The sequence below is a fragment of the Devosia sediminis genome (genome assembly GCF_016411825.1).
GTDB classification, from domain to species: domain Bacteria; phylum Pseudomonadota; class Alphaproteobacteria; order Rhizobiales; family Devosiaceae; genus Devosia; species Devosia sediminis.
Genome location: NZ_JAEKMH010000003.1, coordinates 164,313 through 220,785 on the forward strand (window position 1 = coordinate 164,313; position 56,473 = coordinate 220,785).

At 64.3% G+C, this 56,473-nt stretch carries 50 protein-coding genes, 1 tRNA gene and 1 pseudogene (1 of these 52 running past the window's edge); 26 read left to right on the top strand and 26 right to left on the bottom strand.

Annotation, left to right across the window (positions count from 1 at the left end; all coding sequences use genetic code 11):
• Positions 1-157: 157 nt before the first annotated feature.
• The 5 genes from JEQ47_RS13895 to JEQ47_RS20730 all read right to left on the bottom strand — a co-directional run bounded on the left by JEQ47_RS13895 (position 158) and on the right by JEQ47_RS20730 (position 4,707).
• Positions 158-1,186, bottom strand: a complete 1,029-nt coding sequence (locus JEQ47_RS13895; protein ID WP_198877040.1) for a DUF2793 domain-containing protein — start codon at positions 1,184-1,186, stop codon at positions 158-160.
• Between the two features lie 71 nt (positions 1,187-1,257).
• On the bottom strand, positions 1,258-2,100 hold the full coding sequence (locus JEQ47_RS13900) for a metal ABC transporter permease (protein WP_328769068.1): 843 nt from the start codon (positions 2,098-2,100) through the stop codon (positions 1,258-1,260).
• Complete coding sequence (locus tag JEQ47_RS13905; RefSeq protein ID WP_328769070.1) at positions 2,097-2,948, bottom strand: metal ABC transporter permease; 852 nt, start codon at positions 2,946-2,948, stop codon at positions 2,097-2,099. The genes JEQ47_RS13900 and JEQ47_RS13905 overlap by 4 nt, the downstream gene beginning before the upstream one ends.
• Positions 2,945-3,829 (bottom strand): manganese/iron ABC transporter ATP-binding protein, encoded by an 885-nt coding sequence (locus JEQ47_RS13910; protein WP_328769282.1) that lies wholly within the window; start codon positions 3,827-3,829, stop codon positions 2,945-2,947. Before JEQ47_RS13910 ends, JEQ47_RS13905 begins: the two co-directional genes overlap by 4 nt.
• Positions 3,817-4,707 (bottom strand): metal ABC transporter substrate-binding protein, encoded by an 891-nt coding sequence (locus tag JEQ47_RS20730; protein ID WP_198877042.1) that lies wholly within the window; start codon positions 4,705-4,707, stop codon positions 3,817-3,819. Before JEQ47_RS20730 ends, JEQ47_RS13910 begins: the two co-directional genes overlap by 13 nt.
• Before the next feature lie 191 nt (positions 4,708-4,898).
• Between JEQ47_RS20730 and JEQ47_RS13920 the strand changes: the two genes are divergently transcribed.
• On the top strand, positions 4,899-6,422 hold the full coding sequence (locus JEQ47_RS13920) for an alpha/beta hydrolase (protein ID WP_198877043.1): 1,524 nt from the start codon (positions 4,899-4,901) through the stop codon (positions 6,420-6,422).
• An 83-nt stretch (positions 6,423-6,505) separates the two neighbouring features.
• Complete coding sequence (locus tag JEQ47_RS13925; RefSeq protein WP_198877044.1) at positions 6,506-7,378, top strand: glycosyltransferase family 8 protein; 873 nt, start codon at positions 6,506-6,508, stop codon at positions 7,376-7,378.
• Here the strand turns inward: JEQ47_RS13925 and JEQ47_RS13930 are convergent.
• The 6 genes from JEQ47_RS13930 to JEQ47_RS13955 form a co-directional block, all read right to left on the bottom strand.
• Entirely contained in the window at positions 7,375-8,184 is an 810-nt protein-coding gene (locus tag JEQ47_RS13930) for a glycosyltransferase family 32 protein (protein ID WP_198877045.1), read from the bottom strand. The two genes, JEQ47_RS13925 and JEQ47_RS13930, sit on opposite strands and share 4 nt — an antisense overlap.
• 108 nt (positions 8,185-8,292) lie before the next feature.
• Complete coding sequence (locus JEQ47_RS13935) at positions 8,293-9,183, bottom strand: hypothetical protein (protein ID WP_198877046.1); 891 nt, start codon at positions 9,181-9,183, stop codon at positions 8,293-8,295.
• A complete protein-coding gene (locus JEQ47_RS13940; RefSeq protein WP_198877047.1) occupies positions 9,180-10,079 on the bottom strand; it encodes an ABC transporter ATP-binding protein in 900 nt (299 codons plus the stop codon). Before JEQ47_RS13940 ends, JEQ47_RS13935 begins: the two co-directional genes overlap by 4 nt.
• Positions 10,076-10,447, bottom strand: a complete 372-nt coding sequence (locus tag JEQ47_RS13945; protein WP_198877048.1) for a GntR family transcriptional regulator — start codon at positions 10,445-10,447, stop codon at positions 10,076-10,078. Before JEQ47_RS13945 ends, JEQ47_RS13940 begins: the two co-directional genes overlap by 4 nt.
• 279 nt (positions 10,448-10,726) lie before the next feature.
• Positions 10,727-12,028 carry an NAD(P)/FAD-dependent oxidoreductase gene (locus tag JEQ47_RS13950; protein WP_198877049.1) on the bottom strand — a complete coding sequence of 434 codons (1,302 nt, stop codon included), beginning with the start codon at positions 12,026-12,028 and terminating at the stop codon, positions 10,727-10,729.
• Positions 12,028-13,389 (bottom strand): glutamine synthetase family protein, encoded by a 1,362-nt coding sequence (locus tag JEQ47_RS13955; RefSeq protein ID WP_198877050.1) that lies wholly within the window; start codon positions 13,387-13,389, stop codon positions 12,028-12,030. The genes JEQ47_RS13950 and JEQ47_RS13955 overlap by 1 nt, the downstream gene beginning before the upstream one ends.
• Before the next feature lie 79 nt (positions 13,390-13,468).
• On the opposite strand from JEQ47_RS13955, the gene JEQ47_RS13960 reads away from it, so the two are divergent.
• From JEQ47_RS13960 to JEQ47_RS13980, 5 genes are all read left to right on the top strand, one after another.
• Positions 13,469-14,260, top strand: coding sequence for a gamma-glutamyl-gamma-aminobutyrate hydrolase family protein (locus JEQ47_RS13960; protein WP_198877051.1), 792 nt, complete (start codon positions 13,469-13,471; stop codon positions 14,258-14,260).
• Positions 14,257-15,684, top strand: a complete 1,428-nt coding sequence (locus JEQ47_RS13965) for an aminobutyraldehyde dehydrogenase (RefSeq protein ID WP_198877052.1) — start codon at positions 14,257-14,259, stop codon at positions 15,682-15,684. Before JEQ47_RS13960 ends, JEQ47_RS13965 begins: the two co-directional genes overlap by 4 nt.
• Before the next feature lie 197 nt (positions 15,685-15,881).
• Positions 15,882-16,364 carry a winged helix DNA-binding protein gene (locus tag JEQ47_RS13970; RefSeq protein ID WP_198877053.1) on the top strand — a complete coding sequence of 161 codons (483 nt, stop codon included), beginning with the start codon at positions 15,882-15,884 and terminating at the stop codon, positions 16,362-16,364.
• Between the two features lie 311 nt (positions 16,365-16,675).
• Positions 16,676-20,128 carry an autotransporter domain-containing protein gene (locus JEQ47_RS13975; protein ID WP_198877054.1) on the top strand — a complete coding sequence of 1,151 codons (3,453 nt, stop codon included), beginning with the start codon at positions 16,676-16,678 and terminating at the stop codon, positions 20,126-20,128.
• Between the two features lie 53 nt (positions 20,129-20,181).
• A complete protein-coding gene (locus JEQ47_RS13980; protein WP_198877055.1) occupies positions 20,182-20,529 on the top strand; it encodes a DoxX family protein in 348 nt (115 codons plus the stop codon).
• Positions 20,530-20,620: 91 nt separating this feature from the next.
• Here JEQ47_RS13980 and JEQ47_RS13985 read toward each other — a convergent pair whose 3' ends face one another.
• The gene (locus JEQ47_RS13985; protein ID WP_198877056.1) at positions 20,621-21,862 is read right to left on the bottom strand and encodes a Gfo/Idh/MocA family protein; all 1,242 of its coding nucleotides are present in this window, start codon (positions 21,860-21,862) and stop codon (positions 20,621-20,623) included.
• Positions 21,863-22,160: 298 nt separating this feature from the next.
• Between JEQ47_RS13985 and JEQ47_RS13990 the strand changes: the two genes are divergently transcribed.
• From JEQ47_RS13990 to otnC, 10 genes are all read left to right on the top strand, one after another.
• Entirely contained in the window at positions 22,161-22,874 is a 714-nt protein-coding gene (locus JEQ47_RS13990; RefSeq protein WP_198877057.1) for a GntR family transcriptional regulator, read from the top strand.
• Positions 22,875-22,929: 55 nt separating this feature from the next.
• Positions 22,930-24,039: an ABC transporter ATP-binding protein gene (locus tag JEQ47_RS13995; protein WP_198877058.1), complete on the top strand. Its 1,110-nt coding sequence runs from the start codon at positions 22,930-22,932 to the stop codon at positions 24,037-24,039.
• Between the two features lie 132 nt (positions 24,040-24,171).
• Positions 24,172-25,458, top strand: coding sequence for an ABC transporter substrate-binding protein (locus JEQ47_RS14000; RefSeq protein WP_198877059.1), 1,287 nt, complete (start codon positions 24,172-24,174; stop codon positions 25,456-25,458).
• A 59-nt stretch (positions 25,459-25,517) separates the two neighbouring features.
• Complete coding sequence (locus JEQ47_RS14005; RefSeq protein WP_198877060.1) at positions 25,518-26,450, top strand: carbohydrate ABC transporter permease; 933 nt, start codon at positions 25,518-25,520, stop codon at positions 26,448-26,450.
• A 118-nt stretch (positions 26,451-26,568) separates the two neighbouring features.
• Positions 26,569-27,342 (top strand): carbohydrate ABC transporter permease, encoded by a 774-nt coding sequence (locus JEQ47_RS14010; protein WP_236020903.1) that lies wholly within the window; start codon positions 26,569-26,571, stop codon positions 27,340-27,342.
• A 1-nt stretch (position 27,343) separates the two neighbouring features.
• Complete coding sequence (locus JEQ47_RS14015) at positions 27,344-28,390, top strand: Gfo/Idh/MocA family protein (RefSeq protein ID WP_198877062.1); 1,047 nt, start codon at positions 27,344-27,346, stop codon at positions 28,388-28,390.
• 9 nt (positions 28,391-28,399) lie between these two features.
• Positions 28,400-29,863: an NAD(P)H-dependent oxidoreductase gene (locus JEQ47_RS14020; protein WP_198877063.1), complete on the top strand. Its 1,464-nt coding sequence runs from the start codon at positions 28,400-28,402 to the stop codon at positions 29,861-29,863.
• A 47-nt stretch (positions 29,864-29,910) separates the two neighbouring features.
• The gene (locus tag JEQ47_RS14025; RefSeq protein ID WP_198877361.1) at positions 29,911-30,531 is read left to right on the top strand and encodes an aspartate/glutamate racemase family protein; all 621 of its coding nucleotides are present in this window, start codon (positions 29,911-29,913) and stop codon (positions 30,529-30,531) included.
• Positions 30,531-31,799, top strand: a complete 1,269-nt coding sequence (gene otnK, locus JEQ47_RS14030; RefSeq protein ID WP_198877064.1) for a 3-oxo-tetronate kinase — start codon at positions 30,531-30,533, stop codon at positions 31,797-31,799. The genes JEQ47_RS14025 and otnK overlap by 1 nt, the downstream gene beginning before the upstream one ends.
• Entirely contained in the window at positions 31,796-32,434 is a 639-nt protein-coding gene (gene otnC / locus JEQ47_RS14035; RefSeq protein WP_198877065.1) for a 3-oxo-tetronate 4-phosphate decarboxylase, read from the top strand. Before otnK ends, otnC begins: the two co-directional genes overlap by 4 nt.
• A 10-nt stretch (positions 32,435-32,444) precedes the next feature.
• On the opposite strand, the gene JEQ47_RS14040 is transcribed toward otnC, so the two are convergent.
• Entirely contained in the window at positions 32,445-33,158 is a 714-nt protein-coding gene (locus JEQ47_RS14040; protein WP_198877066.1) for a GntR family transcriptional regulator, read from the bottom strand.
• A gap of 299 nt (positions 33,159-33,457) precedes the next feature.
• Here JEQ47_RS14040 and JEQ47_RS14045 point away from each other — a divergent pair, with 299 nt between their 5' ends.
• Positions 33,458-34,447: a helix-turn-helix transcriptional regulator gene (locus JEQ47_RS14045; RefSeq protein WP_198877067.1), complete on the top strand. Its 990-nt coding sequence runs from the start codon at positions 33,458-33,460 to the stop codon at positions 34,445-34,447.
• A gap of 46 nt (positions 34,448-34,493) precedes the next feature.
• Here the strand turns inward: JEQ47_RS14045 and ampC are convergent, their stop codons facing one another.
• Positions 34,494-35,627, bottom strand: coding sequence for a class C beta-lactamase (gene ampC, locus JEQ47_RS14050; protein WP_198877068.1), 1,134 nt, complete (start codon positions 35,625-35,627; stop codon positions 34,494-34,496).
• Positions 35,628-36,002: 375 nt separating this feature from the next.
• Between ampC and JEQ47_RS14055 the strand changes: the two genes are divergently transcribed.
• Positions 36,003-37,796 (top strand): alpha-amylase family glycosyl hydrolase, encoded by a 1,794-nt coding sequence (locus JEQ47_RS14055; RefSeq protein WP_198877069.1) that lies wholly within the window; start codon positions 36,003-36,005, stop codon positions 37,794-37,796.
• A complete protein-coding gene (treY, locus tag JEQ47_RS20735; protein ID WP_236020880.1) occupies positions 37,796-40,222 on the top strand; it encodes a malto-oligosyltrehalose synthase in 2,427 nt (808 codons plus the stop codon). The genes JEQ47_RS14055 and treY overlap by 1 nt, the downstream gene beginning before the upstream one ends.
• A gap of 106 nt (positions 40,223-40,328) precedes the next feature.
• Here the strand turns inward: treY and JEQ47_RS21175 are convergent.
• The 9 genes and pseudogenes from JEQ47_RS21175 to JEQ47_RS14100 form a co-directional block, all read right to left on the bottom strand.
• Positions 40,329-41,225: pseudogene (locus JEQ47_RS21175) on the bottom strand (DUF2218 domain-containing protein); the annotation flags it as partial.
• 95 nt (positions 41,226-41,320) lie between these two features.
• Positions 41,321-42,370, bottom strand: a complete 1,050-nt coding sequence (locus JEQ47_RS14065) for a FecCD family ABC transporter permease (protein WP_328769082.1) — start codon at positions 42,368-42,370, stop codon at positions 41,321-41,323.
• Positions 42,367-43,344 carry a FecCD family ABC transporter permease gene (locus tag JEQ47_RS14070; RefSeq protein ID WP_198877072.1) on the bottom strand — a complete coding sequence of 326 codons (978 nt, stop codon included), beginning with the start codon at positions 43,342-43,344 and terminating at the stop codon, positions 42,367-42,369. Before JEQ47_RS14070 ends, JEQ47_RS14065 begins: the two co-directional genes overlap by 4 nt.
• A gap of 62 nt (positions 43,345-43,406) precedes the next feature.
• Complete coding sequence (locus JEQ47_RS14075) at positions 43,407-44,375, bottom strand: ABC transporter substrate-binding protein (protein WP_198877073.1); 969 nt, start codon at positions 44,373-44,375, stop codon at positions 43,407-43,409.
• A gap of 145 nt (positions 44,376-44,520) precedes the next feature.
• Positions 44,521-46,224: a dihydroxyacetone kinase family protein gene (locus JEQ47_RS14080; RefSeq protein WP_198877074.1), complete on the bottom strand. Its 1,704-nt coding sequence runs from the start codon at positions 46,222-46,224 to the stop codon at positions 44,521-44,523.
• Between the two features lie 16 nt (positions 46,225-46,240).
• A complete protein-coding gene (locus tag JEQ47_RS14085; protein WP_198877075.1) occupies positions 46,241-47,527 on the bottom strand; it encodes a TRAP transporter large permease in 1,287 nt (428 codons plus the stop codon).
• Positions 47,528-47,542: 15 nt separating this feature from the next.
• Positions 47,543-48,070: a TRAP transporter small permease gene (locus JEQ47_RS14090; protein WP_198877076.1), complete on the bottom strand. Its 528-nt coding sequence runs from the start codon at positions 48,068-48,070 to the stop codon at positions 47,543-47,545.
• An 85-nt stretch (positions 48,071-48,155) separates the two neighbouring features.
• Positions 48,156-49,196 (bottom strand): DctP family TRAP transporter solute-binding subunit, encoded by a 1,041-nt coding sequence (locus tag JEQ47_RS14095; RefSeq protein ID WP_198877077.1) that lies wholly within the window; start codon positions 49,194-49,196, stop codon positions 48,156-48,158.
• Positions 49,197-49,308: 112 nt separating this feature from the next.
• Positions 49,309-50,097, bottom strand: coding sequence for an IclR family transcriptional regulator (locus tag JEQ47_RS14100; RefSeq protein WP_198877078.1), 789 nt, complete (start codon positions 50,095-50,097; stop codon positions 49,309-49,311).
• A 180-nt stretch (positions 50,098-50,277) separates the two neighbouring features.
• Here JEQ47_RS14100 and JEQ47_RS14105 point away from each other — a divergent pair, with 180 nt between their 5' ends.
• Positions 50,278-51,180, top strand: a complete 903-nt coding sequence (locus JEQ47_RS14105) for a dihydrodipicolinate synthase family protein (RefSeq protein WP_210338024.1) — start codon at positions 50,278-50,280, stop codon at positions 51,178-51,180.
• 122 nt (positions 51,181-51,302) lie between these two features.
• On the opposite strand, the gene JEQ47_RS14110 is transcribed toward JEQ47_RS14105, so the two are convergent.
• Entirely contained in the window at positions 51,303-51,668 is a 366-nt protein-coding gene (locus JEQ47_RS14110) for a hypothetical protein (RefSeq protein ID WP_198877079.1), read from the bottom strand.
• 273 nt (positions 51,669-51,941) lie between these two features.
• A tRNA-Ser gene (locus tag JEQ47_RS14115) sits at positions 51,942-52,031 on the bottom strand.
• Between the two features lie 268 nt (positions 52,032-52,299).
• Between JEQ47_RS14115 and JEQ47_RS14120 the strand changes: the two genes are divergently transcribed.
• From JEQ47_RS14120 to JEQ47_RS14130, 3 genes are all read left to right on the top strand, one after another.
• Positions 52,300-52,623, top strand: coding sequence for a hypothetical protein (locus tag JEQ47_RS14120; RefSeq protein WP_198877080.1), 324 nt, complete (start codon positions 52,300-52,302; stop codon positions 52,621-52,623).
• Positions 52,624-52,676: 53 nt separating this feature from the next.
• Entirely contained in the window at positions 52,677-53,333 is a 657-nt protein-coding gene (gene msrA / locus JEQ47_RS14125) for a peptide-methionine (S)-S-oxide reductase MsrA (RefSeq protein ID WP_198877081.1), read from the top strand.
• 66 nt (positions 53,334-53,399) lie between these two features.
• On the top strand, positions 53,400-53,759 hold the full coding sequence (locus JEQ47_RS14130; protein WP_198877082.1) for an MmcQ/YjbR family DNA-binding protein: 360 nt from the start codon (positions 53,400-53,402) through the stop codon (positions 53,757-53,759).
• Here JEQ47_RS14130 and JEQ47_RS14135 read toward each other — a convergent pair.
• Positions 53,756-55,546 (bottom strand): hypothetical protein, encoded by a 1,791-nt coding sequence (locus JEQ47_RS14135; RefSeq protein ID WP_198877083.1) that lies wholly within the window; start codon positions 55,544-55,546, stop codon positions 53,756-53,758. The two genes, JEQ47_RS14130 and JEQ47_RS14135, sit on opposite strands and share 4 nt — an antisense overlap.
• Positions 55,547-55,667: 121 nt before the next feature.
• On the opposite strand from JEQ47_RS14135, the gene JEQ47_RS14140 reads away from it, so the two are divergent.
• Together JEQ47_RS14140 and JEQ47_RS14145 are read left to right on the top strand one after the other, a co-directional pair.
• Positions 55,668-56,048 (top strand): VOC family protein, encoded by a 381-nt coding sequence (locus JEQ47_RS14140; RefSeq protein ID WP_198877084.1) that lies wholly within the window; start codon positions 55,668-55,670, stop codon positions 56,046-56,048.
• Between the two features lie 72 nt (positions 56,049-56,120).
• Positions 56,121-56,473, top strand: partial view of a GGDEF domain-containing protein gene (locus JEQ47_RS14145; protein WP_198877085.1) — the 5' portion only. Its footprint extends 712 nt past the window's final position; only the first 353 of its 1,065 coding nucleotides appear in the window; its start codon is at positions 56,121-56,123; its stop codon lies off the right edge, out of view.

The following is a 56,473-nucleotide window of genomic DNA, read 5'->3' on the forward strand; positions in this document are numbered from 1 at the left end:
GCCACGCCTCTCAAAGATCCGCGCCCGATCTAACCCCCATCGTCACCACTCGGGTTGTCCCGGGTGGTCCATTCCCCCGCAAGGTGGATTGCCCGGACAAGCCGGGCAATGACGAAGGATAGGGGAGGGCGGCGCGGTGCAGGACAGGGTCGCCCGTTCACCGCCCCTCCAGCGCCTCCACCCGCGCCGCCAGCTCCTGCACGGCCCGGACCAGCGGGGCGATGAACTGGTCGTAGCGCAGCGCCTGCTGGCTGTCGGGATCATCGGGGTCGGCCAGCACATGCCCGCCGAAATCCACTTCCAGCCGCGCCGCCACCGCGGCCACATCCTGGGCGATGAGCCCGTAATGGATGCGCCCATCGCCACCCTTCCACTGGAAGCGCACTGGCTCGAGAAGGCAAATGAAGTCGAGGCCGAGATCGCTCGGCGCGATCTCCGTCTTGTGCCTCCCATCCGAGGTCTGGATCGTGCCGGTGGCCGACCACACGGCCGACCAGCGGGCGCCGCTGGCCCCCAGCGTCCGCGTATTGTCCGTGGCCGGCCGCACGATGCCCGCCACGGTCATGGTCGCCGTCGCGGCATCGATGGTGACGGCATCGGTCCAGGCCGCACCATCGGCGCTGACCTTGATGCGCCAGTTGGTGTCGCCCATCAGGCCCATTTCGGCCCGGCCCGACCAGTTGGACTGGTAAAGGAGGCTCGCCGTATCCCCGCTCGCCGCTTTGTTGAGCTTGAGCTGGTGCCCGGAGCCGGCGTGGTTGAGGAGCGTCGCCGCCGACGACACGGAAAGCCGGTTGGTACTGTCGGCGCTGGCATTGATGCCGAGCTGCGGCAGGCCCGCGCCCAGCGCCGCGACCACCGTCCAGGCGCTCCCCGAAAAGACACGCAGCGTGTCGCTGGCGCGATCGAAGACCTGCCAGCCCTCGGCCGGATCGAAAAAGCTCCAGGCGCCGTCCTGCCAGGCGGCGATTTCATTGCTGTGCCCTGCCCAGGCGCCGCTGGCGCCCGCGGGCACGATCCAGGCTTCTCCCGGCAGCGGCGTTGTCGGCGGCGTGACCAGTGCCGCCGATTCCACCACCGGCTGCACCAATGCATCGAGCCGGTTGAGGGCATCATTGTGGGTGATGTGCTTGAGGGCCTGTCCGGCCATGATGAAGGGCAGGGAAAGGCGGGCGGTGTCGTTCATGAAAAGGCTCCAACAGTGATGGAGCCAGTGTGCGGCGGGATGTGGCAGCGGGGATAAGGCGAAGAGGGGGGCTAGACCGCCGCCACTGTCCGCCGCTGCGTTAGGATAAACGCGATGATGAAGCAGGCGCTCATCAGCAGCACGATGGTTGGGGCCGGGGCGCTGTCGAGAAAGAAGCTGAGATAAACCCCAAAGAGGCTGCATCCCACCGAAATGCCCGTGGCCACGAACAGCATGACGCCGAAGCGCCTTGTGATCAGAAAGGCAATGGATCCCGGCGCGATAAGGAGGGCAATGACCAGCACGATGCCCACCGCCTGCAGGGCCCCGACAATGGTCAGCGAGATCAGCGCCAGAAGGCCGTAATGCAGGAGGCGGGTGTTGAGCCCGATGGCCCCGGCCTGCTGCGGGTCGAAGATGAAGAGCATGAGATCGCGCCACTTGGCCGCGACAATGCCGGTGACGACGAGGGCAACGGCCAGCGCCAGCATGATGCCGCCCTGGTCGACGCCCAGCATGTTGCCAAAGAGAATGTGGTCGAGATGCACATCGGTGGTGATGGCGGTGTAGAGCACGATGCCGAGGCCGAAGAGCCCGGCAAAGACCACGCCCATGACCGTATCTTCCTTGATGCGGGAATTCTCCTTGAGAAACCCTACCGAGAGGGCGCAGACCATGCCGGCGATAAAGGCGCCCAAGCCCAGGGGCAGGCCGACCATATAGGCAATGACCACGCCCGGCAGCACGGCATGGGAAATGGCGTCGCCCATCAGCGACCAGCCCTTGAGCACGAGGAAGCACGAGAGCAGCGCCGTCGGCACCGCCACCAGTGCCGCGATCACCATGGCCTGGACCATGAAGGGGAACTGGAACGGCCAGACCAGCCAATCGACGAGCGACACGCCTTCCATCATGCGGTCTCCTCGGCGATGCGGCGGCGGGCTGCCAGCCAGCCATGCTTGGGTGCGAAGACAAAGGCGAGAAGGAAGACCAGCGTCTGCAGCACGACGATGATGCCGCCCGTCGCCCCGTCGAGGAAATAGCTCAGATACGCTCCGACCAGCGATGTCAGCACCCCGAGCACGATGGCAAGGACGATGAGGCGCGGAAAGCGGTCGGTGAGAAGGTAGGCCGTGGCACCCGGCGTCACCACCATGGCGATGACGAGAAAGGCGCCCACGGTCTGCATCGCCGCAACGGTCGCGGCGCTGAGCAGGGCGAAGAAGACCACCTTGAGCAAGGTGGTTCGAAGGCCGATGGAGCGGGCATGGCTCGCGTCGAAGAAGGTGACCATCAGGTCCTTCCAGATCACCAGCATGACGGCCAGCGTCACCACCGAGATCAGCACCAGTTGCAGCGTGTCCTCGGGGGTAATCGCAAGGATATTGCCCAAAACGATCGACTGCACGTCGACTGCGGTGGGCGAGACCGAGACCATGAACAGCCCCAGCCCGAAAAAGCCGGTGAAGATGAGGCCGATCACCGCGTCTTCGCGCAGTTTCGTGCGCTGCGACAGGAACAGCATGGCCCCGGCTGCAAGCCCGCCGGAGAGGAAGGCGCCGATGGAAAAGGGCAGGCCCAGCATGTAGGCGCCGGCCACCCCCGGCACGATGGAATGGGAGAGGGCATCGCCGATCAGCGACCAGCCCTTGAGCATCAGATAGGCCGAAAGGAAGGCGCAGACGCCTCCGACAAGGGCCGAAACCCACATGGCATTGACCATGTAATTGTAGCCGAAGGGTTCGAGCAGCAGGTCGATCACGACTGGTCCTCGCGCCTGTTCTGGTGCGCCTCGCGGCCCTTCTCGCCATAGAAGACCAGCGGGCGTTCGTCGTCGGTCAGCACGGAGAGATGCCGCGGATCGTCGTCGGCATGCAGGCCCGCACCCGACAGCACGAAATGCCGGAGCACGCCGCCAAAGGCCTCTTCTAGCTTTTCGCGGGTGAACACCTCCGATGTCGGGCCCGAGGCGATGACCGTACCCTTGACCAGCACGGTGCGGTCGCAGAATTCGGGCACCGAGCCCAGATTGTGGGTGGAGACGAGGATCACCTTGCCCTCGTCGCGTAGCGCCCGCAGCAGGGCAATGATGGCGTCCTCGGTCTTGACGTCGACGCCGGTAAACGGCTCGTCGAGAAGGATGACCTCCCCCTCCTGCGCCAATGCCCGGGCGAGGAAGACGCGCTTTTTCTGCCCACCCGAAAGCTCGCCGATCTGCCTCTTGGCAAAGCTGGTCATGTCGACGCGGGCCAGCGCCGCTGCCACCTTTTCCCGGTCCACGGGGCCGGGGATGCGCAGCATGTTCATGTGGCCGAACCGGCCCATCATCACCACATCCTCGACCAGCACCGGAAAGTTCCAGTCGACGTCCTCGGACTGCGGCACATAGGCGATTTTATTCTGCCGCTGCGCCTGCCTGCCGGTTTGGCCCAGGATGGAAATCTCCCCGCCCGTCAGCGGCACGAACCCCATGATCGCCTTGAAGATCGTCGACTTGCCCGCGCCGTTGACCCCCACAAGCGCGGTGATCGAGCCACGCGGCGCGACAAAGCTCGCGCTTTTCAGCGCCGTCGTACCATTGCGGTAGGCGACGGTAATGTCCTTGATGGCGATGCCTGGGGCCTGGTCCTTCACTGCGCCAATCCTGCTGCAATGGTTTCGGTGGTGACGCGCAGGAGGTCGAGATAGGTCGGAACCGGCCCGTCTGCCTCCGAGAGTGAGTCCACATAGAGCACGCCGCCATAGGGAATGCCGGTTTCCCGCGCCACCTGCTCGGCCGGCTTGGGCGAAATGGTCGATTCCGAAAAGATCGTCGGGATCTGGTATTCGCGCACCGCGTCGATGACGGTGCGCACCTGCTGCGGCGTCCCCTGCTGGTCGGCGTTGATCGGCCAGAGATAGAGTTCCTTGAGCCCGAAATCGCGCGCCAGGTAGGAGAAGGCGCCTTCCGAAGTCACGAGCCAGCGCTTCTCCTCGGGAATGGCGGTGAGCGCCGCGCGGATCGGCTCGACCGTAGCGGTGATCTCTGCCGCATAGGCCGCCGCATTGGCATTGTAGGTGGCCTCATTGGCCGGGTCGGTGGCGACGAAGGCCTTGCGGATATTCTCCACATAGACCAGCGCATCGCTGGGCGACATCCAGGCATGGGGATTGGGCTTGCCCTCATAGGGCCCCTCGCCAATGCCGATGGGCTCGATGCCCTCGGTGAGCACCGCGCTCGGCACGTCGGGCAGGTTGTCGAGGAACTGCGCAAACCACTGCTCGAGATTGAGCCCGTTCCAGAGGATGAGGTCGGCGTCCTGCGCCGCCACCAGATCGCCGGGCGTCGGTTGGTAATTGTGGATCTCGGCGCCGGGCTTGGTGATCGACACCACGTCGGCAGCATCGCCCGCCACATTGGCTGCCATGTCGGCCAGGATGGTAAAGCTGGTCACCGCCTTGATCCGCTCCTGCGCCATGGCGGGCAGGTATAGCGCCAGCGGGGTGGCGAGGATGAGGGCGGCAACAAGACGGCGGCGCATGCGGATCTCCTGATAGCGACGCATCAACACGTAATGCAATTGCAAATCATTCGCAAGTAGGACAATGCGCGGCCCCCTGCTTGGGTTCCGCTCCGGGCCATTTGCTGGACAAGCACATCGGGCGGGGGCACAATTGGCCGAACGTCGTCCTCGATTAGTCTGTTCCTGCTGCGTCCCGAACGGGTGGCATGATGAGTGTAGGACTTCCCGACCCCGCCATGCGCCGCCCTTGGTATCACAGCTTCTTGGCTGGCCTTTTCCTTGCGCTGGTGGCGCTGGCAGTGTCCCCGCTCGCCGGGCTCGACCTGCGCTCGCGCGGCGCGAGCGAAAACGGCGAACTGACGGCCGCGACGCTGTTCGCCGGGGTCTGCGCCACCGGGTGGCTGGTCTGGGCCCTGCTGCCGGCGCGCCCCGGTGGCAATTCGATCCGGCGCGGTGGCATAGCTGGTGTCGTTACAGCCTGCCTCGCCTACCCGGTCGTGCTGCTGCTGCCCGAATTCTTCCAGGCGGATTGGCAGGGCGTCGATGCCACGACATTTGTCGGGCGGGTGCTGCAGGTGCTGCTGCTGTCCCTCCTTGCTCTCGTCACCACCGGTTTTGCCTCGGCCCTGCTCCTGGGCATCGCCGGTATTCTGGCCGGAACGGTCGAGAGCCGCCTGCTGCCGCAGCGGCAGGCCCGCGTGTCACACCGCCCCTCCCTGGCCGGTCGCATCATTCGCGCGCTGGGATGGGTCATCATCGGGCTCGTGGGCGTGCTGATGCTAAGCTTTGCGCTCCTGACCTTCTGGCCGATCCGGCCGCTGGATGGGCCGGCGCCATCAGCCATGGCCCTCACCCATGAGAACGCCCTGGCCGCGTTTGCCGGGATCGAGGCGGCGGAAGCGGCGCTCGATCTCGACCCGCGCTGCACCTCAAAACTTCTCACCCATGGCAGCAAGGTGGAGCGGGTAGTTATTTTCTACCATGGCCTCACCAATTGCCCCGCCCAGGCCAGTGAACTGGCGCCGCTGCTGTTCGAGCAGGGCTATAATGTGCTGGTGCCGCGTCTGCCCGGACATCGCGAAGCCGATACCCTGACCCTGGCGCTGGCCGATGTCACTGCGGAGGATTTCGTCGCCACTGCCGAGGGCGCGGTCGCCATGGCCCATGGCCTCGGCGACGAGGTCGTGGTGCTCGGTCTCTCGGCCGGGGGCACCATCACCGCCTATCACGCCCAGACCGACGCGACGCTGACCAGTGCAGTATCCGCGGCGCCCTTCCTCGCACCGGCCGGCCTGCCTGGCTGGGCGACCCAGGCCGCCACCAATCTCCTGCTGTTTTTGCCCAACCTGATGCTGTGGTGGGATGCGAGCGCGCCCTGGCCGAGCCAGCCGCCCATGGATTACGCCTATCCGCGCTTTGCCACCCATGCCCTGGCCGAGCTCATGCGACTGGGGCTGGTCGTGTCGGACGCCGCCGGCGTCACTCCGGCCCAGGCCGCGCATCTGGGTCTCCTCCTCAATGCGTCCGATACCTCGATCAATAACGGCGCCGCCCAGGCGCTTGCCGCCGCCTGGCAGCGCAAGGGCGCCATGGTGGACAATCGCATGCTGCCGGCCGAGCTCGGCCTGCCGCATGACATCGTCGATCCGCGCCAGGCCGACGCCAATACCGCCGTGGTCTATCCGATCCTTCTCGACATGGTATCCGCCGATCCGAACTCGCCCCCGCGATAGCAGGGTGTTGACGCCCCCCTCCAAGGCATGGAAAAGCCACCTGCACCGGCCCCGCGGGGCATTCTTTCCGGAGCGGGACTGCCATGGCGATGCATATTGCCCTGACCTTCGACGACAATTTCTGGGCACCGGCATTTGCCACCATGCGCTCGGTGTGCCTCTTCACCCACCGCCGCGAAGAGCTCGTTTTCCATCTCTGCCATCGCACCCTTACCGATGAGCACAAGGCCGATCTTGCCGCCATCGCCGACGAGTTTCCGGTCACGCTCCATTGGTACGATCTCGATCAGTCCGACATGTTCCGCGACATCGCCGCGCGCATGCCCGAAAACAAGCGGCTGTCCAACATCGTCTATGCCCGCCTGATGATCGACCGCCTCGTCGGGCCCGAGGTCGAGCGCATCCTCTATCTCGATTGCGACATGCTGGTACGCGACGACGTGGCCTATCTCTTTGACCTCGATCTCGAGGGCAATGCCATTGCCGCGGTGCGCGACACCATTGGCGACATCATCACCGGCGGCAAGGACCTGCGCGGCAATGCCGATCTCTTCGACATGGCCGACTATTACTTCAATGCCGGCATGGTGATGATCGACCTCAGGCAATGGCGCGAGGCCGACATCATCGGCCGCATGGAAAATTACCTCGCCACCGGGGTCATGCAGCGCATCTATTACGACCAGGATCTCCTGAACCTGATCTTCCGCGGCCGCTGGCTCAAGCTGCCCTGGCGCTGGAACACCATCCATGCCCGGGCCTCGCATGAATGCTTCGATCCGGCGATCCTCCACTATACCGGCAAGAGCAAGCCCTGGAGCGTCGTGGTGGGCCTGTTTCAGGCCGTGGCCTTTGCCCGGCTTTACCGCCACGTCATGACCAATGACCTGTTCTACCGCTATGCCCGGCACCGCTGGAAGCGCCGCTGGATGAAACGCCTGCGTCTGGCGCGCTAATCGATCGAGGCCGGATCGAGCCCCTCGGCGGCGCAGAGCGCCGCAAGCGCGCTGCCCGCTTCGGGCAGGGGCAGGCCGGCGCGGCCGCGATCGGTGAGTTGGCTGCGCCAGAGGTGCACGCCCAGCGTTTCCGGCGTGATGGCGGCGTCGAGGTTCGAACCCGCCTTCATCAGCGCCGGAATGCCTTCATACGGCACGGGATAGAAGGTTGCCGACGACCGCACCTGGCCCACCAGGCCATGCGCCGCCACGTAGTGGGTCAGCGCCATGGGTCCGGTGGCGCCATACTGCATGTGCTCGGGCGTCACCCGGTCGCCGAAGAGCCGGCGGATGGCCACTTCCCAGCGGCGCATCGGCGGCAGGTGCGGCTCGAACAGCGGCCGCTCGGTGGTTTCGAAAATGGCGATGAGATCGTCGAGTAGCGGCGCGCCGGCTGGAATATGCAGCACCGCGCCATTGACCGAGCCCGGCCGTTCCCAGGCGAAGAGATAGTCGGGCGGCCCCTCGATCGGCTTTAATAAGTAGATGTCGAGATCGGCATAGACCCCGAGCCCCTGCCGCAGCACCGCGTAGCGGAAGTGGTCCGAGAACACGCCGGGCGTGCCCTTGCCCTTGTAGAAGACCAGGCGTTCGCGCGGCAGCACCGCGGCCGCGTCACGCCACTCCGCGCCCTCGGGAAGGCTTTCGATGGGCTCGTAGGAATAGACGTGCACCGGATGACCGCGGCGGCGAAAGGCGGTGATGCAGAGTACTTCGAGCCAGCTCAGGCGGCCGTGCCAGAAGCTGACGATGGTGGGCAGGGACATCGGGAACTCGCGCCGGGTAAGGACGGCAGGCTCTAGCATGGCGGCGCAAAAGAAAAAACCGCCGCGCCCTGGAGCGCGGCGGCAGGAGGCCCTGCATGGGAAGACTATCTAGTTGGCCGGCGCCCGCCGGCGGTATTCGGCGGCAAGGTAAAGCACGACCAGGGCGAAGACCGCGCCGATGCCCACCTGCAGCCAGTCGAATTTCTGCAGGAAATCGGTGACGAACAGCGCCGAGTTGAACGGCTCCTGTCCCTCGAACACCCGGTCGAGATGGGCCTCCGACACCGGCAGGGTCGAGCGATAGGTCAGGTAGTGCCAGGTATGGGTGTCGAACGGGTGGATGCCCCCCAAGGTCACCCATTCCAGCGCCGAAAGCACGGTTGGCAGCAGCAGCGCCAGTGGAATGGCCCAGCGCCCGACGGCGCTGCCCATCGCCCCGACCAGCGCCATATAGGGCAGGTACCAGAGCAGCCCGCAGACCAGCACCACGAGGAACACCCAGGCCATCTGCCCATAGATGCCGACAATGGTGCCGAGCAGTTCGGGCGTGCCGGGGCCGGCAATCGTCGCCGTCACATAGGTGACGCCGAAAAGGATCAACAGGCTGATCAGCGCCACGCCGAAGACCGAGCCGGGCAGGATGGTCAGCGCCGCCACGATCTTGCTCAGCAGCACCTTGAAGTCGGTGACAGGCATCGACTTCCAGAACAGCATGGCATTGTTGCGCTTGTCGGCGGCAAAGCCGTCGGCGCAGTAGAAGAACAGCACAAAGCCGAGATAGGCGAGCCAGCCGCCGGCCAGCCCGGCAAAGCCGGCCTCGAAGGCCCAGTTGGGCACGACGAAGGACAATTGCCCCGTCATGCGGGTGTCCAGCCTGTCGACGCTGAAAGCCAGCAGGGTCAGGGCGAAAACCACGACCACCAGCACCAGCGGCGCGATGAGAAACGCCCCGCGATGCTCGATGAACTCGCGGTGGACGAGCGCGAAGAATGCCTTCATCGGGCGGTCTCCGGATTGGCGGTGGGTCGCTGCATCAGCGCCACGAAGAGATCGGAAATGGTCGGCGTCGAGAGCCGGCCGAGCGGTTCGAGCTTGTCCCGCTCGACGCCGTCGAAAATGAAGACGGTCTGGCCGAAGCGGGTTTCCTCGTAGACCGGATTGAAGGCGCGCGCCGCGGCCTGGGCCTCGGGCTCGTTGGCAACGAGCTGGGTGAATTTTTCGCTCACCGTCTCCATCTGCATATGGAGGATCAACTCGCCATCGCGGATGAACATGATGTCGGAGAGCATGAACTCGATCTCGTCCACCTGGTGGGTGGTGATGATGAGGGTGCGCTCCTCGGTCATGTAGTCTTCCAGCAGGCGCCGGTAGAAGCGCTTGCGATAGGTGATGTCGAGCCCGAGCGTCGGTTCGTCGAGCACCAGCAGCTTGGCGTCGATGGCCATGACCACAGCCAGGTGCAACTGGGCGATCATGCCCTTGGACAGGGTGCGGATCTTCATCTCTGGCTTGATGTCTGTGCCTTCGAGGAATTGCCGCGCCTTGTCCGGCGAAAAGTTCGGATGGATATTGGTCAGCAGCGCAAAGAGCTCGCGCACCCTCAGGAACCGCGGCAGGCTTGCCACGTCCGAAATGAAGGCGACGTTTTCCATCAGCTTGGCGCGCTTGGCGAACGGGTCTTCGCCGAGGACCCGGATCGTGCCCTCATAGCTGGTGAGGCCCAGCATGGCATTGAGCGTCGTGGTCTTGCCCGCGCCATTGTGGCCGATCAGCCCATAGATGCGGCCCGGCGGAATGTCGAAGTCGAGGCTATGCAAAATCTGCTTGCGGCCGAACGATTTGCTGAGGCCGCGGGCCGAGACGATCGGTTCGCTCGAAACGGAAAGCTCGCTCATTTCATCTGCCCTTCCGGCTTACTGTCGGCACCGACCAGATCCTTGATGTCGAGGTCCAGCGCCTTGATCTGCGCCGCGATACGCGGCCAGTCTTCCCTCAGAAACTTGTCGCGCTCGTGGGCCAACAGCCCCGCCCGCGCTCCCGTTGTCACGAACATTCCCAGTCCCCTGCGTTTTTCTACCACACCGATATCGACCAGGGCTTCGAAGGCCTTGGTGACCGTCAGCGGATTGACTGAAAGATCTGCGGCGATCTGGCGGACCGAGGGCAGTGCATCGCCCTCTTCGACCTGACGCCTGAGGATCATTTCGATCAGCCGCTGCCGGATCTGCACGAAGATCGGCTGGCTGGTGTGAAAGTCATCCATGTGTCTTGCCTGTATAGTGTGTTACTAATCTAACACAGTATGACGAGGTGTCAATGGGGTTGTTTGAACCAGTCGCTAAGGCAAGCACCCGCTTCACGTCCCCCTTGAGGGGAGGGGGTGGCGGAGATTTTCCGAACGAGCTCGATGCGACACCCTCCCCTTGACGGGGAGGGTTGGGGAGGGGTGCTCACGGGCAGGTACCGGTGTGTGTACACCCCCTCCCAACCTCCCCCGTCAAGGGGGAGGTGCCGGGCCGGTGATTGCCGATGTCTGTGAGGCCTAAATCCCCAGCCGGTCTCGCAATTCGTACCACCACGAGCCCAGCGTCGAATATTGCGCGCGGAACATCCGGCCGCCGGGGAAGGGGATCCAGGGGAGTTTGGCGAAGGTATCGAAGCGGGTCATGTCGCCGCGCACCGCCTCCCCGAGGATGCGGCCGAAAAGATGCGTGCCGGTGACGCCATGGCCGCTGTCGCCATGGGCGAAATAGATGTTCTTGCCCAGCCGCCCCAATTGCGGGACGCGCGAGAAGGAGAGGGCGAAATTGCCGCTCCAGGCATAATCGATCTTCACGTCCTTGAGCTGCGGGAAGACCTTGTCGAGGTTCGGCCTGAGCTTGGCGATGACGTCGGCCGGGTCGGTGCCGCCATAAACGACGCCGCCGCCGAAGATCAGCCGGTGGTCGGCCGAAAGGCGGAAATAGTCGAGGATGTAGCGCACGTCCTCGACGCACATGTCCGTGGGCAGCAGCGACCTGGCCCGCCCTTCCCCCAGGGGCTCGGTGGCCATCATCTGGGTCGAAACCGGCATGATGCGGGCGGTGAGCTCGGGCACGACGTTGCCCAGATACGCATTGCCGCAGACGATGGCGGTTTTCGCCCGCACCGAGCCAGAGGCCGTGCGCACCGTGGCGCCGTTTGCATCCTGCTCCACCTTGATGACAGGGGAATGCTCGTAGATCACCCCGCCCAGGCTCTCGAGGGCGGCCGCCTCGCCCAGCGCCAGGTTGAGCGGATGCATGTGCCCGCCCGAATGGTCGATCATCCCGCCTTCATAGACATCCGAGCCGATATGCTGGCGGATCTGCGTCCGGTCGAGCAGTTCGTGGTCGTCCATGCCGTGCCGGCGCCACAGCGCCTGCTTGTCCCTCAACTCCTCCATGTGCTTGGGCGTGTAGGCGGCGTAGATATTGCCGCGCTTGAGGTCGCACTGGATTTTGTAGCGCTCGACCCGGTCATAGATGATGCCGGCGCCTTCCTGCAGCAGCGTCCCGAAAAAGGCTGCGGTTTCGGTGCCGTAGCGCCGCTCGATGGTCCCGAGGCTGGCATTGAGCCCGTTGACCACCTGGCCGCCATTGCGGCCTGAGGCCCCCCAGCCGACTTCGGCGGCCTCGACGACCACGACCTTGAAGCCATGTTCGGCAAGGCTGATCCCCGAGGACAGCCCGGAATAGCCGGCGCCGACGATGACGATGTCGGTCTCGATGTCCCCCGCAAGCGCCTTGGCCTGGCGGATGATGTTGCGCGAGGCCGCGTAATAGCTCGGTGGATAGGGCGAATTGGCATTCGGGGTTTCGGCCATCACACCACCTCGAGATAAGCGGAGAATTCCAGATCGCTGACCTGGGAGGCGAAGCCCGCATTTTCCTGGCGTTTGCAGGCGACGAACAGGGATTGGAGCGCGGGGTCGAAGATGCGCGACACCATGTCACCGTCTTCGAAGGCGTTGATGGCCGAAGCCCAGTCCGCCGGCAGCTTGGGCAGGCGTTCCGAATAGGCCCGCCCCTTGAACGGCTTGGGCGGCTTGACCTGGTCCTCGATGCCCACCAGGGCCGCGCCGAGGATGCCGGCCAGCACCAGGTAGGGGTTGGCGTCGGCCCCGGCGACGCGATGCTCGATGCGCCGCGCCTTGGGATTGCCGCCGGGAATACGCAGGGCCGTGGTGCGGTTTTCATAGCCCCAGGAAACGGCGCTGGGCGCATGCGTGTCGGGCCGGAGGCGCCGGTAGGAATTGAAATGTGGGGCAAACAACAGGGTGGTCTCGGCCATGCCTGCGAGCAGTCCCCCGACCGCGTGATGCATCACGTCGGAGCCGCTCTCGCTGCCGTCATCAAAGACATTGTTGCCGGCCGCGTCATTGAGGCTGAAATGCACATGGAAGCCATTGCCCGATCGGGCGCCATAGGGCTTGGCCATGAAGGTGGCGACCAGGTTGTGCTTGCGCGCCACGCCCTTGACGATGCGCTTGAACAGCACAGCATCGTCCGCCGCCTTGAGGCCGTTGGTGTGGAGGAGGTTGATCTCGAACTGCCCCACGCCGTTCTCGGCCACCGCCGTATCGGCCGGCACGTTCTGTTGCGCGCATTGCAGGTACACGTCGCGGAAGAACTCGCCGAAATCTTCGAGTTCGTCGAGCGACAGGATGGCGTCCGAATCGAGCCTCTTGCCGGTATAGGGCGAGATCGGCGGCTGCGCCGAATCCGCATTGGGATCGACGAGGTAAAATTCCAGCTCGGTCGCCACCACCGGTTCGAGCCCGTGTTCGGCATAGCGGCGCAACACATGGGCCAGGGCCTGGCGCGGGTCGCCGAGGAACGGCGTCTGCGCATCCTCGAACATCCAGAGCGGGATCATGGCGCTGGGGCGCGTGGTCCAGTTGATCGGCAGGGCACCGCGCCCGGTGGGGCTGCAGATGCCGTCGATGTCGCCGCTCTTGTAGACCATGGGATTGCCCACGATGTCCTCGCCCCATACGTCCACGCCGACAATGGACAGCGGCATGCGGATGCCGTTCTCGGCAACGCGCCGCGCCTGGTCGATGGGGATGCGCTTGCCACGCATGATGCCGTTGAGATCGCATACGGCCGTATGCAGCACTTCGATCTGGGGATTGTCCGCAAGCCAGGACACGATGTCTTCGTTTGCGATCGTTTCGGAACTCATGCCTGTCCGTCGCCCTTTTTCTGTGACATGACTTTAGCCTAGCAGGAGCGGGCGTGAAACGGGAAGGGGAGCGGCGCAAATGCCGGGAAAGTCTTCGCAATTGCGCCAGCACCGTCCGGTAATCGGCGTCATCGCCTGCGGCCGCGCGGTGGAAGGCGAGCCGGCCCAGGCGGTCAAGCACCGCTATCTAGAAGCGGTCGAGCGTTTCGCCGATTCCGTGCCGCTGATCGTCCCCACCAACCAGTCACCCGACAACGCAGCCGTCATCGTCGCCCATCTCGATGCCATTCTGCTTACCGGCAGCAATTCCAATATCGCCCCCCACCGCTATGGCTCGGACCTGCCCGGCATCGAGCCGCGCGACGATGGGCGCGACGATTTCGGTCAGGCGCTGATCCGCGCCGCCATCAAATCGGCAAAGCCCGCTTTTGGCATCTGCCGGGGTCTGCAGGAGATCAACGTGGCCATGGGCGGCACCCTCAAGGACCTGCGCGCCAGCATCGGTCCGGACGTTCATCACGCCCCTCCAGGAGCCAGTCTGGGTGAAACCTTCGGCTTCACCCATCCCATCGACGTGGTGCCCAACGGCACCCTTCACCGCTTCACGCTGTCCGATCGGCTGGTTGTGAACAGCGTTCACTATCAGGCGGTCGACCGCCTTGCCGAAAGCCTCGTGGCCAATGCCACCGGCCCTGAAGGGGTGGTCGAGGCCGTGGCCGCAAGCGCCACAGCCGCTCCGGTTTTTGCCGTGCAATGGCACCCCGAATGGCAGCCGCAGGACCGCCCGCACGACTTGGCTTTCTGGCATTATCTGGGAGAAGCGGCGCGCGCCACCTATATGCCGGCGCCGGGCGCGGAGACTGCAGCATGACCCGATTTTCGACCCGTCTCTTCATCAATGGCGACTTTGCCGAGGGCGAGGGAAAGGCGGAAACCGCATACGAACCGGCCCTCGGCAAGCCGCTGGCGGAAGTGCCCTCGGCCAGCCTTGCCCAGGTCGACCAGGCGGTGCAGGCTGCCAATGCCGCCTACAAGGACTGGTCGAAACGCGCCCCGCGCGAGCGCAGCGCCGCCCTTCTCGCCATCGCCAGCGCCATCGAGGCCAGGGCCGAAACCCTGGCCGCCATCGAGTCGAAAAATGCCGGCAAGCCGCTGCGATTCGCCCGCTCCGGCGAACTGGCCAATGTCGCCGACGTCTTCCGCTTCTACGGCACGGCGGTGCGCAACATGCCGGCCCCCGCCGCCGGCAACTATCGTGGCGCCGCCCGCACCAGCCTCGTGCGCCGCGACCCCATCGGCGTCATCGCCCAGATCGCGCCCTGGAACTATCCGCTCTTGATGGCCGCATGGAAGATTGCTCCGGCCATCGCCGCGGGCAATGCCGTGGTCATCAAGCCATCCGAACTGACGCCGCTGAGCCTTCTGGCGCTCAGCGAAATCTTCGCCGAAATCCTCCCCGCCGGCGTCGTCAATGTCGTCACCGGCAATGGTCCCGATATCGGCCATGCGCTGATTTCGCATGATCTCGTGCGCATGATTTCCCTGACCGGTGACGTCCGCACCGGCCGCGCCGTCCTGCAGGCCGCCGCCGGGCCGATGATCAAGCGCACCCATCTCGAACTGGGCGGCAAGGCGCCGGTCGTGGTCTGCGCCGATGCCGATCTGGACAAGCTGGTCGAGACGCTGCGCGAGGCCAGCTTCTACAATGCCGGGCAGGACTGCACCGCCGCCTGCCGTATCCTTGCCCATCGCGATGTGGTGCAGCCCCTGACGGACAAGCTCGAAACCATGATCGGCTCGCTGGCCTATGGCCAGCCCGAGCGCGACGATGTCGAGTTCGGGCCGGTCATCAGCGCTCGCCAGCAGGAGCGTGTCGACGGCTTTGTCAGCCGCGCCCGTTCGGCCGGTTACGAGGTGATGCAAGGCAGGGCGGCCGAACCGGACGGTTTCTTCTTCGCCCCGACACTGGTCTCAGCGCCCATCGAGGCCGAGATCGTGCAGAAGGAAGTGTTCGGACCCGTGCTGTCCATCACCCCCTTCGACGACAATAGCCAAGCCGTCGACTGGGCCAATGCCTCCGAATATGGCCTCGGCTCCTCTGTCTGGTCGCAAAAGACCGAAACGGCGATGGAGCTCGCCAATGCCCTCGAATACGGCGTCACCTGGATCAACACCCACGGCGTCATGGCTACCGAAATGCCCCATGGCGGCATGAAGAATTCCGGCTACGGCTCCGATCTCTCCATGCAATCCCTCATCGACTACACGCAGATCAGACACCTGATGTTGGGTTGAGTCCCGTTCGTGCGGACAGCCACGCCGCGCGACGTTTGCTTGGTTCATTGCACAAATCCGGCATGCCCGGACGAGGATTACGCAGTTCAGAAGCAACGGCTGCGCTGTCGAGCATCCGGCATTGAAGTTCCTGACAAGTTTTGGTCACTATCGGACAAACCTTTGCGAAGTACCGATTTTCACCAACAGGAATTGCTATGACCGATTACGACGCGCCGGCCACCGGCGTGCTTTCGATTGAACAGCGCGCCGCCCTCGACCTTGATGTGGCTTGGCTCTCTTACCGTACCGAGTTCCGCAAGCGCATGGTGCAACAGGGCTATCTCAAGCACTATTGGCGCAGCATCTTCGAGGCGGACATGATCTTCTGCCTTGCCGCGCAACGCTATATCGACGGCAGCCCCATTACGCTCAAGGAGCTCTCGACCTATTTCGAAGTGCTGGCGACGCCGGTTACGGTCAAGCGTCATATCGACGACATGGTGGCGGCAGGGACGCTGAAGCGCGTCACCGACGAGAGCGACCGCCGGCGGCAATTCCTGATCCCTACCGAGCGCCTGGCCGATATCGGCCGGCAATTCCTCCAAGCCCGCGTCGACCATGCCCTGGCTCAGGGTTTCGTCTTCGATCCCGAGCGTGCCGCGCAGATCCGCGCCCAAAAGGCCGCCGGCGGCCAATAGCGGAAAAACTGTAACTAATTCGATCTCCAGTCCCGCCGCGACGCCCGCTATAGGGTGAGGCGGGGCGCTTGAAGCGGCGCTCCGGGGCGCTGCGCTGATCATGCACGCCCGTCCCGCACGCGGACCGGCGGCTCTCATGCCGCCATCCGGTCGGGGCTTTTCATCACCTTTTTCAATGCACTGCCGGACGTCTGCGCGTCCGCCGCCGGTCGGGCTTTGCCTGCCGGTCGCGAACTGGAGTTTTGCCCTTGCCAACCCTGCCCTTCGGACAAGCCCCGCGCACCGCCCGTACCCGGCGCCGAGTCGCCCTCATGCTAGGGGTTTCCGCCATTGCCATCGTGCTGCTGACCCCGGTTCGTGCAGAAACCATCACCTATACCAATGGCGAAAACCGTAGCGCGGCGATCGTGCTGACCGAGGATTCGGAGCTTGTTGCCGGCTCGGGGGTCTATGCCACACAGTCCGGCACCATTTCCGGGGACTATGGCATCGCCATAACCGGCGGTGGCCGCCTGCGCCTGAGCGGCGCCAACAGTCATACCGGCGGCACGACCATTGATGGTGGCACTATCGAGATTGCGCACGAGTCTGCCTTTGGCACCGGCGCCGTCACCGTGAGCGACTTCACCTACACCTTTCTGGCCTATGGACGGGCCATGGCTTTCTCCAACGATCTGGTGCTGGTTGGCTCCAATTCTTTCCACGCCATCAACGACGCGACCTGGGCCGGTGATATCAGCGGCGCCACGGGCAATCTGACCTTCACCGCAGGCCATCTGGCTCTCTCCGGCGCCAACACTTATGGCGGCGGTACCCGCATCGGTCACGCCGGCTATGTCGCGCGTCTCTCCGCGCTCAGCGACCAGGCGCTAGGCACCGGCCGGCTGTCCTTCGGCGACGATGCGACACTCACCATGGGCGACGGGGTCACCATTGCGAACAACATGTTGCTGCACATGGTCGGCTCGCGCAACGTCATCAACTCGGCCGGTACGTCGACCCTTTCCGGCGCGATGACCGAATTCTCCGCCGGCGGCGGCGTCATCTACAATGGCGGCACCATTGTCCGCACCGGGCAAGACAGCCACAGCGGGGCAACTCGCATCACTGGCGGCGCAATGCTTGTTGCAGCGAACCCCGAAATTCTGTCCGATCAGTCCCTGGTCATCCTCGACAGTGGCGGCACCTTGCGCCTGCTGGAGAACCAGACCGTCGGAGGCCTCGGGCAATTCGCGGGCGATACCAGCGGCACGCTCGACCTCACCAATCGCCGCCTGACCGTCACCCGGTCCGACAACCGCACTTTTGGCGGCAGCATTGTCGGCACGAACAATTCCCGCCTCGAACTTGCCGGTCCTGGTCGCCTGACCCTGACCGGAGCCAATTCCGGCTGGGATGGCAATCTTGTCGCCACCGACGGACGCTTGGTCGTGGATGGGGATTTCGGCAGCGCCGACGCGATCATCAATGGCGCCGAAATCTCCGGTACCGGCCGCGTCGGTGGGCTCCGCCTCAACCAGGGCGCCACGCTGCACGGCGTCGCGGGCCAGACCTTCACCATGTCCGGGCTCTATATTTCGAGCGGTTCGGTGCTCTCCCTCAGCCTCGGCGCGGCGAACGTCCAGCCGCTCTTCCATGTCGAAGGGACCGTCGAGCTCGACGGCTATATCGACATCATCGATGCCGGTGGCTTCGGGCCGGGCGTCTATACGGTCCTCACCTATGGCGGCACCCTGTTCAATCAGGAGACCAATATCCGCGACCTGCCCGATGGCGTCGAACCCGAGGATGTGCAATTGCAGCTCCTCAACGGGCGCATCAACATCGTCTCCAGCGCCGGCGCCGACATCACCTTCTGGGACGGCGGCAACGCCGCCAACTGGAACAATGGCCGCATAGATGGCGGCGACGGCATCTGGGGCAGCGACGACACCTTCACCACGGCCGATGGTTCGGTCAACGGCCCGGTCGACCCCGATCCCGGCTTCGTCGTCTTCGGCGGCACGGCCGGCACGGTCGAGCTGGCCGATACCCGCGCGGTGGACGGCATGCAGTTCGTCACCGACGGCTACCGCATCGTCGGCAGCAATCTCGAGATTGCCAGTGGCGAGCGGATCTTCCGCGCCGGCGACGGCACCACCGCCGGAGCCGGCGTGACTGCCACCATCGACACCGGCATCGAAGGCGATGGGCGCCTGGTCAAATCCGATGCAGGCCGTCTGATCCTGGGCGCCGACAATACCTATTCCGGCGGCACCGAAGTGCGGGGCGGCATTCTCGACGTCACCGGCCGGATCGGCGATGTGCTGGTCGGCGCCGATGGCTATCTCACCGGCTCGGGCGATGTCGGCAACGCCCAGGTCGATGGCCGCATCGGCGCGAGCTTTGGCGAAACCCTTACCGTGGATGGCGATCTCGTCCTGAGCGAAAACGCCATATTCGAGCTGGCCGTCGATGCCCTGGGCAATAAGGGCGTCGTTTTTGTCGATGGCACGGCTGCGCTCGACGGGACTGTCAATCTCCTTGCTAGCGGCGGCGACTATGCCGACGCGACCTCCTACACCTTCCTCAGGGCCGAAGGGGGCGTCACCGGCAGCTTCGATGGCGTGATCGACAACCTCGCCTTCCTCAGCGCCGTGCTGGATTACGAGACGCACCGTGTCTCGCTGACTCTTGCGCGCAACAGCAACAGCTTTCCCGATGTCGCCGAAACGGCCAACCAGCGTGCCACCGCCGGGGCGGTAGAAGGCCTGGGCGCCGGCAATGCCGTCTACGACCGCGTTCTCACCTACGATGTCGCTGATGCGCGTAATGGCTTCGACCAGCTCTCCGGCGAAGTCCATGCGTCGAGCCAGGCGGCCCTCCTTGCCTCGGGGGGCGCGGTTTCCAGCACCATGTCCGGCCAGGTCGCCGCAGCGCTCGACAATCGCTCGACCAGCGGCGGGGTCAATCTCTGGAGCACGGTCGATGGCCAGTTCGCGACCCTTCGCGGCGACGGCAATGCCGCCGACACCCACTTCAGCGCCGGCAACATCTTCTTCGGCGGCGATGCTATCTTCAATGGCAACTGGGCCTTCGGCGCCATGGGCGGCTACAGCGCCACCGGCGTCTCGATCCCGGCGCGCTCCAGCACTGCCGATGCCGACAGCCTCTATGCCGGCATCTATGGCGGCGGCGAAATCGGCGATACGACGCTGAGCTTCGGCAGTGCCGTTGGCGTTCACCACACGGATACGACCCGCAGCGTCGATCTACCCGGCTTTACCCAGACCCTGACTGCCGGCCGCGCCGGCGCCACGAGCCAGACCTTTGCCGAAATCGGCCACAAGCTGCGTTTCGACAGTGGTCTTGTCATCGAGCCCTTTGCCAACCTGACCCATACCAGCCTCTTCAGCGGCACCTATGCAGAAAACGGCGGCGCCGCAGCGCTGACGGGCCGGGCCGCCTATGCCGGGCTCACCACGGTGACCCTGGGTCTGCGCGGTGAAACCAGCTTCGCGCTGGGCGAGGTCGAGGCCAGGGCCACAGGCATGGTCGGCTGGCGGCAGGCTTTTGGCGGCACCACCAGTGCCACCCATGCCTTCGGCACCGGCTCTGAATTCGCCGTCTCGGGGTCGACCGCCGGCCAGAGCGCCGCGCTGGTCTCGGCCGGGTTCGCCTTCGATCTCACCGACGCCGTCGAACTCGACTTCGGCTACGACGGCGAATTCGGTCCCGGCGTCACCAGCCACGGCCTCAAGGCTTCGCTGTCCGCCAAGTTCTGATCCCACGGCGCGGCGATCGCCGTCGCGCCCCTCCCTCAGCCATCGAGTTTTTCATGATTTTCGGCACTTACTGGGCCATTGCCCTCACCGCGACGCTCGGCGTCTTCTTCCTGGCCGACGGTTTCGTCAGCCTCATCGGCCCCAAGCCCATGCGGGTCGCCTTCGTGCGCTGGGGCTATCCGCGCTGGTGGCACCTGGTCAACGCCGCCGTCTGCCTCACCATCGGCGTGCTGCTGTTCATTCCGCCGCTGCGCCCGATTGCCCTGATCCTGGCCGCTCTCGAATGCCTCGCCATCTTCGCCACCATGATCCGCAACCGTCAGCCTGCCCACCTGCCGCCCAGCGTCATCCTCCTTGCGCTGGTCGCCCTGGCCGCCTGGGGCCTCTACGCACCGGCCTGACGGCTGGCTTCTCCGGAACCGCTGGATCTGCCGAAGAATTGCCGCCGGGCGTGTACGGGAGGTACGGGAGGCGTGCCCGGCGGCAAACTGGTCAGGCTATGGTAGCGAGGTCGGCAATGCGGACGTCGCGCCCTCCCTGTCGTGAACTCTGCACTGCGGCAAGGCCGGTCAGCACCGACATGGCGCCGGCCCGCGAGCCGGCGCGCTGACCCAGCGGATCCGGCGTCCCGGGCTTGAACAGCGCATCGCGCAGCCGGTCGTCGCCGCCGAAATGACCGCCGGAATAGTGCGGCACCCAGATGCGCTCGACGCCGCCAAAATTACGGATAACGAGGATTTCGTCGGCCGGCGGCTCGGTCCAGGGCTGGCGGTGGTACTGGCGGATTTCGAGCCGGCCATGCGTGCCGTTGATGGCCAGGTCATGCCCCTCGATCGGCATGTAGGTGTTGAGCGAATAGGTCGCCTGCACGCCGTTGGAAAAGCGCACCACGGCGCTCATCGTGTCGGGGATGTCGATGTCCTCGCGATAGACGCAGGCGTCGCGGACATAACCGTCGATATTGGAGGGATCCTCGTAGAGCGCGCTGAGATAGTCGTTCTTGGTGATGTCGAAGAAGAATTCGCATTCCCCGGCATGGGGACAACCCTTGCAGCGGGTGCTGCGGAAGGGGCCGGCCTTGCCGTATTTGCGCTGGCTGGCCAGCGCGCTGACCGAAACCGGGTCGGCATCGAGGAACCAGTTGAGCAGGTCGAAATGGTGCGTGGCCTTATGGACGAACAGGCCGCCCGACGATCCCTCATAGGCGTGCCAGCGGCGGAAATAGGCGGCCCCATGGGTGGTGTCCAGGAACCACTGGAAGTCGACCGAGGTGACGGTGCCGATAGCGCCCGAAAGGATCAGTTCCTTGATCCTGGCTGACAGCGGCGCAAAACGGTAGTTGAACGAAACGTCCACCCGTTTGCCACTGGCCTTTTCCGCGTCGAGGATGCGGTGGATCTTGTCGACCGTGGTGGTGAGTGGCTTTTCGCTGACGACATTGGCGCCGGCGGCCAGCGCCTTGACGATGATCTCGTCATGGTCGCTGTCGCGGGTGCAGACGATCACCGTGTCGGGCTGGTGGCGGGCCAGCATCTCGTCGAGATCGGCATAGATCGGCGCGGTCGAATTCATCATCTCTCGGGAGCGCTCGGCGCGCAGCGTGTTGAGATCGCAGATGCCGACCAGCTCCACATGGTCCGACCAGCCCTTGAGCAGTCCTTTGCCCCACATGCCGGTGCCGCGATGCCCCGTGCCGACAAGGGCATAGCGGTTCTTGAAGGTGGCATGTTTCATGGCGAGTCTTCCCTTTTTGAGATGCTCAGCGGGCCTGCTGGGCGTTCGGCGCCTGGATGCCGGAAGCGCGGTGCGCATCGGAAGCGGATGACCGCTTGACAGGCGCAATTCGTAATTATAATTATGAATAATGAATTCCAGCGTCAAGCGGATTGACCGCGTGCCAGAAGAGTGGAGACCAGAAGGTGCTGATCGTGGCGAGGAGACAGCAAAAAACGCTGCTGATGCCCGCGTCCGCCAATGGTACAGAACGTCTGGCCGCTTCGCGGCTCGAGCGCTGGGAATCAGGGAGTAGCGCATGCTGCCGACGCGTGTGGTCAGGAAGTCTCTTCACAACGAACTTGTGGAGATCCTGCGCGAAATGATCATCGAAGGTTCAATCGCCACTGGCCGGCGGATTCCCGAACTCGACCTCTGCGAGCAACTGGGGATTTCCCGCACGCCGCTGCGTGAAGCGCTGAAAGTGCTGGCCAGCGAGGGGCTGGTCGAGCTGATGCCCAATCGCGGCGCCATGGTCGTCGAACTCGACGTCGCCGATGTCGAGGAAATCTTTCCGGTCGTCGGCGTGCTGGAATCGCTGGCCGGCGAACTGGTTTGCGCCCGCGCCAGCGATGCGGACATTGCCGGGCTCGAACAATTGCACGCCGAAATGGCGGCACGCTTCGCCGCCTCGGACATGAGCGGCTATCTCAAGGCCAGCCAGGCCTTTCACGACGCGATCCTGGACAATTCGGGCAATACCGCCCTCGTGGCCAGCTATCGCAACCAGACCCAGCGCCTGCGCCGTGTCACCAGCGCGACGCCGATGTCGCAAGCGCGCTGGGAAGCGTCCATGCGCGAGCATGACGGCATTCTGGCCGCGCTCAAGGCCCGCGACGCGTCGCTATTGGGCGATCTGCTGCGCCAGCATCTCGAAGGCCGCGGCCGCGCCGTGATCGCCGCCCTGCGCGAGCGGGCAACCGAAAAAGGCGCCGAAAAGCGCGACACCACATCAGCGCTTGCCAGACACTGAGCAGGCCGAAGGAAAGACTGAACGGCGGCACGACCGCCGGAGGGTAGGGGAGACAATGGCCGATCTGAAACTGATGAGCGTCCGCAAGAGCTATGGCCAGGTCGATGTCATTCATGGCGTCGATCTCGAGGTGAACCATGGCGAGTTCGTGGTCTTCGTCGGCCCGTCCGGCTGCGGCAAGTCCACCCTGCTGCGCATGATCGCCGGGCTCGAGGACATCACCGGCGGCGATATCATCATCGACGGCACCTATATGAACGATGTCGACGCCACCGATCGTGGCCTCGCCATGGTATTCCAGTCCTATGCGCTCTACCCGCATATGACCGTCAGGAAAAACCTCTCCTTCGGGCTCGAAATCGCCAAGGTGCCGCGCGACGAGATCGAGCGGCGCGTGGCCGAAGCCGCGCGCATCCTCAAGATCGAGGACTATCTCGATCGTCACCCGGCCAAGCTCTCGGGCGGCCAGCGTCAGCGCGTCGCCATCGGCCGTGCCATCGTGCGCGAGCCCAAGATTTTCCTCTTCGACGAACCGCTGAGCAATCTCGATGCCGAGCTGCGCGTCGCCACCCGCGTCGAGATCGCCAAGCTGCATGAGCGGCTGGGCGCAACCATGATCTACGTGACCCACGACCAGGTCGAGGCCATGACCATGGCCGACAAGATCGTGGTGTTGCGCAATGGCATCGTGGAGCAGGTCGGCGCCCCGCTCGATCTCTACAATCACCCCGCCAATCTCTTTGTCGCCGGCTTCATCGGTTCGCCCAAGATGAACCTGCTCGATGGGCACGTGGCCGATGTTCGGCCCGGCGAGGTCGATGTCGAAATCGCCGGCAATATTCGCGTTTCCGTGCCGGTCGCGCACCGTCTCGCCAAGGGCGATGCCGTTACCCTCGGTATCCGGCCCGAACACTTCCTTCGTGCCGGCGCCGACGCCGCGAACCTCAAACTGACCGTGGATTTCGTCGAAGGACTGGGCGGGGAAACCCTGGTCTACGGTGCCTTGCCGGGCGCCAGCCAGCCGGTCATCGTCAAGCTCGACGGACAGCATCGCATCGAGAACGGCACCAGCCTGTCGCTGGCCATGCAGCCGGACCAGATGCACCTCTTCGACTCCAATGGTCGCGCCTTGCAACGGGCGAGCGCCACAGCCGCGGCGGCCTGACACCGGGCGGCCGCGGACACCAGTAATACCCCTCACGTCAGGGAAATCATGCGCCGGTCCATCGGACCCGATCGGCGCAAACGAGAAGCCGTGTCCAGCGGCTGGAGAACAGGGCCCATGAGGAGACTAACCATGACCAATCTCACGCGCCGGTCGTTCAACCGCTATCTGCTGGCATCCGCTGCAGGCGCGGCCGCCTTTGGTGGTTTGACCGTCCCCGCTTTCGCCGACAGCCGGCTGCGCTTCATGTGGTGGGGCAACCCCACGCGCGACGAACGCACCAATGCCGTCGTCGACCTGTTCGAGGGCAACAATTCGGGGATCGTCGTCGATACCGAAGCCCTGGCATCCAACGACTACTGGCCCAAGATCGCGACCCAGGCTGCCGGCGGCAACATGCCCGACGTCATGCAGATGGATTATCGCTTCCTGTTCGAATATGCGCGCCGCGGCCAGATCGTGCCGCTCGACGACTATGTCGGCAACCAGATCGACCTCTCCAACTTCGATCCCGGCTTCGTCGACAGCGGCCGCGTCGATGGCCAGCTCTTCGGCATCCCGTTCGGGGCCAACTCCCCTTCGGTCATCTACAACATGGCCAAGTTCGCCGAATATGGCGTGACCCTGCCGGACCATAGCTGGACCTGGGACGAGTTCTGGGATTTCGCCCGCCAGATCAAGGCGGTCGCCCCGGAAGGCCAGTGGGCCGTGGCCGACAAGGCCGCCTGGGAACCGGCCTTCGACATCTTCCTGCGCCAGCAGGGTAAGCAGCTCTACACCGAGCAGGGCGAGCTCGGTTACACCGCCGCCGACGCCGCGGAATATTTCGAGATGTGGCGCCAGGCGCGCGAGGAAGGCCTGGTTCCCCCGGCCGACATCACCGCGCAGGACTCCGACGGGCTCGATACCCGCCCGATCTCGCGCCGCCGCGTTGCCATCGACTTCGCGCATTCCAACCATCTCGGTGGCCTCCAGGGCCAGAATCCGGACGAGCTGGGCATTACCCTCTTCCCGCACCGCGAAGGCGGGGTGCCGGGCCAGTACATGAAGTGCGCCACGCTGCTCTGCATCACCGCCAACAGCGATGCCAAGGACGATGCTGCCAAGCTGGTCAACTATCTGCTGACCGATCCGGAAGCCAACAAGATCCTGCGTATGGAACGTGGCGTGCCGGGCGACAACGCCATTGCAGCCACGCTTCTGGAAGATCCGGACGATATCGAGCGCAAGACCATCGAATATTTCGCCATCGTCCAGGACAACGTCTCGCCCATGCCGCCACCGCCCCCGGCCGGTGCCGGTGAGGTCGAGGTGATGATGGTTCGCCTCTATGGCGAGTTGATCTTTGATCGCCTGACCCCTGAAGAGGCCGGCGAGCGCCTCGTCAACGACGCCCAGGCCATCCTGGACCGCGCCTGATCCTGCCGGTCCGGCGGGCGACCGCCGGGCCGGACGTCTTCCCCTGCGAGGTAATCTTCATGGCCACCATCACTTCCACGAGCTCGCGCTGGGACGCGTTCGCCAGGCAATGGCGACGCGGACGCTCGGGCTACATGTTCCTGATCCCCTGGCTGATCGGCTTTTTCGCGCTGACGCTGGGGCCGGCTCTGGCCTCGCTCTACCTGGCCTTCACCAAATACGACATCCTGACCCCGCCCGTTTTCACCGGGCTGGACAATTTCCGCTACATGTTCTTGCAGGACTACCGCTTTCGGCAGGCCCTGCAGGTGACCTTCACCTATGTCCTCTGGTCGGTGCCGCTCAAGCTCGGCCTGGCCCTGCTGATCGCCATTGCCCTCGACAAGGGCACGCGCGGCGTCGATCTCTACCGCGCCATTTTCTACCTGCCATCGCTGATCGGCGGCTCCGTCGCCATTGCCGTGCTGTGGCGGCAATTGTTCGATCGCGATGGGCTCACCGACCAGCTGCTCCAGCTTCTGGGCTGGCCGCCCGGCACGTCGATCCTCAACAATCCCGATCACGCGCTCAAGACGCTGATCGTCCTATCGGTCTGGCAGTTCGGTGCGCCCATGGTGATTTTCCTCGCCGGTTTGCGGCAGATCCCGCAGGACCTGCACGAGGCGGCGCGGATGGATGGCGCCAAGACCATGCAGCGCTTCTTCCGTATCACCCTGCCGATGCTGGCCCCCGTCATCTTCTTCAACCTGATCATGCAGACGATCGACGCCTTCAAGGCCTTCACGCAGGCCTTCGTGGTGTCGGCCGGCACGGGCGGCCCGATCGACTCGACGCTGTTCTACACGCTCTACCTCTACCAGGAAGGCTTCGCCTTCTTCCGCATGGGCTATGCCTCGGCGCTTGCCTGGTTCCTGCTCATCATCATCGCTGCCTTCACGGCGCTGACCTTCCTCTCCGCAAAGTACTGGGTGCACTATGACGACACTCGCTGAACACGCCGGGATCGATCCCTATCGCGAGGCCCGCGCCCGTTCGAAGGCCCTCAAGCAGCGCCGCCACGCCGTGCGCGCGGTGATCAAGCATATCGTCCTGATCCTGTCCTCGATCGGCATGCTCTATCCGCTGATGTGGCTGGTCGCGAGCTCGTTCAAGCCCGATACCGCCATCTTCTCGGATTTCTCGCTGATCCCGCAGGCGTTCTCGTTCGAGAACTACGTCAACGGCTGGACCGCCCTGCGCACCAGCTTCACGACCTTCTTCACCAATTCCTTCATCATCGCCGCGCTGGCGGTGGTGGGCAACCTGATGGCCTGTTCGCTCACGGCCTTTGCCTTTGCGCGGCTCGACTTCCCGCTCAAGAAGCTGTGGTTCACGCTGATGCTGGCGACGCTGATGATCCCCTATCACGTCACCCTCATTCCCCAGTACATCCTCTTTCTCAACATCGGCTGGGTGAACACCATCCTGCCGCTGGTTGTCCCGAAATTCCTCGCCACCGACGCCTTCTTCGTCTTCCTCATGGTGCAGTTCTTCCGCGGCATTCCGCGCGAGCTGGACGAGGCGGCGCGCATGGATGGCTGCGGGCCCTGGCGCATCTACTGGCGCATCATGCTGCCGCTGTCGGTCCCGGTCATGGCGACCGCCGCCATCTTCTCCTTCATGTGGACCTATGACGATTTCCTGGGGCCGCTGATCTATCTCAACGACATCAACCAGTACACGGTGCCCCTGGCGCTGCGCACCTTCGTAGACTCGTCCGGCGTCTCCGCCTGGGGGCAGCTCTTTGCGATGTCGACCCTCTCGCTGTTGCCGGTCTTTTTCTTCTTCCTCTTCTTCCAGCGCCTCATCATCCGTGGTGTCGCCACCTCCGCGATGAAGCGCTGAGATGAGGTATCGCATCGCCATTGTCGGGGCGCGCATCGGCGGCAAGCATGCCGCCGCCATCGCGGCGCTGCCGGACTGCTTCGAGCTGGCCGGGGTTTGTGACCTCGATCCGGCCCGGGCATCCGGCATTGCCGGAACCACTCCCGTATCGACCGACTATGCAGGTCTGCTCGAGCGAGACGATATCGACATCGTCACCCTCTGCACCCCCTCGCACCTGCATTTCGAGCAGACCCGCATGGCCCAGCAGGCCGGCAAGCATGTGGTCTGCGAAAAGCCGGTCGCCGGGACGGTCGAAGACCTCGATCAACTGGCGCGTCTCGAAGCCGAAACCGGGCGGCTGGTCTTTCCCGTGCTGCAGAAGCGGCATGGGCATGGCCTCCAGAAACTGCGCCATCTCAGGGACCGCGACCTCCTGGGCCGGCTCTACGTGGCCAGCGCCGAAAGCCACTGGTCGCGCGGGGCGGACTATTACGCCAATCCCTGGCGCGGACGGCTGGCGACGGAGCTGGGTGGCACGCTGATGACCCATGCCATCCACCAGCATGACATGGTGCTGAGCATTGTCGGCTCGGTGCAGTCGGTGTTCGCCCGCATCGCCACGAGTGTGCATCCCATCGAAACGGAGGACTGCGCCAGCATCACCGCGACCAGTGTTGATGGTGGCCTCTTGTCCTTCAGCGCCACCGTCGGCTCGCATGCGCCCACCTCGCGGCTGCGCTTCTGCTTCGAACACCTGACCGCCGAGAGCAGCACCGATTCCAAGGCGCCGCACCGCGACCCATGGAGCTTTACGCCATCCGATACCAGGCGCGAAGCGATCGGGCAGGCTCTCAGCGCATTTGTGCCGGGCGACGAGGATTTCGTCTCCCTCTACCGCGCGGTCCACGCCGACCTCGTCGCAGGTCGCAAGACGGGCCGGCTCGACGACTTCCGGCCGGTGCTGGCGCTGACCCAGGCAGCCTATGCCTCGGCGCGATCCGGCCGCGAAATCTTCCTTTCCGATCCCGGCAGCGCCCAGGCGCCGCGGGCCATTCACATTCAGTGAGACACGACCATGGTTTACCACAATCTCTATGCTCAATTCGCCAAGAAGGCGCTGGTCCGGGTCGGGGTCATCGGTGCGGGCAATTACGGCACCGCCATCGTCACCCAGGATCCGCATACCCCCATGATGCGGGTGGTCGCGGTTGCCGACATTTCGCGCGATGCAGCGCGTGACGCCTATATCAAAGCCGGGTTTTCGCCTGAACAGATCCTCTATTGCGACACGCTCGACGCCGCCGAGGCCGCTATCGACCTGGACCTGCGTGTCTATACCGACAATTGCACTCTCGTGGCCCAGCTCGGCGCCGTCGATATCGTCTGCGAGAGCACCGGCGTGCCGGAGGCCAGCGCCGTCTATGCGCTCGAAGCCATTGCCAATGGCAAGCATGTGGCCATGATTACCAAGGATTGCGACGTCGCCGTCGGGCCGATCCTCAAGCGCCGTGCTCAGGAAGCCGGCGTCATCTATACGCCTGTTGACGGCGACCAGCATGGCCTCCTCATCCAGTTCTGCGAATGGGCCAAGTCGGTCGGCCTTTCCGTCATCAGCGGCGGCAAGGCGACGGATGGCGAGTTCATCTATGATGAAGCCGCCGGCACGGTCACCATCAAGACCGACAAGCCAATCCATGCTCCATCGGTCGAAACCATCACCGTGGCGCCCGAAGACCGCCAATATCTCGGCATGATCCCCGAGGGACGCGTTGCGGAATATGTCAGGAAGCGCGCAGAAATTTTTTCCGGCCTGCCGCAACCTGGCGCCTACGATCTCTGCGAAATGACCGTGGCCGCCAATTATACCGGCCTCGTCCCGGCGGTGGATACGCTCTACCACGTGCCCATGCGGATCACCGAAATACCCGTCGTCTATTGCGAAACCGAGCATGGCGGCCTGTTCGCGGGCCGGGACAATATCGACCTTGCCACCTGCCTCCGCGCGCCGGCGGAATCGGGGCTCGGTGGCGGCGTTTTTCTCGTTGTGCGCTGCGACAATGCCTATTCCAACCATGTGCTGACCACCAAGGGCCAGATCGGCAATTACGATAACACCGCCGCAGTGATCTATCGGCCCTACCATCTCTGCGGCGTGGAAACCTCCAGTACGCTGCTCCTGGCCGGCCTTCTCAACATCGATACCGGCGCGCCGGACTATCGCCCGCGCTATGACCTGGTGAAGGTCGCGGCGCGCGACATTGCCGCCGGCGACATCTTCGGCAACGACCACAGCCAGCAGATGACGGCCCGCATCGTCCCGGCCGAGCCGGTGGCAGCGGGCAACCGTGCCTGCGCCCACCTGCTGACGGGAAATCGCGCCCGCGTCGATATCCCGGCCGGCACCCCGATCACCTATGACATGGTGGAGGAGCCCGCCGGCTCCGTGCTGTGGCAATTGCGGCGCGAGCAGGATGCGGTTTTCGGCCTCACCGGCGCAACCGTGCCGGAACGGACGCTCGCTGCCGCGGGCGCGGCGTGAGCCGGCCCGTGCCGCGCATCGTTCTCCTCCATGCCACATCGGTGGCAATGGACCCCGTCCGCGCCGCCTTTGCCGCCCATTGGCCCGAGGCCGAGCTGGTCAACCTGCTCGATGACAGCCTCAGCGCCGACCGGGCCAGGGAGCCGGAGCTGACCGGAAAGATGATCGATCGCTTCGTCAGCTTCGGCCGCTACGGCGCCGGGCTGGGCGCTGACGGCATTCTCGTCACCTGTTCGGCCTTCGGTCCGGCCATCGCGCAACTGGCCGAGAGCGTTTCCATTCCCGTTCTCAAGCCGAATGAAGCCATGTTCCGGGCCGCCCTCGACAGGAGCAAGCGCATCGCCATGCTGGCGACCTTCGCCCCGGCCGTGCCGACCATGGAAGCAGAATTCGCCGACTTCGTGCGCGAAAGCGGCGGGGAGGCCACACTGGATACAACAGTGGTCGATGGAGCGATGGCCGCGCTGCAGGCCGAAGACGCAGAAGGCCACCATGCGCGTGTCGCGACGGCGGCTGCTTCCCTTGGCGCCTACGACGTCATCATGCTCGCGCAGTTCTCCATGGCGCAGGCGGCCGAGCGAGTGCGAAAGGTCACTGACACGCCGGTGTTGACCGCCCCCGATGCGGCTGTGCGGCGCATGAAGACACTGGTTCTGGGAGAGGTCTGATGCTGCTTGGGATCATTGCCGACGACTTCACCGGGGCCAGCGACATCGCCAACACCATCGCCAAGGGTCTGCCGGGGCAGGGTGGCCTCCGGACGGCGCAATTCCTCGGTGTTCCAGACCGCCCCGCGCCGTCCTCCATCGAGGCCGGCGTCGTGGCGCTGAAGACGCGCTCGGTCCCGGCTGCCGAGGCGGTGGCGCAGTCGCTTCGCGCTCTTGAGTGGTTGCAGGCGCAGGGCTGCCGGCAGATCGTCTTCAAATACTGCTCCACCTTCGATTCGACGCCCGAAGGCAATATCGGCCCGGTGGGCGAAGCGCTCGCCGCCGCGCTCGGCGTCCGTGGGATCATCGCTTGCCCGGCCTTTCCCACCATGGGCCGCACCGTCCATCAGGGGCATCTCTTCGTGCGTGGTCGGCTGCTGAGCGAAAGCGGCATGGAAAACCATCCCTTGACGCCGATGACCGATCCCGACCTGCGGCGCTGGCTCGGGCGGCAATGCAAGTCCGCGGTTGGCCTCGTGCCGGCCGAAGTCGTGCGGCTGGGCGCCGGAGCGGTCAGGGCCGCTCTTGAAGCGAGCGCATCCAGGGGTGATGTCCTCGTGATCGCCGACGCCGCGACCGATGCTGATTTGCTGGTTTTGGGCACGGCTGCCGCCGAGGCGCCGCTGGTCACCGGCGGCTCGGGCATTGCCCTCGGCCTCTCGGCAAATTTCATCGCGCGCGGCGAGGCCAAAGGCGGCGAGGTGGACTATGTGCCAGTGGACGGACCCGAGGCCATCCTGGCCGGAAGCTGCTCGGGCGCAACGCTGGGACAGGTGGAGCTGCACGCGCAAGCGCATCCCACCTTCCGCGTCGATGCCGATGCCGTCATGCGTGGCGCAGTGACCCCGGCAGAGGTCGCCGCGTTCCTCCTCGACCGGACCGGCGAGGCGCCGCTGGCCTATTCTTCCAGTCCGCCGGAAGTGATTTCGGCGATACAGGCTCTGTATGGTCGGGAGACGGTCTCCCAGCGCATCGAGGGCTTCTTTGCAGACGTGGCCGTGGCTTTGCGCAAGGGCGGCCTGCGCCGGCTCGTGGTCGCTGGCGGCGAGACATCGAGCGCCGTCGCCCAGGCACTCGATTTCGGCGCACTGGCCATCGGTCCGGAGATCGATCCGGGCGTGCCCATCCTCACCGATGCCGATCATTCGATCGCGCTGGCGCTGAAATCGGGTAATTTTGGCGCGCCGGATTTCTTCGGCAAGGCCCTCAGGACAATGGAGCAGCCATGAGCGAGGAAGCGCAGCATCGAGACGAAATCGTCCGCTTCGGAGCCGTGCTGTACGGGAAGAACCTGGCCCATGGCAGCGCCGGCAATCTTTCGGTGCGGCTCGATGATGGCTCGATCCTCGTCACGCCTACCAATTCTTCGCTTGGCTTTCTCGACGCAGAGCGGATTTCCAAAGTCTCGGCCGATGGCGAACTCCTGGCCGGCGATCCACCCTCAAAGGAAGCCTTCTTCCACCTGGCCGTCTACGAACAGCGTCCGGCGGCGCGCGCCGTGGTGCATCTCCATTCGACCCATTCGGTGGCCGTGTCCTGTCTTTGTCACGACGACCATGCCGACGTCCTCCCGCCGCTTACCGCCTATGCCGTGATGAAGGTCGGCAAGCTGCCCCTGCTGCCCTATTTCCGGCCTGGCGATCGCCAACTGGCGGCGTCGGTGCGCGAGGCGGCCACAGCACACCGTGCCATGCTGCTCGCCAATCACGGTCCGATCGTCTCGGGCGCCAGCCTCGCCGAAGCCGTGTTCGCCTATGAGGAACTGGAGGAAACCGCCAAGCTGTTCTTCCTGACCCAGGGGCACAAGACTGCGCCGTTGACGGCAGCCGCCATTGCCGAGCTGAACGTCGTGTTCGGAAACTAGACCCTCTCGTTCAGTCGTCGTCCCAGATATTGTCGACACCTTGCACGCTGTCGGGCATGGTGCGCAAGAGGCGGTTGCGTCCGGCCAGGCTATGATCCCGGAGGATGCGGGCGAGCCGCGTGGGATTGCCGCTGCGCAGCTCGGCGATGATCTGCACATGGTCGGCCGAGGATGCCCTGACATTGCCGTCGAGGATCAGCGCCCGTTTGCGCCAGATATGCAGCTCGCGGTCGAGATTGTTGTAGATGTCGGCCAGGTGCCGGTTGCCGGTGAATTCCATGATCCTGGCATGGAAGGTGCGGTTGAGGTCATAGAACCGATCGGCATCGTTCGCCTCGATCGCCGCTTCCATATCGTCCTGTAGCTGCTGCAATTCCTCGATCTGCGCCTGCGTGACGTTGCGCGCCAGGATGCGTCCGGCCTGGGCGAAAAGGGCGGCGCGGATGTAGTAGATTTCAAGCACATCCGAGAGGTCGACCACGCGCACGAAAAAGCCGCGATTGGGGATGAATTCCACCAGGCCCGCCTCCTGCAGCCGGCGGCACGCCTCGCGGATCGGCCCGCGGCTGGTGCCCTTGGCGGTTGCGAGCTGCTTCTCGTTTATGCGCTCACCGGGCTTGAGTTCACCCGAGATGATGAGGCTTTCGAGGAAGGCGAAAATCGACTGCGACACCGCTTCGGTGTGCCCGGCCGGCATGTCGGAATAAAGGGAATTCTCAAGCACGAGCAGCTCCTCGACTGTTCGCTAGTCACAAGTGTCGACACTTATGCGACCTTTGAGGTCTCCTGGCAAGGTCGTCGGTGAAATGGCGCTGTCTTGTGCTCTGATAGGCAGCGATTTCGTACTGTCGACACCAGGTTCGGCATGGCGGTCTCTCTGTCCACGCCGACTACCTCAAGCGTAGTTGTCTGGACCATCGCAGCCCAATAATTCCTCGCCAAAACGTGCCGGACAGCCACGGCTGGCGCGGCGGCGGAGCGCGGAAATGTCATCCCTATCGGCACCTACTGGATCGAAGATGCATGCGGGCGCCCGGTCGGTCTCTTTATTGCCATGGTGCGGCGTTTCTTTCGAAACAGCTCGGGCAGAACGCGGCGATTCCGGCGCGCGATGCACAAGTTTCCGATGAGAAACGGCAGGCAGTGATGTCGATCAATACCAATGTCGCCGCGCACAATCAGGCGCTCGGGGATTTGTTGCGCGCGGCGCGGTTGCGCCGGCGGATGTCACAACTGGACCTGGCTTTGACCGCCGGGATTTCCCAGCGTCATCTGGGCTTTGTTGAACTGGGGCGCGCCTCGCCCAGTCGGGAACTGCTGTCCAAGCTGCTGGACGCGCTCGAATCAAGCCAGGCAGAGCGTTCCTTCGTCTATCTGGCGGCAGGGTTCACAGTGCCGGCGGCCAGTCAGGACGACGCACTCGAGCGCCAGACCCAGGCTCTGCAATTGCTGACGCGGCAATGCGGCGGCATTCCTCTGGTGGTCTTCGATCACACTTGGACGACGCTGGGGCTCAATGGGGTTGGGCTGCAGCTTGCCAGGTTTCTGATGCCCAGGCTGGACTGGAGTGGCATCGACGAGCAAGGCGGCGGCCTCGACATGATCGCTGCCACGGCCCATCCTGATGGCCTGTTGTCGCAAGCCCGTCACCCGGCCAAGATCGCTTCGGCACTGCTCGCCCGCTTCGAAGGCGATCGCTATGTCGAGCCGGGCGTCGAGGAACGGATCGAAGCCTGCTGCGATGCGCTCGGCCAGCGCTTCGGCGACTATGCCTGTCCGACGGACGAGGATCCGTGGTCACCCATTGACCTGTGCTTCGACACCGAAATAGGTCCGCTGACCTTTGTCACCATGCAGTGTCTGATGACGCCGCCACACGCCGTGTCGCTGAAAATGCCGCGCATGGAGCTCTGGCTGCCGGCTGATAACCAGACCCGGAATGCCCTTGCGCGGGCAAGCGAACAGTTTGCGGGCGCCCGGCCGGCTATCGCCGAGGTGGCGGCGTCGGGCTGACCGAGGCTGAATAGTTGCACCGCCGCGGTCCGCGTCGACGGCCCGCTCACCATGCTGCACGGGTCTCCGCTATCTCCGTGAGGATGCCATGAGCGGCGGTTACCCGGGCCGGGATGGGGTAGTTCTTGTTGGCGAGGATCACCACGCCGATCTCCTCCGCCGGAACGAAAGCGACATAGGCGCCAAACCCGCCTGTCGATCCCGTCTTGTTGAACAGCGTCGGGCCGGATGCCATCTGCGGTGGCACCAGTTCGCTGGCCGCATTGGGTTCCATGGCCATCGTTTGCGAATTGCCGGCCAGCAGGTCGTCGAGCGGCAGCGGGAACGGGTACTGCTCCCAGCCTATGCCCTGGACCATCGTGCCGACGCGGAAATAGCCGATCTGTGTTGCCTCCACGGTCTGGCGCAACACGCCGTCCAGGGTGTCGGGCCGGATATGGGCTTCGACGAGGCGGATCATGTCGGCGGAAGTCGACTTGACGCCATAGGCCTCGGCGTCCAGCACGCCGGGATTGACCCGGATGGCATTATTGTCGCGATCGTGTCCCCAGGCATAGCGGTCCATGGCCTCGGCCGGGACCGCGATGAAACTGTCGTCCAGTCCCAAGGGACCGAATAGGGCCTGCTGCACAAGGTTTGAAAACGTGTCATCCAGCGCGCGAGCCGTGGCAAATCCGAACAGACCAATGCTCGGATTGGAGTAGCGCCGCTGTTGCCCTGGCTCGGCAGTGGTTTCGAAATCGGCATAGAAGTTCGGCGCGTCGGCATTGGTGCCGACCGTCGCGGGGAACTGCAGGGGCAGGCCGCCGGCCGTATAGGTGGCCAGGTTGAGAAGAGTCGCCTCGTCCAACGGGCGTCCACTCAATTCCGGGACGTAGCGACCGGGGTGGTCGGTCAAGGACAGCGCGCCGGTCGCCTCGGCATAGGTCCCCAGCATCGACGTGAAGATCTTGCTCACCGAGCCGATCTCGAAAATCGTATTCTCGGTGACGGGCTCCCCGCCCTCGAGCGAGGCGACTCCGTAATTGAAGAAATACGCCTCTCCTCCGACCGTCACAGCAACGGCCAGGCCCGGCACGTCGTGTTCGTCCAATAGGGGGGCAGCATGGCGCTCAACGATGTCGGCAAGGGCGGCCGGTTGGGCGACCGACAGTGAGACACAGACTGTCCAGATAGCCATGGAACCCATTGGAACAAGCTTATGGTGCACGGCAAAGATCCTTTTTTTGAGAGCGGTGGCCTGCTGGGGAAGCAGGGGCGCACCTTTGTGCAATCGGCACCACGCGTCGGTCCGATGCATCTGTTGGGCGTGACATGCGCATCTGCCCGGCAATGCCGCAACTACCTCCGAGATCGTCTGCCGCTCACGGCCCGAACAGGCGGTGGACACGGAGCGAAGGCGGCGTCTGGCAGACAGCGCGTGCGGGTGAAGTGAAGAAACGTTGCGCGGAACAAAGCCTCTTATCGCCCGTTGTCCGCGACTTCATTCGAAAGCGCTCACACCATGCCCTCCCACATGATTGGTGCCACGCCAACGCCCGTCGGCACACGCTTCATGGTTTGGGCCCTCGGTCATCAGTCGGTCTCGGTGGATGTCGAAGGCCGCGGCGTGTTCGCGCTGGACCCGTTGGGCGATGGCTACTTCGGGGCCGAAATTTCCGGCGTGCGGACAGGCGATCTCTATCAGTTGCGTGTCGATGGCGGGCCGCCCATGCCGGACCCCGCTTCGCGTTGTCAGCCTCAAGGCAATGATGGCCCGTCCATGGTGGTCGATCCCGAATATGGCTGGACCGATGGTGGCTGGGCCGGCCCCGATCGTCGCGACCAGATCCTTTACGAACTCCATATCGGCACCTTCACCGCCGAGGGCACATGGCGCGCCGCCATGGAACGCCTGGATCACCTGCATTGTCTCGGCGTGTCCATCCTGCAGATCATGCCCGTCGGCACGTTCAAGGGACGCTTTGGCTGGGGCTACGACACGACCATGCCCTACGCGCCCTATGCGTCCTATGGCACACCGGGAGACATGCGGGCCTTTATCGATCGCGCCCACGTCCTGGGCATCGGCGTCATTCTGGATGTCGTCTACAATCACGTCGGCATGGGCGATCGCTACCGCGCCTTCAGCGAGCACTATTTCACCGACCGGTACGAGAACGAGTGGGGCGCGAGCTTCAATTTCGACGGGCAAGCGTCCCGGCCGGTACGAGACTTCATCGTCGGCAATGCGGAATACTGGATCCGCGACTTTCATGTCGATGGCCTGAGGATCGATGCGGCGCAGGCCATGTTCGACGCCAGCGACGACCACATCATCGCCGACATCACGCGAGCCGTCCGCGCCGCCGCTGCGCCGCGACGAGCCTATGTCGTGGTGGAGAACCAGCCCCAGGAGCGCCGGATGATCGAAGCGCCTGACCGTGGCGGTCATGGCGTCGACGCCGCCTATAGCGACGATTTTCAGCACAGCGTTCGCGTCGCGGTCACCGGCCATAATGACTTCTACTACCGCGACTATCTCGGTACGCCCCAGGAACTGGTTTCCGCCCTGAAATACGGCTTCCTCTATCAGGGCCAGCGCTCGGACATGCGCGACAAGGCCTACGGAACCTACAATCTCGACACCCCGGCCGAGCATTTTGTCCACTTTCTGGAGAACCACGACCAGGTCGCCAACTCGGCGAGAGGCTTTCGTCTGTCCACATTGGCGACGCCCGCGCGGATCCGCGCCGTCACCGCGCTCTGGCTGCTTGGTCCGCAGACACCGAGCTTTTTCCAGGGTCAGGAATTCGGCGCGACCAATCCGTTCAACTACTTTTTCGGGCTCGAGGGCGATGAGGCGGCAGCGGTCGCCGAAGGTCGGCGGGCTTCAGTCAGCAACTTCCCGGGTGTAGCCGACCCCAGGATGCAGGAGCGCCTGCCGGACCCTGCCGATCCCGCCACCTTCCAGGGGAGCAAGCTCGACTGGAGCGAGGCCGAGCAGAATGCGGGCCTCCTCGCCCTGCATCGTGATCTCACTAGTCTGCGCCGGAGCGACAAGAGCTTTTCCCAGGCCAGCGACCGGCGCGTGGATGGGGCAGTGCTCGGCGACGCTGCACTGGTGATGCGCTACCTCACCCCGCATGCGGACGGCCATCGCCTCCTATTCCTCAATCTCGGGCGGGACCTTCACATGGCGGTCACTGCCGAGCCGCTGCTGGCGCCGCCAGACGGCTGCCGGTGGACCGTGACCTGGTCGAGCGAGCACCCGGATTACGACGGCGCTGGTCGCCGTCCTGTCGATCCCGAACAGTTCTGGATCCTGCCCGGCGATTGCGCCCTCTTGTTCTCTGCCGAGCCACGCTGATGATGCCGCCCCGCGCGACCTACCGCCTCCAGCTCAACAAGGATTTCACTTTCGCCGACGCCACGGCGCTGGTGCCCTATCTGGATGAACTCGGCATCAGCCACGCTTACCTGTCGCCGATCCTCAAGGCGAGGCCCGGCAGCACGCATGGCTACGACACGGTCGACCATACCCAGATCGATCCGGAACTGGGGTCGATCGACGAGCTTCGGACGCTGGCCGGCGCGCTCCAAGAACGCGGCATGGGCATCCTGCTCGATTTCGTACCCAACCACATGGGCGTCGGTGGCGCCGATAATGTGCTGTGGCTCGACGTGCTCAAGCTGGGCCGCGCCAGCCGCTACGCCGATTGGTTTGACATCGATTGGGACCCGCCTCATCCCGGCATGGAAGGCAAGCTCCTGCTGCCCTTCCTCGGCGCCAGCTATGCGGAAAGCCTCGCTGCCGGGCATCTTCGCCTCAAGGCGGATGATGAGGGTTTCGCAGTCTGGGCCTATGACGGCGACAAGCTGCCGGTCCGCCCCGAGGATGCCGCGCTGTTGCTGCAGCGCTTCGGGAGCCGGGAGGCTGCCGTGGCGGCCCTGACGGGCGAGGCCGCCAAGGCGGAAAGCTGGGTCGCGCTCGATGGTCTCATCGCCACCCAGCATTGGCGCCTGGCGCATTTCGCCGTCGCCTCGGACGAGATCAACTACCGGCGCTTCTTCATCAACAGCGATCTGGCTGGTATCCGGATCGACCGTCGGGAAGTCTTCGACCATGCCCACGCCCTGATTTTCGATCTGATCGATGAAGGCCTGGTCCAGGGGCTTCGTCTCGACCACATTGACGGGCTGCTCGATCCCAAAGCCTACCTTCAGCGTCTGCGGCAACAATCGCCACGCCCGATCTATCTGGTTGTCGAAAAGATCCTCGCACCACACGAGCAGCTTCGCGCCGATTGGCCCGTCGACGGGACTACAGGATACGAGGTCGGCGCGCAGTTGACGCGGCTGCTGACGGCCGAAGATGGGCAGGCGGACGTCACGAACACCTATGACGCCTTTGTCGGCCGCACCGTCCCGCCTGCCGAAGAGGCCTATCGCTGCAAACTGCGGGTCATGGACAATGAGCTTGCCGCCGAACTCGCGACCCTCTCCCGGCTCGCCGCCGCTGTCGCATGGTCCGGCGCTGCCACGCGCGATTTGACCGAGCTTGGACTGAGGCGCGGCCTGCGCGAGGTTATCGCCCACCTTGCCGTCTACCGAACCTATGCCGATGACCGGGGCCTGTCCGATCGCGACCGGCGCGAACTCTGCCGCGCCGTCGGGCGTGCGCGCCGCAGTCAGCCTCAGATCCAGCCCATGGTTTGGAATTTCATCGAAGCCCTGCTGGGAGGGCAGCTCGGACCGCACTACGACCCCAAGGCGATCGCCCTCGTCATCGGCCGCTTCCAGCAATTGGCGGGTCCGGTCATGGCCAAGGGTCTCGAGGACACGGCGCTCTACCGCTACAATCGCCTGGTCGCCCTCAACGAAGTCGGTGCCCATCCCGACCGCTTCTCGGTATCGCCTGCTGCCTTTCACGACAGCAATCGGCGCCGCCTGCAAACGCATCCGCATTCCATGATCGCCACCTCGACCCACGATACCAAGCGCGGCGAGGATACGAGGGTTATGATCGGTGCCATCACCGGAGACCCGGGTGCCTGGACCGCGGCGGTGCACGATTGGCGGGAAATGTTGGCCAGCTCTGGCGCCGCCATTCATCCCAACGACCAGTACCTGTTCTTTCAGCTCATGCTGGGTGGCTGGCCGATGAATGGGTCGAGCGATGATTTCGCCGACCGCATCAAAGGGGCGATGATCAAGTCGCTGCGGGAGGCGCGCGAGCGCAACGATTGGGGCGTTAACGACACCGCCTACGAGGCGGCGCTGACCAGTTTCGTCGATCGCGCCTTGGTGCACCAGTCCTTCATGTCCAGCTTCCGGGCTATCCGTGCAGGCTTCGTGGCCATAGCGCGGCGCAAGGGCCTCATCCAGGCCGGCCTAAAGCTGACGATACCAGGCGTGCCCGACATCTACCGGGGAGCCGAGGACTGGGAGCAAAGCTTCGTCGATCCGGACAATCGCCGTCCCGTGGATTTTGCCGGTCTGTATCGACGGTTACAGGCCCCGCAGCCGGATCGTGACGACAAGCTTGTCCTCACGCAGACGCTGCTGCGTTTCAGGAAGGCGGCGCCCAACCTGTTCGCATCAGGCACCTATGAACCGATCCCTGCCGGCGCAGACGTCCTGGCCTTCCGGCGCAGTTTCGGTGGTGACGAACTGGTTGTCCTCGCGGACCTGTCCTCCAGGCATGAGGCAGGCCTGCCGCAACTCTCCACCCTGCCCACCCTATACGGCTCCCACGAGGCGCCGCTGTGGATTTTGGGGCAGGAACGCGGCTAATTTGGCCGACGTGACCATGGGGACCGGATCGCCCCCAGGGCTTCACTCGCCTTCTGCTTTCCCTCGACGCCAGTAGCCAATGGTGGCGGATGGCGGTGAACGCCGCCTCTTCCACGCCCGCAAAGGCATATACTGCCGTGTCCTGCGGCGGCATTTCTACGGCTCGCACGGCATCGATGAGAAGTGTCGTCGTGCCGGGCTCGGCGCCGTTTCGATAGAGCCAGCGCACTTCTATGCCGGGATGGGCGATATTTTGTTGGTCGCTCTCGCTGTCGATCTCGATCAGGGCGATGCCTCGCGCGCTGCCCGGAACGGCCTCGAGATGGCGGGCAATCGCCGGCAATGCAGTCTCGTCCCCCACGAGGAGATACCAATCCGCGTTGGGCACCGGACGACCGATGGGGCCGCGGACGCCAACGAGATCGCCTGCCTTCGCCCCCATCGCCCAGCCTGCACCGACGCCGTGGCTGCCATCCTCATCCGCGTGGATCACGAAATCGACCTCGATCGTGCCGGCGGCCGCGTCGATGTTTCGTATCGTGTAGGTTCGAACGCTGGGCCGCTTGTCATCAGGCGGCCAGATGGCAAGTCCGTCCTTGCCGGGCACCGGCCATTCCGGCTCGGTGACGCCCGCCGGTGGCACGAAGAGCTTGATGTGCAGTCCGCCGGTTGCGAAGCTCTCAAGGTTCTGACCCGAGAGGCTGATCCTGCGCATCTTCGGGCTAAGGTCCAGCACCCTCGTGACGGTCATCTCTCGAAAATTCGGGAAGACGGTCGCATCCGCACCATCGCCCGTCCATTCGATCTGCAGATGCTGGCCGGTTGCAAACTCGATGAGATGGCTGGCCATGACACTTTTGATATAGGCCAGTCCCGCCTCGTGCACGGCAGTGACGCGAATGCCCACGGCATCGCGCTCTGGCCGTACGATCGCCGCGCCAGTGAGAAACCCGATCGTTCCACCGTCTTCTGTCAGTTCTACGGGAAACTCGTGCTCGGCCATGTGGTCCAGCAACTGCCTTGAAACCGCCGCTGCGTCGGCGAGCAGGACCCTGACTTCGGCGATCAAGGCTTTGGGAGGATGGTCAGTGCTCGCGGTCACAGCCGCCTCCTTGCTTCGGTAAAGAGCAACCAGCCGAGATAGCCACCGCCAAGCATGACGGTGATGATGCCGACCGGCAGGGGGTTCGGCGCGACGTGCTGGGCGACGTAATCGGCCGAAAGACAGAGCAATGCGCCGACAAAGGCCGCCGGCGGCAGCGTGATACCGGCGGTCCGAGCGAGCCGGCGGCCAATCTGCGGCGCGACCAGGGATATGAAGGCGATCGGCCCGGACGCCGCAGTGACGGTCGCTGTCAGAGCCACCCCTACCAGGATGAGGCCCAGGCGGATTTGTCCGACCCGGACTCCATGCGACATGGCCACGTCGTCGCCAAGCTCCATCTGCCGCATTGGACGGCTCAGCATCAGGGCCACAGCCAGGAGCAGGACGATAGAGACGCCCCCGCCGAGCACTTGCTCCCACGAGATGCCATTGAGCGAGCCGGCGTTCCAGGCGGAGGCGGACATTGCCTGGTCCAGATCCGCCTTGAGGATCAGCCAGGTATTGGTCGAAGCCAGCATGGCAGACACACCGATACCGACGACGATCAACCGGAAACCCTGTATGCCGCGCCGGAATGCGATGAGATAGACGAGCACGGCCGTCCCGACACCGCCAAGGAGAGCACCGCCGGCCAGTTGAAGGTAGGTGCCGTCGATGAACAGCAACACCACCAGCGCGCCGGTATAGGAGCCATCCGAGAAGCCGATAAGGCCCGGATCGGCCAGCGGATTACGCAGCATCGATTGAAAGATCGCGCCCGACACGCCTAAGGCGGCGCCAAACACCACTGCCGCAACGACCCGCGGCAGGCGCCATTCGACCACGATCTCGTGGACGATGCCCGTTTCCCCGCCTGCAAGGGCGGAGATCACCTGGCCGGGCGCGAGCTGATATGAGCCTGTCATCAGGGCCAGGACCGCCAAAATGGTGATGACAACGGTTACCACCGCGCAGACCAAAGCCGTGCGCCCGTCAAATCGTCCCAATACCCTGGAATGTCCCAAAGGCATTCGACGGGGCGAGACGATCCGGCCGTCGGTCATAGTCCGCTCACCCGCCTGCGGCGCGCCAGCGCGATCAGGACTGGCGCTCCGACAAAGGCCGTTATGATGCCAACGGGCATCTCACCCGGACGCATGACGACCCGTCCAAGAATGTCCGATGCCAGGAGCAGACTGGGCGCAAGAAGCGCGCTGTAGGCAAAAATCCAGCGCTGGTCGGGCCCGACGATCCAGCGCGCGACATGCGGCACCATGAGCCCGACAAAGCCGATGGGGCCGGCAATGGCGGTGGCGCCACCGGCGAGAAGGGTGATGGCGATCACTGACAGGACGCGCGCTCTTGTCAGTTTGACGCCGTGCGATTGGGCAAGATCATCGCCCAGCGCCATGGCATTGAGGGGCCCGGAAACCGCGAAGGCGAGGATGATGCCCGCTGCAAAGAAGGGCAGGATTGGCCAGAGCACGTCGAGGGGGCGGCCCAGTATGCTGCCGGCATTCCAGGAGCGCATCGCATCGAAGGCATCCGGATTGCCGAGCTGCAGCGCCTCCCGGAATCCGCCCAGCACGGCGCCGATGCACACCCCGGCAAGCACCATGACGACGGGCGACTGGCCTTGTCGCGTCGATCCGAGCGCCAGCACCATCAGCGTAACCAACAGAGCACCGGCAAAGGCGAACCACATATAGCTTTCGATACCGCGGACCCCGAGCATGCCGACCGCGACCGTCACGGCAAAGGACGCACCGGCATGGACCCCCAGAATCCCGGGGTCCGCCAGCGAATTTCGCGTCAGCGCCTGAATCAGGGCGCCGGACAGCCCGAGCGCAATCCCCACCGACAATCCGACGAATGTCCGCGGAAGCCTGAAGTCGCGGATGGCGAAGTGGTCGATATTGGCGGACGGGTTGAACAGCGCATCCCACACCGTGCCCGGCGTAATGGTCGTCGATCCGATCATCATGCTGCCGATCAGTAGCGCGAGCAGCAGCATGGCCGCTGCGATCACTCCCGCCATGCGACGACGCGCTCGGGGAGCAGGCTGTGCCCCCCGAGTCTCAAGCGGTATGGCCCGCGTCGTCACTCAGCTGCCGGCAGTGTCGCCAGTGCGGCGTCCAGCGAAGCCAGATACTGCAGCACGGCGCCGTAGGAGTTGTTGCCGGGGCAGAACAGCCCAATGGCGTGGCCGGAAGCCACGGCCGGCAAGGCCTGCCAGGTATTGGTCTCGACCACCGGAACGAAGGGCTCGGTCGGTTCGCCATCGGCGCCCACCGGATAGGTGATCACGTCGTACTGGGCGAGTTCACCAAGCTGCTCGAAGGAATATGAGGTCCAGGCCAGCGGATCAGCACCTTCGGGTGCTTCGGGATAGTCGATGCCAACCTCGTCGCGGCCGATTTCCGAGCATCCGATGTCGGCAATGGCAAAAGTGCCCGGGTCGGAAGACGACCAGCGATTGACGTCGACGAACGAGGTGTCCGCGATGAGGTCGCCATATTTCTGCTGAATGTCGGCAAGGCGGGTCGCGAACTCGGCCTTCTGTGCGCTCAGGGCCTCGGTCGTATTGGCGGCGTCGGCTATGCCGTCGGCGAGAGCCTTCCACTCGGTATCGAGACTATAAAAGACCGTTGGCGCAATCGCCTCGAGCTGCTGGCGGATCTGTTCGAATTCGCCACCGGGCACCTGAACCAGAATGAGGTCAGGCGCCAGGCTCGCGAGCTTCTCCATGTCGACTTCGTCGGCGCTCGCTGCAAGAATAGTGGCAGCCTGGTAGACCGCCTGCTGTTCCTGCGGGAGCCGCGAAACGTCGGAATCAGATTCAGCGGTCACCGCAATTGGCGTGCCGCCCAGGTCGATGAAGGGCAGCGTGGTATTACCCAGCGTTGCGATGCGCTGTGGCGCGGCTGGGATTTCGATCGAGCCGTTAGCTGCCTCGATCGTGCGCGTTTCCTGCGCCGAAACGGCGGAGGCAATGCCAATGAGCGCGACAGCGGCCAGCCCCGTGCGGATGAAAGCCGGCCGGCTGGTGCAAAAGTGTTGGATGGACATGGTGTGCTCCCGGCGGGATGTGCCCCGGGTTCCTCACACTGCTGACCGGTCGCGCTCCAGCTAAGGTGACTGTTTAGATCAGGTTTAGTCAGCCTTCAAGGGGAATCGGCGCTGCATAAGGCAGGAGCGATCAGCGCCAACCCTGTCAGCGGACCACGGATACTCGGTCGGAAATCGCCTTGAGCCAGATTGCCACGGCTACGGCGCCGCCATCCTTCACACCAATGGCGCGATCGCCCAAATAGGCGGATCGGCCGAGTGACGGATGCATGCTCGCGGTCGCCTCCGCCCCGGCCTCCGCGGCTGCTACCGCGGCGACAAAAGCAGCAAGCGGCTCCGTGCCACGCGCGAGTTCGTTTGCCCAGGTGTCGGCAGCGGGGCGCAGGGCATCGACCATGGTCCGGTTGCCGATACGGGCTCCGCCAAGTTGCTCAACCGCCTCGACGGCTGCAGTGAACGCTGCTGACCAGTCCTGGCCCATCGCCGCCGCCTTGCCCTGCAGGCTGCTGGCGGCGCGCACCAGTCCTACCGCATAAAACGGACCTGAACTGCCCGCGATTGCGCGGCGCAGCGCGTCCGCAATGGCCATGCAGGCAGATTCGGGGGTATTGAATGCACTCTCGGGCAGGCCTCGAATGGCGTCCGCTCCTCGGGCCATGCTCGCACCCAGATCGCCGTCGCCGGCCTGGCTGTCGAGGTCGGCAAGAAGGTTTTCCTGTGCCGCCAATTCTGCCGCCACGGCCAGCGCCACCGCCTGAATCTGCCTCGCTTGCGGCCCTGCTGCATGCTCGATGGTTGCATAAGCGGTCGCCGGTGCGGCAACGATCCGCCGCTCAGGCGCAATCCGCCCGTCGCTGCTCCACGAGCGCACCTCGGTTGGCGCATCGAGCGCCTGCAGCATGCTGTCATCGACCGGCAGGATGCTGATGGAGCAGCCTGGCATATCGAGGGCCGACAGATAAACGCCCGAATACAGCCGCTCGACGATGAGCCCGACCTCGCGGCAGCGTGCCAGGGCTCGTCGCGCCACGATCGCCAACTCGATGGGCGGCGTGGCGCCCAGGCCATTGACGAGAACAACGACACGCTGTCCGGGCGCAATGCCCTTGTCGTCGAGAATGGTTTGGACAAGGCGATCGACAAGCACATCGGCAGGTTGCAGGTGGACGCGCTCTACGCCTTTTTCGCCATGGATGCCCAAGCCAATCTCGATCTCGTCGTCGGCCAGGTTGAAGCCGGGCCTGCCCACCGACGGCACGGTACAGGCGCCGAGTGCAACGCCCATGGTCCCCACCGCCTCGGCAGCGGCGCGCGCAAATTGCGCGACCTGCTCGACCGGCAGGCCTCGATCCGCGGCATTGCCGGCGATCTTGTGAACCAGCACGGTACCGGCAATGCCGCGGCGGCGTTCGGGCGCGACGGTTTTCCGCAGGGCCACGTCGTCGGCCACCACCACGATCTCGGTCGGGATGCCCTGGGCAGTCGCCATTTCGGCAGCCAGGCCGAAATTCAGCCGGTCGCCGGTGTAATTCTTGACGATCAGCACGGCGCCACGCGGACCGGCTGTCGCCTTGATCGCGGCGAGCACGGCGTCGACGCTCGGCGAAGTGAAGACGTCGCCGGCGATGGCGCCAGCCAGCATGCCCCTGCCGACATAGCCGGCGTGGCCGGGCTCATGGCCGCTGCCGCCACCGGACAGCACCGCGACGGGGCGATCCTCGGCGGGGCGGTCGTCATGCCGGATAAGCACATTCTCCGTGTCCAGCAGGGCCAGTCCTGGCGTCGCGTCGACCAGGCCCTCCAGCACTTCGCGAACCAGGTGGCGGGGATCGTTGATGAGTTTCTTCATGGCGCGTCCAGTTGCGTCAGTTGATGAAGCCGGCGGCGCGCGGCAGCGCAAGCGACAATTCGGGCACGAGGATCAGGATCAGCAGGAAGGCCAGCTGCACCGCGTAGAAAGGCAGCATGGCCAGGCTGATGGTCTCGATCTTGAGCTTGCTGACGCTGGCAGCGGCGAACAGGCACGGACCCACGGGCGGCGTGCTGAGGCCCATGACCAGGGTCAGCGACATGACGATGCCGAAATGGATCGGATGAATGCCGGCGCTGATCGCCGCCGGAGCCAGGATCGGCGCCATGACGATGAGCGCGGCACCGACATCCATGAACATGCCCACGACGATGAGCGCGCCGGTAATGAGCAGCAGCAGCGTCAGCGGGTCCGAGGCAATGCTGGTGAGCCCCGCCGCAACCGTTTCCGGAAGCCGCTCAAGGCCGATGAACCAGCCAAAGACATTGGCGGTGGCGAGCACCATGAAGATGACGGATGTCATCACGCCGGCCCGGAGCAGCGCGGGAGCAATGTCCGACCATTTGAGCGTGCGCTTGATGAACAGGCCCAGCATGAGCACGTAGAGCACGGCGACGGCGGCCGCTTCCGTGGCGGTGAAGATGCCGCTGACGATGCCGCCCATGATGATCACCGGCATCATCAGGGCCAATGAAGCGCGCATGCCGATAGCCAGGAATTCGCGGGGCGGAATGCGGGTCTCGCGGCGCGGGAAGTTGTACTTGCGAGCCAGGAAGGTGACCACCAGCATCAGCAGGCCAACCATCAGGAACCCCGGAACCATGGCGGCGAGGAAGATCGAGGCGACGGACACCTGGGCGATGGAGGCATAGAGCATCAGGATGATGCTGGGTGGAATGATGGCACCCACCAGCGACGAGGCAACCGTGAGCGCCGTGGCAAAGCGTTTGTCGTAACCATGCGCTTCCATGGCGCGGATTTCGATGGCGCCAAGGCTGGCAATGTCGGCAATGGCGGAACCGGAGACACCGGCAAAGAAGGCGCTGTTGAGGATGTTCACATGCGCCATGCCCCCGCGCAGCCGACCGACCAGGGCATCGGCGAAATCCATGATGTCTTCGATGACCTTTGATGCCGACATCAGCTCGGCCGCCAGGAAGAAGAACGGGATGGCCATGATGGTGAAGACGTTGAGGCCGGCAAACATGCGCTGGGGCACCAGCAGCATGAACTGGCTGCCGCCCGCCTCGAACATGAGGCCCATCGAGATGATGCCGACCACGAAGGCAATGGGCATGCCGATGAAAAGCAATGCGGCGAAGGCAATTCCAGCGAAAACCATGAAACGGGTCCTGAGTTAGACAGAGGTCGCGGCGCTGGTTTCGAGGGCAAATGGCGATGCCCCCGCGCGGCTGCGTTGTATGGCTTCCACCAATGCAGCCACCTGCTGGACTAGCATCATGAAGCCGCCGATCGGCATCGCGGCATAGGCGACGATCATGTTGAGGCCGAGCGAGGAGGAAATCTGGCGCGGCCCCATCTCCAGCGTGAGTCGGGCGCTGAACCAGATGAAGACCACCAGGAACACCATGATGAGCGCACTGCCCACGATGTAGAGAGCCAGCGCCAGTCCGCGCGGCAGACGATCGACCAACAGCGTGATGCCGACATGATCGAGTTGGCGCACCGCGATGCTGGAGCCGATCATGGTGACGGCGACCATGAGGAAACGGGCGGCTTCGGGCGGCCACGCCATGGGAATGGGGATGACGAAGCGGAAGAACACCCCGACCAGCACCGAAAACACCATGCCGGCGACGATCAGGATCGTCAGCAGCTTGGCCAGGGCCAGCAACAGGTCGGCAAATTTCATGAAGGCTGACATGCCTTGTTCCTCCTCCTAATGGGCGAGCGTGTTCGTCACGCTTCTGGCGGGCAGGCAATGCAGCCTGCCCGCCTTGCTATGCGGCTTATTCGACCGAGAGTTCAGCTTCGGCGGATTCGACGGCGTTCATGAAGCCGTCGACCTGATCCTGGCCGAACTGGCCGACCATCCATTCGAGCACGCGGGGCTGGGCCGTTTCACGGAAAGCCGCGATCTGTTCAGGGCTCGAGGAGGTGATCTCAACGCCGCGCGCGCGGAATTCCTCGATCACATCGCTGACCAGCGTCTGCGACAGACCACGACCCGCCACGGCAGCCTGGCGTCCGGCCAGGACCACGGCCTCGCGCAGTTCCGGCGGCAGGTCCTGGAACCACTGCTCGTTCACGACGATGAAGACGAGGCTGTAAACGTGCTGGTCGATGGTCGCGTATTTCAGCACTTCCTGGAGGTTCTGCTGAAGAGTGCCGATGATCGGCAGTTCCGCGCCGTCGACGACGCCGGTCTGCAAGGCGCCATAGACTTCGAGCCACGGAATAGCCGTCGGCAGTGCGCCAAGGCTCGACACCATCTCCTGGTGCGCGGTGATTTCCATGGTGCGGATCTTGAGGCCTTCCATGTCGGCGGGGGCAACCACGGGGCGAACGTTGTTGGCCCAGATGCGGAACCCGGCATTCTCGCCAATGGCGACGGCGCGAAGACCGGTGGTGGCCGCCATTTCGTCGAACAGGGCATCGCCCCATTCACCATCAAGCACATCCCAGGCCACGACGGCATTGGGGAAAACATAGGGAATGGTGGTCAGCTGGATCTTGGGAAAAAAGCCGGAGACCGTGGCTTCGTTGGGCGTCGCTGCTTCCAGCACGCCGGCCTGAACGGCCTCCAGGTTTTCGCGAAGGTCACCAAGCGTGCCGCTGGGATAGAGTTCGACGGCGATCCGACCACCCGAAAGGCTTTCCAGCGCATCCTTGAAGGTGCGCATCATCGCATAGGTATGGTTCGGATAGGTCAGCTCGCCAACTTTGGAGAGCGGCGGGTCCACGTTCGGCAGGCGAACGGTATATTCCTGGGCAAGGGCCATCGAGCCCATCATCAAAAATGCCGCTAGGCCGGCCAGTGTCTTCTTCATGATTGTCATGTCCTCCCAATCAAAATCCGACACGCCTCCTTGCATGTCGGTTATTCAGGAATAAATCCCGGATACCGGAACATCATTCAACGAAGCGGACATGTCAATACCGCTATTGAGCGGCTTGGCTGTAACCGAGATGGCTCGATATCTGGCCGGCATGGTGCATCACCATCGCGGCGACCGAAGCTTCTCGTTCGATCGGCGACTGCATGGCCGAGCCGGTCGCGCTGATGCTGGCAAAGACCCGGCCGAACTGGTCGCGGATCGGCGCGCCGATGCAGCGCAGGCCGGGCTGGTGCTCGCCATTGTCGACGGCATAGCCGCGCATCCGCACCGTTTCGAGTTCGTGACGCAGGGCATCGCCCGTGGTGATCGTCGAGTCGGTGTAGCGCGGTAATCCTGCTTCGATGACCCGTTCCAGGATCGGCTCGGGCTGGTAAGCCAGGATCGCCTTGCCGATGCTGGTGCAGTGAACCGGTGCATTTTCCAGCAGGTTGAGGGGTGTCAGGCCGCCCGGCGCCGGTTCGGCCCGGTGAATCACCACGGCTCTTTCTCCGCCAAAGACCGCCAGGTGCACCGATAGTCCGGTCATCCGGCCGAGTGCCTCGGCATAGGGGCGGGCTTCCCGATGCAGATCCATGTTGGCGAGCACGATATTGCCGTAGGCGAAGAGCTTGATGCCCAGGCGGTAGCGTTCCCGCTCCCGATCCTGATCCAACAGACCAACTTCCCGCATGGAGGCGAGCAGCCGATGCGTCGTGCTGCGTGGATAGCCGGTTTGCTTGCAGATATCGGCGAGCGACATGGCCCGGTGCGTGGTTGAAAAGCAGTCGAGGATCGCTGCGACCTTGTTCAGCGACTTGAGATTTTCCTCGCCGGACGCTTTGCTTTCGGACATGTGTGGCTCCGCCGTTTCCCGCTATCCGGAATAGACAATCGCCTGTCGCAGCACAATAGCGTCGCGAAGCCGATGGATGCGAAGGCAAATTGACGCCGCGCATCACCGCTGGTACATCATCTCATATCCGGATTTAAATCCCGCTATTCGGGATACGGTTTGACGCAAGGGAGAAGAGACTTGTCCGCACTATCCGCCGAGCAACGCCACGCCATCACCGGCATCCTGCCGCCCATCACCAGCCCGTTCGGCAAGGACGGCAAGCTCGACGCAGGCGGCTTTGCCGAACAGGTCGATTTCATCATGGATGCGGGCGCCCGCGGAATCGTCATCGGCGGCAGCACCGGCGAAGGCCACACGCTCAACCGCGAGGAATTCGAGACCTCCATGCGCGCTTCGTCCGACGCCCTCAAGGGGCGCGGTGGCCTGCTCGCCGGACTGATCGTCAACAGCACGCAGGAAGCCATTGACCGCGTGAACATGCTGGATGGACTCAAGGTCGATGCCCTGCAGGTCACCCCGGTCCACTATCTCTTCAAGCCCGGCGCACAGGCCACCATCGACCACTTCAAGGCGATCGCCGACAAGACCGACATTCCCATCCTCATCTACAACGTCATCCAGTGGAATTACCTCAGCGTCGATCTGATGCTGCGGATCATGGATGAGGTGCCAGGCGTCGTCGGCATGAAGCAGAGCAATGGCGACCTCAAGTCGGTTTCCGACTTGCTGATGCGTCTCAAGCCGGAAAACATCATCATCACCGGCATCGACGCCATGCTCTATCCGGCATTTTCGCTCGGTGCCCACGGCGCCATCACCGCCCTGACCGCAGCCGCCCCCGCCGCGGTGGTCAAGCTCTGGAACGCAGTGGAAGCCAAGGACTACGACCTGGCCAAGGATCTGCACTTCAAGCTGGGTGCGCTCTACAACGCATTCACCCATGACAACCTGCCGGCTTGCACCAAATATGCCCAGCATCGTCAGGGTATCGCCATGTACTATCCCAAGTCGCCCATGGAGCATGTCAGCGACGAGCAGAAGGCGCGCATCGACAGCGCGCTGGCAGGGCTCCTGGGCTAGGCGAGATCAACTGTCTTCGAGCTGGCGCGCCTGGCGGCTGCGCCAGCTTCTTGGGCGCCTCCTCCAGGCACCTCGAAAATGTTGCGCCATCTCGGACCCACCGGCCGAAATCGACGAACGCGTCAGCTGTCGTTTGCTGGTCTGGGCCTGAACATGTCTCTGGCGGCCTCCTGCCGGTGTTTGGCTGCCGGTCTCGTTTCCGGGACCGAACTCCAGAGGATATGTCGAAGGTCGGCATATCGCATCGGATCATAGCCGTGCTGCGCCAGCCGCACCGCGAACCAGTCCGGCACCAGTTGCGCAGTCAGGCAACTTGTCTGGTCGGCCATGATCAGCACGGGCAGCAATGCCGCATAGGTGTCGAAGCCAAACCCGAAGGCGATCGCTTCGTCGACATGGGACGATTTGATCTCGGGATACCGATCGCGAATGGCGCTCTTCAGATCCGAAACGTGCGCGCGCGTGAAGGGCGTGGTGCCGAAGGGCATGACGAACCTCTCCTTTAACGGTCGAAGTCCGCCGATTACGCATCGACCACCAGTGAGGTCGTCGCAGGGCAGTTCGAAAGTGCGTCCCCTTCAACCCGGCGGCAGGTTCGGCAGGGACGGCCTAGTGTAAAGCTACAACTGTCGGTACAGGCAGATCAAGCACATGACCAAGGGCGGATGTTTGGATTTGATCTTCAACCCACGGCGGCTGACCTCGTCCGGGCTCGCCAATGCTCGAACAGCCAGTGCATTTCGCTAGGTATTGGGGATGAGTGGCGGAGAGAAAGGGATTCGAACCCTTGAGACGGTTCCCCGTCTACACACTTTCCAGGCGTGCGCCTTCGACCACTCGGCCACCTCTCCGCATCGCTTTCGCCCGGTCTGGAAAGGCCGGGATCGCGGCACCCCGAAGGGGCCGCTGCGAGCGAGGCGCAATATACCCATCAAAGTCGCGGGCGCAAGGGATCACTTGGGGTCCATACGCATTGTTTTGTCCCGGCCTGTCCGCACTGTTTTATCCCCCGCCGCCACCTTGTGAAGCGGGGCCGCGCCGTGTCACAACGGGTCCGTGCTTGGCATGGAACGAACCAGAGGCGGTTCGATTGATCTCGGACAGGCACAGGGAATGTGGATGCGGCTGCTATTGCGAATATTGGGCACCTGGCTGATCGGCCTGGCGCTGATCTTCCTTGTCATGGATGGGACCAAGTCCCTGGCTGCCAATGCGCTGGTCTTCACCAGCCTTGGCCAGGCCTGGACACAAATGCATCCGGCCAGCCTCGATGCAGTCAACGGCTTTTTCGAAAGCCGGTTCTTTGCCGATCTGCTGGCCGTCGCGCTGGCCGCGCTGATGACCTATCCCGCCTTTGCCGTGCTGGGCGTGCCGGGCGTGGTGCTGGCGCTGGCGGGCCGCCGTCCGCGCCGCGAGCGCTTTCTGCGCCAGGAACAGATCTGACGCCGTAACTTCGGCCGCTTTGCCTGCGAATAGAAGGCTGAAAGGAGCAACACATGTTCTTCCGCCAAAAGCCGACCACCATTCCCGATGCTGCCGCCGCCCTCCCCGGCCGGACCACCGAAATGCCTGTAGCCACGAACCATTTCGTCAATGGCGCACCCCTCAAGGGCCCCTATCCCGAGGGCAGCGAGACCACCTATTTCGGGCTCGGCTGCTTCTGGGGCGCCGAGCGCCTGTTCTGGAAACTGCCCGGCGTCGTCGTGACTGCGGTAGGTTACCAGGGCGGCCACACGCCCAACGCGACCTATGAAGAAGTCTGCTCGGGCCAGACCGGCCATACCGAAGCGGTCAAGGTCGTTTACGACCCCAAGGTGATTTCGCTCGAAACCCTGCTCAAGACCTTCTGGGAGGAGCACGATCCCACCCAGGGCATGCGCCAGGGCAATGATGTGGGCACCCAGTATCGCTCGGCCATCTATACGACCACGCCGCAACAGGCTGAAATCGTTGCGAAATCCCGCGACGCCTACCAGGGGGCGCTGCGCCACCGCGGTCTCGGGGCCATCACCACTGAGATCGGCGAAGCCGGCCCGTTCTTCTATGCCGAGACCTATCATCAGCAGTATCTGGCCAAGAACCCCAATGGTTATTGCGGCTTGGCTGGCACCGGCGTCAGTTGCCCGATCGGGCTTGGCGTCGCCGCGCAGTAACACGCCTCAAGGGCGCGACGGAGCCTCCGCCGCGCCCAATTTGCTAGCGGACTGTTGGCATTATCAATGACGCATCTGCCCATCATGCACCGGCCGCAGTTTGAAGCCTTCGTGCTGTCGCTGCCATCGGCGACGATCGTGCATCAGTGGCGCGACGACTCGGTGGCCAAGGTCGGGGGCAAGATCTTCTGCCTCCTTGATCGCGATCCGGGCGAGATCTGGCTCAAGGTTTCGGACATGTCCTATGACCTGATGGTGGACATGGACGGCATTCGCCCCGCGCCCTATTTCGCCCGCGCCGGCTGGGTGGCCATCAGCCACGAGAGCGCGCTGAGCGAGGACGATATAAGGGCCTATATCACCGAAGCGCATCGGCTGGTGTCCGGCAAGCTCGGCAAGAGGCTCCGCAGCGAACTCGGCCTTTAGGGTGCGATCGCAAAAACCCTGAGCGGCCCCTCCTGGGGGATTTCCGACAACCATTCCGGCGGAGTGCCGGCGGCGAGGAGGCTGAGGATCGTATCGGGCTCCTTGAGGCCCGGGCCGCGCATTTCCGGCATGGCGGGGCAGGTGACCAGCAGCGTCAGGCCGCGCTCGGCTGCCATGGCGCGCGCTTCCTCCACCGGCCGGTTGAAGAAGCGGAAGGCATCGAGCACCCCGGCTTCGTTACGATGGTAGGGCGCCGCCACCACGGCATGGCCGGTTTCGAGCAGCAGATGCGAACCGAGATCGATCGGGGCCATGATCCGCGCCGGCTCCAGCGTATTGAGTCCGACAAAACTCTCCGAGACAAGGCAAGGCAGCTTGCTGGCGCGCGCCTGGCTCACTGCCTGGGCGCGGCCATCGGGCAGAAGGGTCAGCGCCTGGCTGACGATGACGCTGAGAATGACGCCGGAAAAGGCCAGCCAGGAAAGGACGAGCCCCAGAGCCGGCACGATGCGCTGGCGCTCGAGATAGTGGTGGCGCGCCATCACGATCAGCCAGGCGGCGGCCGGAAGGGTGGGCATGATGGCAAGGCGCGCGCCCCGGATCTGGGTCAGCATGACCAGAGTGGCGCCAGCGAGGAAAATGATCAGCGTCAGCCAAGGGAGGCGCTTTTCCGGCGTCTTCCAGAAGGCCAGCACCGCAGCGGCGAGACCCAGAAACACCGGCAGGCCGACGACGATGCCATAGACCGGCAGTTCCCCCAGCGATACGTGCCAGGGCTTTGCCTCGACAATGGCGGCAATCCAGTTGTCCTGCAGCCAGGGGTCAAGCCCGCCATAGGGCCCTCGGAGGCATTGCGGCGCAGCCAGCGCCACGCCCACCGCAGCGCCGCTTCCAAGGACGCCAAGCAGCGCCAGGCGGACCAGGGAATGGCGAGGCGCGGGTAGCAGCGACACCAGCAGATAGGCGAGACCGACGAGGAGCGCGGCAAAGACATAGACCGGCGAGATCATGTCGCAGGCCGCCTCGAACCAGCGCGTCGGCGGCCGCGCCAGCATGAGGTGGAGAACCATGCCACCGCCAAAGGCGAGGCCGAAGCGCCGGAGATTGGCCGATCGTGCCGGGTCGGCCACATAGGCAAGGCCGAAGGCCAGGATGGTGGCCACGATGAGCGGCGCCGCTTCCAGCGCCACGGCCATGGCGGTGGCGGCCAGCAGCCCGGCCAGCCACGCGCCCACGGGGCGGCGCAGCGCCACGAGGCTGGCGAGCAGCATGCCGAGCGTGAGCAGGATGATGACATTGTGGTGGTCCACCCGGCCCGGCGTGAACTCGGCCAATACGGCAGGGCTGAGGATGGGCAGAACCAGCGCCGGCAAGAGACCCTCGCGCCCCACCAGCTCCAGCGTCACCCTGGCGCTGAGCCAGAGCAGCACGCCGAGCAGCAGCAGCGGCCAGATGGCGCCGGTCACGGTCTGGGCCGAATGGAGGTCGACGAACAGCGAGGCGAGGTAGACGAGACCCGCCAGCGGCAGGTCGAGGAGGCGCGACCAGTGAATTTCCGCGCCATAGGGGGTGTTGAGCCGGTGCTGGACCAGATCGTACCAGCCCTGGCCATGGAGGAAATCTGTCGCCACCACCATGCGCATGGCATCATCGGTATCGAGAAACAGCGGCCCGCCGGCATTGGCGAAGACGCCGCGGCCCACCATCGTGCCGATGGCGATGCACCAGACGGCAAGGAGCCACAGCCAGTCCCGTCGCGTCAGCGTCCTTGTCTCGTCGATGGGCACCTGAAAATCCTTTCGGCGGCTTGCCGCACCATGGCCGATCCGCAGTTAAGGACCGGTAGCAACGGTGGCAGACGCCATGGGGCCGGGGGACTATGCTGGCTTGCCGGCAAAGGAGTGTCACATGACCGCACAAGTCTCCCTGGGCCCGATAGGCCAGATCGCCCGCAGCGTGCGCGACATCGACGCGGCCACGGCGTGGTATCGCGACGTGCTGGGCCTCGCGCCGCTCATGAGCTTTCCCGGCATGGCCTTTTTCGATCTCGGGGGCATCAGGCTCTACCTGCAACAGGCCGAGGACGCTGGGCCGGAATCCATCCTCTATTTTACTGTGCCCGATATCGTGGCTGTTCATGCGGCGCTGGAAGGGCGGGGCGTGACGTTCACGCAGGCGCCCCGCATGGTGCATCGCCATGCCGATGGCACTGAGGAGTGGCTGGCTTTCTTCCCCGATCCGGAAGGGCGGATGCTGGCGCTGATCGCCCGGCGCGCGCCCGCCGACTAGAAAAGCGCTGGCCTCGTAACCCGTTGCCAACCTTTGCCGGTTACTATGGGGGCGGACGCGGGGCAATCGCACTTGAAAAGACCAGATCCCATTCTGTCCCTGCCGGAGGACGATCCGGCAAGGGCGCTTCGGCCCATCCGCTTGCTGGTGCTGGGGGCGGTAGTCTTTGCGCTGCTGGCAGGCCTCGCGCTGTTTACCTCGGTCATGCATGTCATGGCGACCACCGACGCCATGTCCATGGCCGAGGAGCGGGCGCGTGCCGCGCGCATTGCCGATATCCTGCCCCATGTGCCCGAGAACGACATGGCCGCTGCGGTCCTCGCTCTGGGCAATATTGCCGGCCTGGGTGGCCTTGAGATCGCCCCCGCCGCGTCGCGCGAGCCCTATGCCCAGTCCATTCCGCTCCTCAACGGGCCGCGTGGCGG

What these genes read in the sequence shown, in the direction of transcription:
- JEQ47_RS13895 (WP_198877040.1), bottom strand. Translation starts at nt 1,186, where the DNA reads ATGAACGACACCGCCCGCCTTTCCCTGCCCTTCATCATGGCCGGACAG.
- JEQ47_RS13900 (WP_328769068.1), bottom strand. Translation starts at nt 2,100, where the DNA reads ATGATGGAAGGCGTGTCGCTCGTCGATTGGCTGGTCTGGCCGTTCCAG.
- JEQ47_RS20730 (WP_198877042.1), bottom strand. Translation starts at nt 4,707, where the DNA reads ATGCGCCGCCGTCTTGTTGCCGCCCTCATCCTCGCCACCCCGCTGGCG.
- JEQ47_RS13920 (WP_198877043.1), top strand. Translation starts at nt 4,899, where the DNA reads ATGAGTGTAGGACTTCCCGACCCCGCCATGCGCCGCCCTTGGTATCAC.
- JEQ47_RS13925 (WP_198877044.1), top strand. Translation starts at nt 6,506, where the DNA reads ATGGCGATGCATATTGCCCTGACCTTCGACGACAATTTCTGGGCACCG.
- JEQ47_RS13930 (WP_198877045.1), bottom strand. Translation starts at nt 8,184, where the DNA reads ATGTCCCTGCCCACCATCGTCAGCTTCTGGCACGGCCGCCTGAGCTGG.
- JEQ47_RS13935 (WP_198877046.1), bottom strand. Translation starts at nt 9,183, where the DNA reads ATGAAGGCATTCTTCGCGCTCGTCCACCGCGAGTTCATCGAGCATCGC.
- JEQ47_RS13940 (WP_198877047.1), bottom strand. Translation starts at nt 10,079, where the DNA reads ATGAGCGAGCTTTCCGTTTCGAGCGAACCGATCGTCTCGGCCCGCGGC.
- JEQ47_RS13945 (WP_198877048.1), bottom strand. Translation starts at nt 10,447, where the DNA reads ATGGATGACTTTCACACCAGCCAGCCGATCTTCGTGCAGATCCGGCAG.
- JEQ47_RS13950 (WP_198877049.1), bottom strand. Translation starts at nt 12,028, where the DNA reads ATGGCCGAAACCCCGAATGCCAATTCGCCCTATCCACCGAGCTATTAC.
- JEQ47_RS13955 (WP_198877050.1), bottom strand. Translation starts at nt 13,389, where the DNA reads ATGAGTTCCGAAACGATCGCAAACGAAGACATCGTGTCCTGGCTTGCG.
- JEQ47_RS13960 (WP_198877051.1), top strand. Translation starts at nt 13,469, where the DNA reads ATGCCGGGAAAGTCTTCGCAATTGCGCCAGCACCGTCCGGTAATCGGC.
- JEQ47_RS13965 (WP_198877052.1), top strand. Translation starts at nt 14,257, where the DNA reads ATGACCCGATTTTCGACCCGTCTCTTCATCAATGGCGACTTTGCCGAG.
- JEQ47_RS13970 (WP_198877053.1), top strand. Translation starts at nt 15,882, where the DNA reads ATGACCGATTACGACGCGCCGGCCACCGGCGTGCTTTCGATTGAACAG.
- JEQ47_RS13975 (WP_198877054.1), top strand. Translation starts at nt 16,676, where the DNA reads ATGCTAGGGGTTTCCGCCATTGCCATCGTGCTGCTGACCCCGGTTCGT.
- JEQ47_RS13980 (WP_198877055.1), top strand. Translation starts at nt 20,182, where the DNA reads ATGATTTTCGGCACTTACTGGGCCATTGCCCTCACCGCGACGCTCGGC.
- JEQ47_RS13985 (WP_198877056.1), bottom strand. Translation starts at nt 21,862, where the DNA reads ATGAAACATGCCACCTTCAAGAACCGCTATGCCCTTGTCGGCACGGGG.
- JEQ47_RS13990 (WP_198877057.1), top strand. Translation starts at nt 22,161, where the DNA reads ATGCTGCCGACGCGTGTGGTCAGGAAGTCTCTTCACAACGAACTTGTG.
- JEQ47_RS13995 (WP_198877058.1), top strand. Translation starts at nt 22,930, where the DNA reads ATGGCCGATCTGAAACTGATGAGCGTCCGCAAGAGCTATGGCCAGGTC.
- JEQ47_RS14000 (WP_198877059.1), top strand. Translation starts at nt 24,172, where the DNA reads ATGACCAATCTCACGCGCCGGTCGTTCAACCGCTATCTGCTGGCATCC.
- JEQ47_RS14005 (WP_198877060.1), top strand. Translation starts at nt 25,518, where the DNA reads ATGGCCACCATCACTTCCACGAGCTCGCGCTGGGACGCGTTCGCCAGG.
- JEQ47_RS14010 (WP_236020903.1), top strand. Translation starts at nt 26,569, where the DNA reads ATGCTCTATCCGCTGATGTGGCTGGTCGCGAGCTCGTTCAAGCCCGAT.
- JEQ47_RS14015 (WP_198877062.1), top strand. Translation starts at nt 27,344, where the DNA reads ATGAGGTATCGCATCGCCATTGTCGGGGCGCGCATCGGCGGCAAGCAT.
- JEQ47_RS14020 (WP_198877063.1), top strand. Translation starts at nt 28,400, where the DNA reads ATGGTTTACCACAATCTCTATGCTCAATTCGCCAAGAAGGCGCTGGTC.
- JEQ47_RS14025 (WP_198877361.1), top strand. Translation starts at nt 29,911, where the DNA reads ATGGACCCCGTCCGCGCCGCCTTTGCCGCCCATTGGCCCGAGGCCGAG.
- otnK (WP_198877064.1), top strand. Translation starts at nt 30,531, where the DNA reads ATGCTGCTTGGGATCATTGCCGACGACTTCACCGGGGCCAGCGACATC.
- otnC (WP_198877065.1), top strand. Translation starts at nt 31,796, where the DNA reads ATGAGCGAGGAAGCGCAGCATCGAGACGAAATCGTCCGCTTCGGAGCC.
- JEQ47_RS14045 (WP_198877067.1), top strand. Translation starts at nt 33,458, where the DNA reads ATGCGGGCGCCCGGTCGGTCTCTTTATTGCCATGGTGCGGCGTTTCTT.
- ampC (WP_198877068.1), bottom strand. Translation starts at nt 35,627, where the DNA reads ATGGCTATCTGGACAGTCTGTGTCTCACTGTCGGTCGCCCAACCGGCC.
- JEQ47_RS14055 (WP_198877069.1), top strand. Translation starts at nt 36,003, where the DNA reads ATGGTTTGGGCCCTCGGTCATCAGTCGGTCTCGGTGGATGTCGAAGGC.
- treY (WP_236020880.1), top strand. Translation starts at nt 37,796, where the DNA reads ATGATGCCGCCCCGCGCGACCTACCGCCTCCAGCTCAACAAGGATTTC.
- JEQ47_RS14065 (WP_328769082.1), bottom strand. Translation starts at nt 42,370, where the DNA reads ATGACCGACGGCCGGATCGTCTCGCCCCGTCGAATGCCTTTGGGACAT.
- JEQ47_RS14070 (WP_198877072.1), bottom strand. Translation starts at nt 43,344, where the DNA reads ATGGCGGGAGTGATCGCAGCGGCCATGCTGCTGCTCGCGCTACTGATC.
- JEQ47_RS14075 (WP_198877073.1), bottom strand. Translation starts at nt 44,375, where the DNA reads ATGTCCATCCAACACTTTTGCACCAGCCGGCCGGCTTTCATCCGCACG.
- JEQ47_RS14080 (WP_198877074.1), bottom strand. Translation starts at nt 46,224, where the DNA reads ATGAAGAAACTCATCAACGATCCCCGCCACCTGGTTCGCGAAGTGCTG.
- JEQ47_RS14085 (WP_198877075.1), bottom strand. Translation starts at nt 47,527, where the DNA reads ATGGTTTTCGCTGGAATTGCCTTCGCCGCATTGCTTTTCATCGGCATG.
- JEQ47_RS14090 (WP_198877076.1), bottom strand. Translation starts at nt 48,070, where the DNA reads ATGTCAGCCTTCATGAAATTTGCCGACCTGTTGCTGGCCCTGGCCAAG.
- JEQ47_RS14095 (WP_198877077.1), bottom strand. Translation starts at nt 49,196, where the DNA reads ATGAAGAAGACACTGGCCGGCCTAGCGGCATTTTTGATGATGGGCTCG.
- JEQ47_RS14100 (WP_198877078.1), bottom strand. Translation starts at nt 50,097, where the DNA reads ATGTCCGAAAGCAAAGCGTCCGGCGAGGAAAATCTCAAGTCGCTGAAC.
- JEQ47_RS14110 (WP_198877079.1), bottom strand. Translation starts at nt 51,668, where the DNA reads ATGCCCTTCGGCACCACGCCCTTCACGCGCGCGCACGTTTCGGATCTG.
- JEQ47_RS14120 (WP_198877080.1), top strand. Translation starts at nt 52,300, where the DNA reads ATGCGGCTGCTATTGCGAATATTGGGCACCTGGCTGATCGGCCTGGCG.
- msrA (WP_198877081.1), top strand. Translation starts at nt 52,677, where the DNA reads ATGTTCTTCCGCCAAAAGCCGACCACCATTCCCGATGCTGCCGCCGCC.
- JEQ47_RS14130 (WP_198877082.1), top strand. Translation starts at nt 53,400, where the DNA reads ATGACGCATCTGCCCATCATGCACCGGCCGCAGTTTGAAGCCTTCGTG.
- JEQ47_RS14140 (WP_198877084.1), top strand. Translation starts at nt 55,668, where the DNA reads ATGACCGCACAAGTCTCCCTGGGCCCGATAGGCCAGATCGCCCGCAGC.